58 protein-coding genes (2 of these 58 running past the window's edge) are annotated in these 57,165 nt (G+C 43.8%); 34 read left to right on the top strand and 24 right to left on the bottom strand.

What is annotated here, in order from left to right; translation table 11 throughout:
* Positions 1 to 930, top strand: partial view of a glycoside hydrolase family 2 TIM barrel-domain containing protein gene (locus AC27EZ_RS15930; protein ID WP_487136269.1) — the 3' end only. Its footprint begins 2,247 nt before the window's first position; only the last 930 of its 3,177 coding nucleotides appear in the window; the start codon falls outside the window, past its left edge; its stop codon occupies positions 928 to 930.
* 36 nt (positions 931 to 966) lie between these two features.
* Here the strand turns inward: AC27EZ_RS15930 and AC27EZ_RS15935 are convergent, their stop codons facing one another.
* Both AC27EZ_RS15935 and AC27EZ_RS15940 read right to left on the bottom strand, forming a co-directional pair.
* Entirely contained in the window at positions 967 to 1,185 is a 219-nt protein-coding gene (locus AC27EZ_RS15935; protein WP_487136270.1) for a VF530 family protein, read from the bottom strand.
* 73 nt (positions 1,186 to 1,258) lie between these two features.
* Complete coding sequence (locus AC27EZ_RS15940; protein WP_487136271.1) at positions 1,259 to 2,125, bottom strand: sterol desaturase family protein; 867 nt, start codon at positions 2,123 to 2,125, stop codon at positions 1,259 to 1,261.
* 87 nt (positions 2,126 to 2,212) lie between these two features.
* Here AC27EZ_RS15940 and AC27EZ_RS15945 point away from each other — a divergent pair, with 87 nt between their 5' ends.
* Positions 2,213 to 2,884 (top strand): Crp/Fnr family transcriptional regulator, encoded by a 672-nt coding sequence (locus tag AC27EZ_RS15945; protein WP_487136272.1) that lies wholly within the window; start codon positions 2,213 to 2,215, stop codon positions 2,882 to 2,884.
* Between the two features lie 31 nt (positions 2,885 to 2,915).
* Here AC27EZ_RS15945 and AC27EZ_RS15950 read toward each other — a convergent pair whose 3' ends face one another.
* Positions 2,916 to 3,656, bottom strand: a complete 741-nt coding sequence (locus tag AC27EZ_RS15950) for a helix-turn-helix domain-containing protein (protein WP_487136273.1) — start codon at positions 3,654 to 3,656, stop codon at positions 2,916 to 2,918.
* A 131-nt stretch (positions 3,657 to 3,787) separates the two neighbouring features.
* Here AC27EZ_RS15950 and AC27EZ_RS15955 point away from each other — a divergent pair, with 131 nt between their 5' ends.
* From AC27EZ_RS15955 to AC27EZ_RS15970, 4 genes are all read left to right on the top strand, one after another.
* The gene (locus AC27EZ_RS15955) at positions 3,788 to 4,147 is read left to right on the top strand and encodes a hypothetical protein (RefSeq protein WP_487136274.1); all 360 of its coding nucleotides are present in this window, start codon (positions 3,788 to 3,790) and stop codon (positions 4,145 to 4,147) included.
* An 8-nt stretch (positions 4,148 to 4,155) separates the two neighbouring features.
* The gene (locus AC27EZ_RS15960; protein ID WP_487136275.1) at positions 4,156 to 4,947 is read left to right on the top strand and encodes a DUF2145 domain-containing protein; all 792 of its coding nucleotides are present in this window, start codon (positions 4,156 to 4,158) and stop codon (positions 4,945 to 4,947) included.
* Positions 4,948 to 4,957: 10 nt separating this feature from the next.
* Positions 4,958 to 5,440, top strand: coding sequence for an inner membrane protein YiaA (yiaA, locus tag AC27EZ_RS15965; protein ID WP_487136276.1), 483 nt, complete (start codon positions 4,958 to 4,960; stop codon positions 5,438 to 5,440).
* 153 nt (positions 5,441 to 5,593) lie between these two features.
* A complete protein-coding gene (locus AC27EZ_RS15970; protein WP_487136277.1) occupies positions 5,594 to 6,442 on the top strand; it encodes a class II glutamine amidotransferase in 849 nt (282 codons plus the stop codon).
* A gap of 2 nt (positions 6,443 to 6,444) precedes the next feature.
* On the opposite strand, the gene AC27EZ_RS15975 is transcribed toward AC27EZ_RS15970, so the two are convergent.
* Positions 6,445 to 7,353: a LysR family transcriptional regulator gene (locus tag AC27EZ_RS15975; RefSeq protein WP_487136278.1), complete on the bottom strand. Its 909-nt coding sequence runs from the start codon at positions 7,351 to 7,353 to the stop codon at positions 6,445 to 6,447.
* A gap of 99 nt (positions 7,354 to 7,452) precedes the next feature.
* On the opposite strand from AC27EZ_RS15975, the gene AC27EZ_RS15980 reads away from it, so the two are divergent.
* Positions 7,453 to 7,968, top strand: coding sequence for a lactoylglutathione lyase family protein (locus tag AC27EZ_RS15980; protein WP_487136279.1), 516 nt, complete (start codon positions 7,453 to 7,455; stop codon positions 7,966 to 7,968).
* Between the two features lie 78 nt (positions 7,969 to 8,046).
* Here AC27EZ_RS15980 and AC27EZ_RS15985 read toward each other — a convergent pair whose 3' ends face one another.
* The 4 genes from AC27EZ_RS15985 to AC27EZ_RS16000 form a co-directional block, all read right to left on the bottom strand.
* Positions 8,047 to 8,688, bottom strand: coding sequence for an MBL fold metallo-hydrolase (locus AC27EZ_RS15985; RefSeq protein WP_487136280.1), 642 nt, complete (start codon positions 8,686 to 8,688; stop codon positions 8,047 to 8,049).
* A gap of 74 nt (positions 8,689 to 8,762) precedes the next feature.
* A complete protein-coding gene (locus AC27EZ_RS15990; protein WP_487136281.1) occupies positions 8,763 to 10,043 on the bottom strand; it encodes an APC family permease in 1,281 nt (426 codons plus the stop codon).
* A gap of 7 nt (positions 10,044 to 10,050) precedes the next feature.
* Positions 10,051 to 11,733, bottom strand: a complete 1,683-nt coding sequence (locus tag AC27EZ_RS15995; protein WP_487136282.1) for an amidohydrolase — start codon at positions 11,731 to 11,733, stop codon at positions 10,051 to 10,053.
* A complete protein-coding gene (locus AC27EZ_RS16000) occupies positions 11,733 to 12,740 on the bottom strand; it encodes a serine/threonine dehydratase (protein WP_487136283.1) in 1,008 nt (335 codons plus the stop codon). Before AC27EZ_RS16000 ends, AC27EZ_RS15995 begins: the two co-directional genes overlap by 1 nt.
* Positions 12,741 to 13,033: 293 nt before the next feature.
* On the opposite strand from AC27EZ_RS16000, the gene AC27EZ_RS16005 reads away from it, so the two are divergent.
* A complete protein-coding gene (locus tag AC27EZ_RS16005; protein ID WP_421132471.1) occupies positions 13,034 to 13,408 on the top strand; it encodes a PH domain-containing protein in 375 nt (124 codons plus the stop codon).
* Positions 13,409 to 13,479: 71 nt separating this feature from the next.
* Here the strand turns inward: AC27EZ_RS16005 and AC27EZ_RS16010 are convergent, their stop codons facing one another.
* Positions 13,480 to 15,690 carry a S9 family peptidase gene (locus AC27EZ_RS16010; RefSeq protein ID WP_487136284.1) on the bottom strand — a complete coding sequence of 737 codons (2,211 nt, stop codon included), beginning with the start codon at positions 15,688 to 15,690 and terminating at the stop codon, positions 13,480 to 13,482.
* Between the two features lie 70 nt (positions 15,691 to 15,760).
* Here AC27EZ_RS16010 and AC27EZ_RS16015 point away from each other — a divergent pair, with 70 nt between their 5' ends.
* The 8 genes from AC27EZ_RS16015 (at position 15,761) to AC27EZ_RS16050 (ending at position 26,232) form a co-directional block, all read left to right on the top strand.
* The gene (locus AC27EZ_RS16015) at positions 15,761 to 16,381 is read left to right on the top strand and encodes an NAD(P)H-binding protein (RefSeq protein ID WP_487136285.1); all 621 of its coding nucleotides are present in this window, start codon (positions 15,761 to 15,763) and stop codon (positions 16,379 to 16,381) included.
* Between the two features lie 47 nt (positions 16,382 to 16,428).
* A complete protein-coding gene (locus AC27EZ_RS16020) occupies positions 16,429 to 17,145 on the top strand; it encodes a tRNA1(Val) (adenine(37)-N6)-methyltransferase (protein ID WP_487136286.1) in 717 nt (238 codons plus the stop codon).
* Between the two features lie 15 nt (positions 17,146 to 17,160).
* The gene (locus tag AC27EZ_RS16025; protein ID WP_487136287.1) at positions 17,161 to 17,661 is read left to right on the top strand and encodes a YgjV family protein; all 501 of its coding nucleotides are present in this window, start codon (positions 17,161 to 17,163) and stop codon (positions 17,659 to 17,661) included.
* A gap of 130 nt (positions 17,662 to 17,791) precedes the next feature.
* Positions 17,792 to 18,292, top strand: coding sequence for a hypothetical protein (locus AC27EZ_RS16030; protein ID WP_487136288.1), 501 nt, complete (start codon positions 17,792 to 17,794; stop codon positions 18,290 to 18,292).
* Positions 18,273 to 20,489 (top strand): UDP-forming cellulose synthase catalytic subunit, encoded by a 2,217-nt coding sequence (gene bcsA, locus AC27EZ_RS16035; RefSeq protein ID WP_487136289.1) that lies wholly within the window; start codon positions 18,273 to 18,275, stop codon positions 20,487 to 20,489. Before AC27EZ_RS16030 ends, bcsA begins: the two co-directional genes overlap by 20 nt.
* A complete protein-coding gene (locus tag AC27EZ_RS16040) occupies positions 20,489 to 22,783 on the top strand; it encodes a cellulose biosynthesis cyclic di-GMP-binding regulatory protein BcsB (RefSeq protein WP_487136290.1) in 2,295 nt (764 codons plus the stop codon). The genes bcsA and AC27EZ_RS16040 overlap by 1 nt, the downstream gene beginning before the upstream one ends.
* The gene (locus AC27EZ_RS16045) at positions 22,774 to 23,817 is read left to right on the top strand and encodes a family 8 glycosyl hydrolase (protein ID WP_487136291.1); all 1,044 of its coding nucleotides are present in this window, start codon (positions 22,774 to 22,776) and stop codon (positions 23,815 to 23,817) included. Before AC27EZ_RS16040 ends, AC27EZ_RS16045 begins: the two co-directional genes overlap by 10 nt.
* A gap of 3 nt (positions 23,818 to 23,820) precedes the next feature.
* Positions 23,821 to 26,232, top strand: coding sequence for a cellulose synthase subunit BcsC-related outer membrane protein (locus tag AC27EZ_RS16050; RefSeq protein WP_487136292.1), 2,412 nt, complete (start codon positions 23,821 to 23,823; stop codon positions 26,230 to 26,232).
* On the opposite strand, the gene AC27EZ_RS16055 is transcribed toward AC27EZ_RS16050, so the two are convergent.
* The 3 genes from AC27EZ_RS16055 to AC27EZ_RS16065 form a co-directional block, all read right to left on the bottom strand.
* Positions 26,215 to 27,537, bottom strand: a complete 1,323-nt coding sequence (locus AC27EZ_RS16055; RefSeq protein ID WP_487136293.1) for a choice-of-anchor A family protein — start codon at positions 27,535 to 27,537, stop codon at positions 26,215 to 26,217. The genes AC27EZ_RS16050 and AC27EZ_RS16055 overlap by 18 nt on opposite strands.
* A 174-nt stretch (positions 27,538 to 27,711) precedes the next feature.
* Positions 27,712 to 28,119, bottom strand: coding sequence for an ExbD/TolR family protein (locus AC27EZ_RS16060; RefSeq protein ID WP_421132459.1), 408 nt, complete (start codon positions 28,117 to 28,119; stop codon positions 27,712 to 27,714).
* Positions 28,120 to 28,261: 142 nt separating this feature from the next.
* Positions 28,262 to 29,059: a CLCA_X family protein gene (locus tag AC27EZ_RS16065; RefSeq protein WP_487136294.1), complete on the bottom strand. Its 798-nt coding sequence runs from the start codon at positions 29,057 to 29,059 to the stop codon at positions 28,262 to 28,264.
* Positions 29,060 to 29,523: 464 nt separating this feature from the next.
* Here AC27EZ_RS16065 and AC27EZ_RS16070 point away from each other — a divergent pair, with 464 nt between their 5' ends.
* Together AC27EZ_RS16070 and AC27EZ_RS16075 are read left to right on the top strand one after the other, a co-directional pair.
* Positions 29,524 to 30,258 (top strand): choice-of-anchor E domain-containing protein, encoded by a 735-nt coding sequence (locus tag AC27EZ_RS16070; RefSeq protein WP_487136295.1) that lies wholly within the window; start codon positions 29,524 to 29,526, stop codon positions 30,256 to 30,258.
* 141 nt (positions 30,259 to 30,399) lie between these two features.
* A complete protein-coding gene (locus AC27EZ_RS16075) occupies positions 30,400 to 30,576 on the top strand; it encodes an exodeoxyribonuclease VII large subunit (protein WP_487136296.1) in 177 nt (58 codons plus the stop codon).
* A gap of 50 nt (positions 30,577 to 30,626) precedes the next feature.
* On the opposite strand, the gene fldB is transcribed toward AC27EZ_RS16075, so the two are convergent.
* Together fldB and AC27EZ_RS16085 are read right to left on the bottom strand one after the other, a co-directional pair.
* Positions 30,627 to 31,166, bottom strand: coding sequence for a flavodoxin FldB (fldB, locus tag AC27EZ_RS16080; protein WP_487136297.1), 540 nt, complete (start codon positions 31,164 to 31,166; stop codon positions 30,627 to 30,629).
* Positions 31,167 to 31,185: 19 nt separating this feature from the next.
* Positions 31,186 to 33,060 (bottom strand): metallophosphoesterase family protein, encoded by a 1,875-nt coding sequence (locus AC27EZ_RS16085; RefSeq protein WP_487136298.1) that lies wholly within the window; start codon positions 33,058 to 33,060, stop codon positions 31,186 to 31,188.
* Between the two features lie 167 nt (positions 33,061 to 33,227).
* Between AC27EZ_RS16085 and AC27EZ_RS16090 the strand changes: the two genes are divergently transcribed.
* The gene (locus AC27EZ_RS16090; protein WP_487136299.1) at positions 33,228 to 34,367 is read left to right on the top strand and encodes a hypothetical protein; all 1,140 of its coding nucleotides are present in this window, start codon (positions 33,228 to 33,230) and stop codon (positions 34,365 to 34,367) included.
* An 82-nt stretch (positions 34,368 to 34,449) separates the two neighbouring features.
* On the opposite strand, the gene msrA is transcribed toward AC27EZ_RS16090, so the two are convergent.
* The gene (msrA, locus tag AC27EZ_RS16095; protein WP_487136300.1) at positions 34,450 to 34,992 is read right to left on the bottom strand and encodes a peptide-methionine (S)-S-oxide reductase MsrA; all 543 of its coding nucleotides are present in this window, start codon (positions 34,990 to 34,992) and stop codon (positions 34,450 to 34,452) included.
* Between the two features lie 260 nt (positions 34,993 to 35,252).
* Here msrA and AC27EZ_RS16100 point away from each other — a divergent pair, with 260 nt between their 5' ends.
* From AC27EZ_RS16100 to AC27EZ_RS16110, 3 genes are all read left to right on the top strand, one after another.
* The gene (locus AC27EZ_RS16100) at positions 35,253 to 35,648 is read left to right on the top strand and encodes a thiol-disulfide oxidoreductase DCC family protein (protein WP_487136301.1); all 396 of its coding nucleotides are present in this window, start codon (positions 35,253 to 35,255) and stop codon (positions 35,646 to 35,648) included.
* A complete protein-coding gene (locus AC27EZ_RS16105; protein ID WP_487136302.1) occupies positions 35,638 to 36,363 on the top strand; it encodes an SDR family NAD(P)-dependent oxidoreductase in 726 nt (241 codons plus the stop codon). The genes AC27EZ_RS16100 and AC27EZ_RS16105 overlap by 11 nt, the downstream gene beginning before the upstream one ends.
* Positions 36,364 to 36,575: 212 nt before the next feature.
* Positions 36,576 to 37,997: a sodium-dependent transporter gene (locus AC27EZ_RS16110; protein WP_487136303.1), complete on the top strand. Its 1,422-nt coding sequence runs from the start codon at positions 36,576 to 36,578 to the stop codon at positions 37,995 to 37,997.
* 69 nt (positions 37,998 to 38,066) lie between these two features.
* On the opposite strand, the gene AC27EZ_RS16115 is transcribed toward AC27EZ_RS16110, so the two are convergent.
* Both AC27EZ_RS16115 and AC27EZ_RS16120 read right to left on the bottom strand, forming a co-directional pair.
* Positions 38,067 to 38,873 (bottom strand): NAD(P)H-binding protein, encoded by an 807-nt coding sequence (locus tag AC27EZ_RS16115; RefSeq protein WP_487136304.1) that lies wholly within the window; start codon positions 38,871 to 38,873, stop codon positions 38,067 to 38,069.
* A gap of 143 nt (positions 38,874 to 39,016) precedes the next feature.
* On the bottom strand, positions 39,017 to 39,814 hold the full coding sequence (locus AC27EZ_RS16120; RefSeq protein WP_487136305.1) for a DUF2884 family protein: 798 nt from the start codon (positions 39,812 to 39,814) through the stop codon (positions 39,017 to 39,019).
* Between the two features lie 354 nt (positions 39,815 to 40,168).
* On the opposite strand from AC27EZ_RS16120, the gene AC27EZ_RS16125 reads away from it, so the two are divergent.
* Complete coding sequence (locus tag AC27EZ_RS16125; RefSeq protein ID WP_487136306.1) at positions 40,169 to 40,360, top strand: hypothetical protein; 192 nt, start codon at positions 40,169 to 40,171, stop codon at positions 40,358 to 40,360.
* Positions 40,361 to 40,437: 77 nt separating this feature from the next.
* On the opposite strand, the gene AC27EZ_RS16130 is transcribed toward AC27EZ_RS16125, so the two are convergent.
* Genes AC27EZ_RS16130 through AC27EZ_RS16140 form a run of 3 tightly spaced genes read right to left on the bottom strand, consistent with a single transcriptional unit; the run spans position 40,438 to position 43,543 of the window.
* Positions 40,438 to 41,736, bottom strand: a complete 1,299-nt coding sequence (locus AC27EZ_RS16130; protein WP_487136307.1) for a mechanosensitive ion channel family protein — start codon at positions 41,734 to 41,736, stop codon at positions 40,438 to 40,440.
* A 2-nt stretch (positions 41,737 to 41,738) separates the two neighbouring features.
* Complete coding sequence (locus AC27EZ_RS16135) at positions 41,739 to 42,632, bottom strand: acyltransferase (RefSeq protein ID WP_487136308.1); 894 nt, start codon at positions 42,630 to 42,632, stop codon at positions 41,739 to 41,741.
* Positions 42,629 to 43,543, bottom strand: coding sequence for an acyltransferase (locus AC27EZ_RS16140; RefSeq protein ID WP_487136309.1), 915 nt, complete (start codon positions 43,541 to 43,543; stop codon positions 42,629 to 42,631). Before AC27EZ_RS16140 ends, AC27EZ_RS16135 begins: the two co-directional genes overlap by 4 nt.
* Before the next feature lie 106 nt (positions 43,544 to 43,649).
* Between AC27EZ_RS16140 and fghA the strand changes: the two genes are divergently transcribed.
* Positions 43,650 to 44,492, top strand: coding sequence for an S-formylglutathione hydrolase (fghA, locus tag AC27EZ_RS16145; RefSeq protein ID WP_487136310.1), 843 nt, complete (start codon positions 43,650 to 43,652; stop codon positions 44,490 to 44,492).
* Between the two features lie 60 nt (positions 44,493 to 44,552).
* Here fghA and AC27EZ_RS16150 read toward each other — a convergent pair whose 3' ends face one another.
* The 3 genes from AC27EZ_RS16150 to AC27EZ_RS16160 are packed head-to-tail and all read right to left on the bottom strand — an operon-like array spanning position 44,553 to position 47,726.
* Complete coding sequence (locus tag AC27EZ_RS16150) at positions 44,553 to 46,355, bottom strand: hypothetical protein (protein ID WP_487136311.1); 1,803 nt, start codon at positions 46,353 to 46,355, stop codon at positions 44,553 to 44,555.
* Positions 46,356 to 46,374: 19 nt separating this feature from the next.
* The gene (locus AC27EZ_RS16155; protein WP_487136312.1) at positions 46,375 to 46,872 is read right to left on the bottom strand and encodes a hypothetical protein; all 498 of its coding nucleotides are present in this window, start codon (positions 46,870 to 46,872) and stop codon (positions 46,375 to 46,377) included.
* A 56-nt stretch (positions 46,873 to 46,928) separates the two neighbouring features.
* Positions 46,929 to 47,726: an ankyrin repeat domain-containing protein gene (locus AC27EZ_RS16160; RefSeq protein ID WP_487136313.1), complete on the bottom strand. Its 798-nt coding sequence runs from the start codon at positions 47,724 to 47,726 to the stop codon at positions 46,929 to 46,931.
* Between the two features lie 264 nt (positions 47,727 to 47,990).
* On the opposite strand from AC27EZ_RS16160, the gene AC27EZ_RS16165 reads away from it, so the two are divergent.
* Entirely contained in the window at positions 47,991 to 48,242 is a 252-nt protein-coding gene (locus AC27EZ_RS16165) for a hypothetical protein (protein WP_487136314.1), read from the top strand.
* 94 nt (positions 48,243 to 48,336) lie between these two features.
* On the opposite strand, the gene AC27EZ_RS16170 is transcribed toward AC27EZ_RS16165, so the two are convergent.
* Complete coding sequence (locus tag AC27EZ_RS16170) at positions 48,337 to 48,549, bottom strand: hypothetical protein (RefSeq protein ID WP_487136315.1); 213 nt, start codon at positions 48,547 to 48,549, stop codon at positions 48,337 to 48,339.
* A gap of 139 nt (positions 48,550 to 48,688) precedes the next feature.
* Here AC27EZ_RS16170 and dusA point away from each other — a divergent pair, with 139 nt between their 5' ends.
* The 9 genes from dusA to cysI form a co-directional block, all read left to right on the top strand.
* Positions 48,689 to 49,750: a tRNA dihydrouridine(20/20a) synthase DusA gene (gene dusA / locus AC27EZ_RS16175; protein ID WP_487136316.1), complete on the top strand. Its 1,062-nt coding sequence runs from the start codon at positions 48,689 to 48,691 to the stop codon at positions 49,748 to 49,750.
* Between the two features lie 200 nt (positions 49,751 to 49,950).
* Complete coding sequence (locus tag AC27EZ_RS16180) at positions 49,951 to 50,232, top strand: hypothetical protein (RefSeq protein ID WP_487136317.1); 282 nt, start codon at positions 49,951 to 49,953, stop codon at positions 50,230 to 50,232.
* A 455-nt stretch (positions 50,233 to 50,687) separates the two neighbouring features.
* Positions 50,688 to 51,359 (top strand): phage shock protein PspA, encoded by a 672-nt coding sequence (gene pspA / locus AC27EZ_RS16185; protein WP_487136318.1) that lies wholly within the window; start codon positions 50,688 to 50,690, stop codon positions 51,357 to 51,359.
* Positions 51,360 to 51,435: 76 nt separating this feature from the next.
* A complete protein-coding gene (locus AC27EZ_RS16190; RefSeq protein ID WP_487136319.1) occupies positions 51,436 to 51,636 on the top strand; it encodes a PspC domain-containing protein in 201 nt (66 codons plus the stop codon).
* Positions 51,636 to 51,974: a hypothetical protein gene (locus tag AC27EZ_RS16195; RefSeq protein ID WP_487136320.1), complete on the top strand. Its 339-nt coding sequence runs from the start codon at positions 51,636 to 51,638 to the stop codon at positions 51,972 to 51,974. The genes AC27EZ_RS16190 and AC27EZ_RS16195 overlap by 1 nt, the downstream gene beginning before the upstream one ends.
* Positions 51,975 to 52,134: 160 nt before the next feature.
* Positions 52,135 to 53,127, top strand: coding sequence for a DUF2333 family protein (locus AC27EZ_RS16200; RefSeq protein ID WP_487136321.1), 993 nt, complete (start codon positions 52,135 to 52,137; stop codon positions 53,125 to 53,127).
* 3 nt (positions 53,128 to 53,130) lie between these two features.
* Positions 53,131 to 53,886: a TIGR04219 family outer membrane beta-barrel protein gene (locus AC27EZ_RS16205; protein WP_487136322.1), complete on the top strand. Its 756-nt coding sequence runs from the start codon at positions 53,131 to 53,133 to the stop codon at positions 53,884 to 53,886.
* A gap of 178 nt (positions 53,887 to 54,064) precedes the next feature.
* On the top strand, positions 54,065 to 55,891 hold the full coding sequence (locus AC27EZ_RS16210; protein ID WP_487136323.1) for an assimilatory sulfite reductase (NADPH) flavoprotein subunit: 1,827 nt from the start codon (positions 54,065 to 54,067) through the stop codon (positions 55,889 to 55,891).
* Positions 55,891 to 57,165 carry the 5' portion of an assimilatory sulfite reductase (NADPH) hemoprotein subunit gene (cysI, locus tag AC27EZ_RS16215; protein ID WP_487136324.1) on the top strand. The gene runs 444 nt beyond the window's last position, so 1,275 of the gene's 1,719 nt are visible here — the first part of the coding sequence; the start codon lies at positions 55,891 to 55,893; its stop codon lies beyond the right edge, outside the window. Before AC27EZ_RS16210 ends, cysI begins: the two co-directional genes overlap by 1 nt.

Raw genomic sequence — 57,165 nt, forward strand, 5'->3', positions numbered from 1 at the left:
GTCTACCCTGTTAAAGATAATGCTAGTCCAAGCAACCACGCTGAGCGTAGCGGCGAGCTCTCGCTTACAAAGCACCAAACGCAGTGGGTGTTGCAGCACGACCAAACACGCTTTGCTATTGATACAAATACGGGTTGGCTATCGTCAATTACGCAACAAGGCACAGCGTTAACGCGCTCTGAATTGTTACCTTGGTTTTGGCGAGCGCCGACAGATAACGACTTTGGTGAAGGGTTTCCTCAGAAAAGTAAAGTATGGCTAGATACTGCAAGCCATGCAGAGTTAGTGTCATTAACATCTAAAAAGAGTACGACGGAGATTACGGTTGCTACCGAGCATCGTTTGCCTACTGTTGAAAGTCGTTATCAAACGACGTACACGCTAAATAAAAATGGCTCGTTGGAAGTTGATGTTTGGTTTCTTGCCGCACCTAATCAATTTTATGCCGCCCTTCCGCGCATAGGATACCGCTTTCAATTGTCTGGCGATTACGACTCGGTGGCTTGGTTTGGGCGTGGGCCCCATGAAAACTACTGGGATCGTAAAAGCTCAGCCTTGTTTGGGCGTTACGCCATGCCGATCAAAGCGTTAGCGCATGATTATGTTCGGCCACAAGAAAACGGGCATCGTAGTGATGTTTATGAAGTGAACTTTGTCAGTAGCGCTAACGATACGCTGCCGGTGGTAACTATAACGGGTCTGCCTACCATTGGCTTCAATGCTGAATATCGCGATATTCTAAACTACGATATATTGGAAAAAACCAGTTCGCATCCGCACAGTATTCCGTTGCAAAGCGCGCCGTTTATCAACATTGATTACAAACAAAGAGGAGTGGCTGGAACTGACTCTTGGATGACCCCACCGCTGTTTAAATACACGTTACCATGGCGTGATTATCACTATGGCTTTACGTTATCGGTAAACTAACGGAACGGCACGAGCGCAAGTGACAGTGGCTTGCGCTTACTTGCTGAAAGTTTGAATATAAAGCTGCTCTACTTTGTCTCGAGCCCATTGTGTTTTACGCAAAAATTTCAGTGAAGATTTCACCGACGGGTCACTGCTGAAGCAGTTTATTTTAATGCGATAGTATAGACCGTCCCACCCATAGCGTTCGTGTAACTGAGTGACAATTTTTTCAAGGGTAAGCCCGTGTAAGGGGTTATTAGGTTGTTCGTTCATGGCAGCACCAAGCAGTATTGTTGATGCAATATTACCATGTCAGGCAGCGCATGCGTACACTCAGTTGTGTTCGTCATTTTGGTAGCGTTCGCTCTGCCTGTAATGGCGTTGCGGTGCTTTGTGGTGGCATAGCGTGCTTAGGCTTTCTTGGTGTTTTGTAGAGCGGCCATATTAGTTGCTCTTTCCAATTGGCGTAAAACATGCCCTCGATACCGTATTGACGAGGGTATTGACGGGTTATCTTCGCCGTACCAAACAGAACATCCCAAAAAAAGAGTAAATTCCCATAATTGCCTTTGTAGTGGGTAACGCCATCATCAGCACTCAACCCATGATGAGCACTATGTGTTGACGGTGTTGAAATAGTACGTTCAACAACCCATGCAATAGGGTTAAGCCACGGTGTTTTATACAAGAGCGCATCCCATTTCCATTCTGCATGCGCTCCAGTAATAACGGTAAGTTTTACCACTAAATACAACGCGTAAGACCAACCCAGCCCGAGATAAACGAGTGCGCCAGAAAACCATAGTGACGGCATAAATAAGTAGTAGAAAAAATTATTGCGATAGATAATGCGCACGCTCATATATTTGGCGTTATGGTGTGCCCTATGTAGGTTGTAAAGAAAGCGTGTGGAATGCGAAAGGCGATGCCACCAATACTGCATCATGTCGTCGAAGATCAGCAGCAGTAGAATATGTGTCAACAATGAGCTTTCTGCAAGCACTGCTTGGTATTGTGGAAATACAAAGAACATGACGGTTCCCGCAGAAAAAAGCACAAGTGGCTGTGTAACAACGAACAGTAGTAATGTCCCAACAAACTCTACTTTGCCATCATCGTCAACTTCCGTTGTCTTTTTAAATAATTTTCCATGCTGTGCTTCCATCAACGCGAACAAGGCGAAAACGCCTAATATCAACCACTGATAACTCATTTATGTTAATCTTCTTAATAATCATTGCGGGTAAATTAACATGGCGTTAACATAAAAGAATATATACAACTATATATTTGGTGTGAAATGTCTTATATCCAAGGTATTGAGCAAACGGTAATGCCGACTGCACTTATTGATATTTGTTTACCATTCGGTACGCTTATTACTTACCCTGCTGCCAGCACCATCCACAACAGAGGGAGTAAAAACGCCGGCCTTTCTGTTGTTATCTCAGGCGAAGTGAAAGTGGGAAACTTTGGTCTAGACGGAAGCTATCAAATTACTACTATTTTACGCCGAGGCGACACGTTTGGGGAGTTCACCTTGTATGCCTCATTGGCAAGAACGCATCATGCGCAAGCTATATCAACATGCGAGGTGTTACAAATACCAGAAATTGCGTTTCGCCGATTAGTTGAGCGTCATACAGATGTTTCTCAATTTATTACGCGTGCCTTGGCAATAAAGCTACATGCGGCGCTTGATAGGTTAGATGACATTAGAAGGCTGCCTACACATGTGCAGTTAGCAAAATTGATTTACCAAACCTATTTGTCTACAAAACAAAACTTTGTGTCCTTACGGCAGAGCGATTACGCTGAAAGGTTAGGCGTAACCGTACTTACCGCGCATAAGTCCTTAACCAAACTCTATGCCTTTAACCTTATAGAGAAACAATACGGGGGTGTTCGTGTTATTGATGCCGAGAAGCTTAAGGCGTATTTAAAGGAGAACACATCTCTTTTGCCTCTTTGAATCGTGAATACCGTAAAATAGGGGGGGCGTGTTATTTTTCTACTCGTTTCATTTTTTCAAACAGTGATGGCTCCCAAGGACGCATCGCCATAAGTAGGCCAACATGCTGTCGTTCGTCAATTGGCAATGCGTTGTCTTCTTTGCTGAGTTTAGCCGCTTCTTGGCGAAGTTGTTCTAATCGCCGTTGAATTATTGCTACCGATGAAGGTGAATAACGTCCACGCAAGTACGATCTAAACATCCAGGGTTCATTCTTTTTGGGAGCCATAAATTTCACCATCACTTCATTTTCCATGAAGTTAGAAAGGGGCCCGCCAGGTATCCATCGAAAATCCTGTGCAATAAGCAGTTTGTAACGGTTATTGGGCAGCAGCTCTATTAGTTTCAGTTTATCAAGTGTCGTCATTAGTTTAATACCTTCTACTTCACCAATGTCGTAATGAGATATTAACTCTTCAAAACGCCAGCCATCCCTTACGCACACCGCGGCCAATAACAGTTTAGGGTTGGCTAAAAGCTGCAGTTCCTGTTCTTTTGAAAGCTGTGAAATCTTGTCTTGTTGTTTTTGTGATAAAGCAAATAGTTCGCTGAGAGATAATTGAAGAAATTCACAAATGTGTTCAAGCTTTTCAAGGCTAAATGCGTGCAACGAAAAATTACGCTTGATGCTGGCTTCGCTCACATCAAGTGCGTTAGCAAGCTGTTTATAGGTGATGCGTTGTTCGCGAAGACATTGCTTTAACGTGTCGTAAATATGATTAATCTGGCTCATGGTATTAATATTTAATACTGTTGGTTTAATTTAATACTACATTAATTAAAAAGGTTTACGATAGTTATTCTTGCTTCTAGTGTAGATAGCGTCGAAGGCAAAGCGATTGCCTTCAAACAGGAGTAAGACATATGAAAAATACATATTTAACATTGATGTTAGCTGCGGCGTTAAGCGCTGTGTCATTTTCGCCCGCTGCTATTGCTGATGACTCAGTTAATCATAGCGGTGAAGCCAGCAAGCATAGTGCGCTAGCCGCGTCTGAAGGCCTTCGAACAACTGCATCTGTTGCCAGCGCTGTTGTCGCAGTGCCTGTACTATTAACCGGCAGTGTAGTCGTTGCCGCGGGAAGCGTTATTGCAGAGAGTGCTGAATCGGCTTCACAGAGCACACACCATTCACATGATAATGCGCCCATTGTGATCACTGAAACCATTATTACCGCCGACCCAGCCCCGAATAAAGTTAAAGTAACGACAACCACACGGTAGGTGACGGTATGAGAATAGTTATCTTAGTCATTGTGCTATTGCTTAGCCCCACAGTAAGTGCGGGGAGTGAGCAAGCCGGGAAGCCAAATTTCTCACCAGAAGCGATAGCCACGTTTTCAAAAAACGTTGAAAAGTATGCTGCTTCTCAAGGCGCGCGAGCGTTCATTATTGCAAGACGAGGGCGGCCTACAGAAGATTTGCCTGAGGGTATTCGTTTTACGCATACCGCCATAGCGATTTACTCATCTGTCACGCTAGATAATGGTGAAGTGGCCAAAGGGTATGCCATTCATAATTTATATCAAGATGCTCAACAACCAGACCTTAGTCACTTAATTACTGATTATCCGGTTGATTTCTTTTGGGGGGCTTATGCGCTTGAAGCGGGGATTATTATTCCGACAAACGACGTACAAACTGCACTCATTAATTTATATGTTGAAGATAAGGCTAAGTTGCTGCACAACCCGCGTTATTCGGTAATTGCCAACCCTTTCAATAGCGAAAGGCAAAACTGCACCGAATACACACTTGATGTACTAAATAGTGCGGTGTATTCGACAACGGATATTCCTCAACTTAAAGCGAATGCAAAGGCCCATTTTGTTCCACAAAAAGTCAACATGAGCCGTGCAAAACTTCGCTTAGCAAGCATGTTTAATGACGGTGTGACCTTGCAAGATCATTCTCGTCGTGTTGAAACAACAACGTTTAGCAGTATGGCGCGATATATGAGGCAGTATGATCTTTCGTCGAACGCATTTATTTTCATCGATAGTCAAAATGTACAGCCAATTTAGGAGCGACACCATGAGTACACTACAACAACCCACCAAAGCGTTTAGGATAGCCTCAATTGCTGCCTTGTTGACGGGCGTAATCGCTTATTTCATCGGGCTGTATAACGCCCCCATGGCACTAAACGAAAAGGGCTACTATTTTACCATTATGTTATTTGGTCTGTTTTCAGTGGTAAGCCTACAAAAAACCGTAAGGGATAAAATGGAAGGCGTCCCAACGACCAAGGCGTACTTTTTAGCGTCTTGTGTTGCCACTGTATCCTCTATTGCATTACTTATTATTGGGCTTATGAATGCAGAGTTGTTACTTAGCGAAAAAGGCTTCTTTGGAATGGCGTTTATACTGAGTTTATTCGCAGCGATTACTGTGCAAAAGAACGTTCGAGATAAAGAAATACTCAGTAAGCGCAAAGAAGATAATGACCATGCCGCGATGGACATGCCGCCACCCGACGTAATCGATACTGCGGATACACGTGCTGTAGGTGCATAACGCAGTGGTAACAACGGGCTAAACCAGCTAATTTTATCGCGAAAGCACACCTTAAAAGGTGTGCTTTTTTTTGGGGTATTTACACACTATTTGCTTCAGAAGGTGTGCTTGAGTATGCTCGTGTAAGATGCAGCAAATAGAGTGGGTATAGTCGTGTGTGAATTGCTTGGCATGAGTGCCAATACACCAACCGATTTGTGTTTTAGTTTTACGGGGTTAACCCGCCGTGGTGGTGAAACTGGGCCGCACAAAGATGGGTGGGGCGTGGCTTTTTACGAAGGCAGCGGTGTGCGTATGTTTCACGACCCAGAACCCTGCGCCACGTCGCCAATAGCCGATTTCGTATCAACCTTGCCAATTAAAAGCCAAACCGCGCTATGTCATATTCGACAGGCTAACGTGGGCAACATTAACCTTGCTAATACTCACCCGTTTTCACGCGAACTATGGGGTAAATATTGGGTGTTTGCTCACAATGGTCAATTGCCAAATTTTGTAGGGTGTTCGGGAATTTATGAGCCCGTTGGCGATACCGATAGTGAAGCGTTATTTTGCGATATTATGAACAATGTTCGCCAAAATTTATCTCGCGATGCCTCGCTTGAACAGTTAGCCGAGACATTGGTAAACCTCGCGAAAGGTTATGCGCAGCAAGGCGTGTTTAATTGCCTGCTAAGCAATGGCGACTGGTTGTTTACGTTTTGTAGCACAAAGCTAGCAAGCATTACCCGTAGAGCACCGTTTGGACCAGCTTGTCTTAAAGATGTTGAAGTAGAAATTGATTTTGCTTCTGAAACAACGCCTAAAGATGTTGTGAGTATTATTGCTACAGCGCCGCTAACCAACGACGAACAATGGGATGTTTATGCTCGCGGAGAATGGCGTTTATGGCAAAACGGCGAGGTTATTATCGGTGGCAACGTAGCCGTACCTGAGCATAAAACGGAAGCCGATATGGTGTCGCCAGATAGCGATATTGCTCGCCCTGCCGTGGATAATTAACGCTAGCCTAATACCTCAGAAATCGTTTCTTTCACTATCTGGTAGCGGGCGGGGAGTGCGTTGTGTGGTGTTTGTACACTGTACAAAGGCTCGGTTACGTTGTTTTTGGGTTCGTATATGTCAAGCTTATCTGCCACGTTAACAAATGCGAGTGTGCTGGTGGGAAGTACCGTAAAACCTAGGCCGCGGCTTACAGGAATAAGAATTTGCGACAACTGGTTAATATAACCTGACGTTTTTATTTTCATCGGGTTAAGCGACCGTAAGTGAGGGTCGCCACTGTCGTTTATATAGCGATGCAAATAATGCATGGCATCAGGGTGATTAATTAGGCCAAGTGACGCGATACGTTTGTCTATGGTGCGTGCGCTGTTTTGTTCTTGAGTGTCATTGCCATCCGCACGGGGCAATATTAGCCCTAGTGTTTCTTCCCCTAAATAAGAGCATATCACCTCGTCACTCTCTGCTTCGTTTGTCACTATTCCCAATGAGAGCGTATTGTCAGCAATACTTGCTAGAATACGTTGTCTTGGTGCAACTTCCACATGAATATGCAACGCTGGGTGGCGTAATTGCACGCTAAGTAATGCAGGGTAAATGCGCTGTGCAATAGCACCAGAGCAACCAATGACGCACTTACCCTCAAAAGGTACATCAAATTTAAGGCTTGTAATAAACGCGAGTTCTTTCTCTTGCTGACCTTTGGCGTAGGCAAGTACGCGTTGGCCTTGTTCTGTAAGTTGAATACCTTTACCAAGACGAACAACCAGGTCACAGCCGCAAGCCTCTTCTAGCCGTTTTATATGCTGACTAACACCAGGTTGCGTCATAAAGCGCGCTTCTGAGGTACGGGTAAAGGAACCTGTTTCAGCAAGCGTTATAAAGGTGTCTAGCCAAATTGGGTTTAACATCGTATAAATTTAAATTATCGAAATAAAAAATAATGATAATTTTTTATTTTATGCGTGTCTAGCTATTCTATGTTGACGATAACGACACAGGAAACAGCCATGACAAACACTGTAAAAACACCATACCCACGCACGTTTTCTCACATCGGTATTTCAGTGCCAGACCTAGACGCTGCCGTTAAATTTTATACCGAGGTGCTAGGTTGGTACCTTATTATGAAACCAACAGACATTGTCGAAGACGACTCCGCCATTGGTGAAATGTGTACTGATGTATTTGGCGCTGGGTGGGGACAGTTCCGTATTGCTCACCTATCCACGGGTGACAGAGTAGGCGTTGAACTTTTTGAGTTTAGTAACCAAGAAAACCCAGAAAACAACTTTGAATACTGGAAGACGGGAGTATTTCATTTTTGCGTGCAAGATCCAGACGTAGAGGGCCTTGCGGATAAGATTGTCGCAGCGGGTGGTAAAAAGCGTATGAAAGCACCGCGCTATTATTATCCGGGCGAAAAGCCTTACCGCATGATTTATATGGAAGACCCGTTTGGCAATATTCTTGAAATCTATAGCCACAGCTATGAGCTACATTATGCAAGCGGTGCTTACGAATAAATACGTCGACTGGCGTAAATAAACGCGAAGGCGAGTGTAAAACTCGCCTTTTCTACTATGTTAATAATAACAGCGTTGCTAACCCCATTGACCCGAAACATACGGGTTGGTCGCTCGCTCGGTACCCACGGTTGTGGTGGGGCCATGACCCGGATAAATTGTCATATCGTCAGGGAGAGTGAGGATTTTTTCTTTTATAGCATCAATAAGTTGCTGTTGGTTGCCTTGAGGAAAGTCAGTGCGACCAATAGACCCCGCAAAAATAATATCGCCTACGATAACCTTATTACTTGCACGCTCTACTAGTGCAACATGGCCAGGTGTGTGACCGGGGCAATGTAGTACATCTAAGGTTAACGTCCCAAGCGTTATGGTGTCATTGTCATTTAACCATTCGTTGGGTGCAAAAGGCGCTGCTGGAGGAAAACCAAACATTTGGCTTTGTTGCATTAATGCATCTAACCAAAATTTATCGCCACGATGTGGCCCAATGATGGGCACGTCATAGTGCGCCGCAATAGCAACAGAGCCGCCCACATGATCAAGGTGGCCGTGTGTTAGGATGATTTTTTCAATATCGACCTTATTGTCGGCCGCAACCTGAATAAGCGTTTCAATGTCGCCACCTGGGTCAACGAAAGCGCCTTTCATTGTGGCCGGATCCCAAATTAAGGAGCAGTTTTGGGCGAAGGGGGTAACGGGGTTAACAATTATTTCCACTATTTCACTCTTATCACTATGGGTTTCATACAAAACTTTTTCGTGTACCGTCATATTTAATGACAACATTAATCTTATACAGGGCGCCGTTTCTTTGTATTTAACGCAATGTAAAGTAGGGCACCAACAATCAACTCACCCATTAAAAATAGCCACGCACTGGTTGACGATTGCGTTAACGCCCACGCGCAGACCCCAAGGGCAATAAACGGGACCATCTGCTTAATAATAGCCGGTGGGTGTGCCCGTTGACGTTGGGCTTTAATTAATACCACAACACACATAGCGTAAACGACGAGGCGTGCTAAAACACTGGATATAGCAAGCCATGCAAAACTGCCACTTAGTGCCATAAGACCTGCAAAAATACCCAATACCAGTACTGAGATATAGGGGGTGTCGAAGCGATTATGTACTTTACCTAGTCCACGCTTTCCTAGCTTTCCAGGAATCAGCCCTTGCTGCGCCATTGAATAGGTTAACCGCGATGTAGAAATCATATTCGCCAATAAATTACCCGCCACCGACACCACCGCAGTTAATGTCATTATTAGCGCGCCGGTTTTTCCGAAAATGATATCAGCAAGCGCAATCAGTGGCGCACTGTCTGGCTTTGCCGGGCCAACGGTATGCCAATAAAGCCACTGTACACAAAAGTAAAACAGTGCAATACCAGACACCGTGAACATGAGTGCGCGAGGTATGGTTTTTTTAGGTGAATTTGTTTCCCCGCTTGTAACAACAACGGTTTCAAAACCGATAAAGGCATATAAAGTAAGCAGTGCGCCGGCTGATATTGTATCTAAAGCAGGAACGGCGGTATCGACTGATGCCATTGTAAAATCGAGCTGCCAATATCCTGCGCCTATTAGCAATACAAAGGGAAGTAACTTTAACGCTGAAATGGTATCAAGCGCCCGCATCGCGGCTTTTAACCCTACAATATTGACAATAATTAACAGGCTAGTGAGCACAATGATGGCAACAGACTTTCCACCCCCTGTGTTTAGCTCAGGCCATACATAGCCCGCGTACAGCAATAGCACATGCATGTTTGCCGCAATAGCTGTTGCGCGCGCAAGGTAGTAAATAAAGCCCGTTTGAAACGCTGCGCTGTTTCCAAACCCTCTTTGGGCATAAATAACGGGGCCACCGGTTTCTTGATAATGAATAGCGAGCTGGCCGAAGCACCAGACAATGCTTAACATTAACGCCCCAAAGATAAGGAAAATCCAAGGGCTAAATGCGCCCAGCTCACCTGCCATTTTTGCCGGAAGCGCAAAAATCCCTGCACCAATAAGCCCATTTAGTACAAGTAAGGCGGCGCCGATACCGCCAATACTTCGAGTTAGCATCCCGTTGTTACTTCATCGATACACTAAATACTTCTTCACCCGCCACAAAGGTAGCGTGCACCTTTGTTTTCCAAATGTCTTTTGCGTCAATGGTAAAGATATCTTGGTCAACTAAAATGAAATCGGCCCATTTTCCTGGGGTTAACGTGCCCAACGTATCTTCCATATGGCCTGCATAAGCGGCATCTAAGGTAAACCCTTTAAATGCTTGCTGAATAGTCAGCGCCTCGTGTGCATACCATCCTTTCACTGGCTGATTGTCGCGGTCTTGGCGCGTTACTGCAGCGTGGAGGCCGTAAAACGGATTGGCAAGCTCTACGGGGAAGTCAGACCCTAGAGGGAGCGCAATACCCGAGTTAAGGAGTGTTTTCCACGCGTACGCACCTTTCATTCTCTCTTTGCCTATTCTGTCTTCAGCCATGTTCTTATCGCTGGTGGCATGAGTAGGTTGCATAGAAGGAAGTACTTTTAAGTCGGCAAAGCGGGCGAGATCGTCAGGGGCAATAACTTGCGCATGTTCGATACGGTTACGAAGTTCGCTTCCGCCCAGTGCCTTAAACGTAGACGCAAACTCGTTAAGTGCAACGTGGTTAGCTTTATCGCCAATGGCATGGTAGTTAAGTTGAAAGCCTGCGCCAATAACAGTGGTAAATAGCGACGTCATATCTTCTGGCTGCGTTAGCAATAAGCCATGTTGGTGCGGAGCGTCAGAGTATGGGGCAAGTAATGCCGCCCCGCGACTGCCTAGCGCACCATCACCATACGCTTTTACCGAGCGAATATATAAAAAGTCGTCGTCATCGCGCACGGGCCCATTGCCAAGCATTGTAGTGAGCTCAGGATCAGTTGCACTTACCATGGCATAAATACGAATAGGCAGGCTACTTTCTACTGCGCCTTTTAAGTAAAAATCGTAAACGTCGCGTGAAATACCTGCGTCATGCATAGATGTTATGCCATTTTCCAATAGATGATCGCCAGCAGCGCGCAGCTGTTGGGCGTAAATAGCATTACTAGCGGTGGGCAGGTGTTTCTCGATAAGCAGTGATGCGTTGTCGATAAAAACCCCCGTAGGGTTGCCATTATCATCTTTAATGATCTCACCACCTGCGGGCGATTTAGTCTCTTTTGTTATTCCCGCTATTTCCATCGCTTTGGTATTCACCCATGCGGCATGGCCGTCAACACGGGTTAACACTACCGGTTTGTCAGAAACAACCTTGTCTAAATCGCTCGCGGTTGGAAAGGCCCTGTCAGACCAAAGCTCTTGGTTCCATCCTCGCCCGGTTATCCATGTCTGCTCTGTATTGGCAAAGGCATATTCTGCAACGCTGTTGGCAGCATCAGAAGCACTGGTGCTTTCGCGTAAGTTTACCTCTAATAAGTTAGCGCCTAGCCCAAGCAGGTGGCCGTGTGCATCAATCAACCCCGGTAACATCACTTTTCCGTTACCGTTGATGGTGTCAGTGATGGTAAACGCGTCTTTCTCACCATTAAGGGCAAGGACCTTTCCGTCCTCCATTACCATGTTGCTAAAGGTGATGAGCTGGCCGTCGTTGTCTAGGGTATAACCTTTTACATTCTCTACTAATGTTGCTGCATTGAGGCTACATGTTGTAAAAGCAAAACTTGCTAGAAGCAGCGATGCTTTTTTAATTACAGAAGTGTGTTTGCTTGTTGTTGATGTCATTATTGTTCTTCCGTGTTGATAATAGGAGGCTGAAGTAAAAAGTCTCGCTCCCAAATTTGAGCCATAGCGGTCTGGCTTATGTTTCCACCAGACAGCATCACTAGCGCAGTTTGCCCCGGCGTAGTATTGGCCGCCCATGACGCTACAGCTGCCATGGTCATCGCGCATGTGGGTTCTACGTGTAGTTTAAGTAAATGGTGCAACCATTGTGTCCAGTAGGCTATTTGTACTTCATCAACTTCATAAAAATCATCAAGTTCTTGAAGAAGTGGAAAGGTAATGTCGCCCACTGATGGTGTCGCTGCGCCATCAGCAAGGGTTATAGGAGCTTCTTTTAATGAAATAATTTCACCGGCCTGTAGTGACATCGACGCATCGTTGGCCTCTGCGGGTTCGGCGCCAATAACTAAGGCTTCAGGTTGCATCGCGCGCGCTGCGAGTAATGTCCCTGATAGCAACCCACCTCCGCCACAGGGCGCAAATACCGCATCGACGTGACCGGCATCTTCAAGCGCCTCTAGTGCGGCGGTGCCTTGTCCGGCAATAATGTCCTTATGATTAAAAGGTGGTATCCACACCGTTCCTTCCTTTTCTGCCGCAGCCTTAACGGCAATATCAGCCTCTTGGCGGGTGGGGAAGGTCAATAGCGTCGCGCCATAGCTTTTTGTTGCAGCAGCTTTAATAGGCGAGATAGTTTCACTGGCATAAATTGTTGCCGGAATGCCGTATTTGGCAGCCGCATAAGCGACGGCCTGTGCATGATTTCCTGAGCTATTCGCGACAATTTGTGTTGGCAGCAACCCTTGCTCTTTTTTACGCGCTAAGAAATGTAATGCGCCTCGTAATTTAAATGCCCCTATGGTCTGTAAGCATTCTGCTTTAAACAAAATGCGGTGTCCCATCCATTGGTTCAACAACGAAGACTCCATAATTGGGGTACGCTTTATGTCGGCACTTATTCGCGAATATGCTGCTTTTATTGCATCGAAATCAAGGCTTGAGGTCATGGCTCACTATAAAATGCTAATAATAATAGTCACTACCCTACCACCAAACTTTCACAAATCGAATGTATATTAACGCGCTATGCTGATTCGCGTCGCAAGGTTACACGTGCCACGTCACGCTATGTTGGTATTGCTGTAGTTATCTATCTAGTAAGGCGACAGTGCGAAAAATATTCATAGCGTAAGCAGGGGCGTGCTAGAGTAATTACGCTTACTATTTTTTGAAACGGCGGTGTTTGCATTTCATTTAAGCCAAGCCGTATACACCGCCAGATAATAATTAAGGATATATAATGGGACTGTTTGACACGATAATGGGAAATGCCAGCGAAACAAATGCTGAAGACGTTCAACAAGAGCTTTCGCCAATCTTAGCCGATAATGAGTCAGTCACTGCGGCATTCAAACTCGTACGCGATTTGAGTGTGTTTACAAATAAGCGCTTAATATTAATAGATAAGCAGGGCCTGACGGGTCGAAAAGTGAATTATCACTCCATTCCCTATAAATCTATCACGCAGTTTATCGTTGAAACGGCCGGTCATTTTGATACCGATGCCGAGCTTAAAATTTGGCTGTCGGGTAAAGCAGACGCGATTGAAATTGAATTAAGTGCATCGTCGGCACAAGCCGTACAAAAGAATTTAGCAAGTCAGTTATTTGCCTAAGAAAAACAATGCTCTTCGCCAAAAAAAGGCGATACAAAAAATAGTATCGCCTTTTAAGTGGTGAGGTAAGGCTACTTCAAATTTCGGTTGAAGAAATTCGTCACCGTTTTGTATAAGTGAATGCCCGTTTGCTTCCCTCGAATGCTATGTTTTTTACCTGGATAATCCATCGTTTCAAACGGAATCGCTAAATCCTGAAGGTGTTTATAGAGCATGGTTGAGTGGGTAAACAATACGTTGTCATCTGCCATACCATGGTAAATAAGTAAGTCACCTTTTAAGTCTTTAGCGTAAGGAAACACCGATGACGCCGTGTAAGCATCATCGTCTGTTTGAGGGTTACCCATATAGCGTTCTGTATAATGAGTGTCGTACAAGCGCCAGTCTGTCACTGGAGCACCTGATACACCTGCCGCAAAGTAATTACCGGCTTTAAACATCGTCATTAATGTCATGTAGCCGCCATAGCTATGACCATGAACGCCAACGTTATCGGCATCAACAAATGGTAATGTGCGTAAGAATTCAACACCGGCTATTTGGTCGTCTACTTCAATAAAGCCCATCTTCTTATAGATAGGGTCTTCAAACGCTTTACCACGGTAGTTTGAACCGCGGTTGTCTAATGTAAATACGACATAGCCTTGGTCAACCCAATGTTGGAAAAGTAAACCTCGGTTGCCCGCCCAGCTATTGGTTACTACCTGAGCGTGGGGGCCGCCGTAAAGGTATACAATCACCGGATGTTTTTGACTTGGGTTTTGCTTAGCACTCTCTGGGGTATAGATGCGGTACTTGAGTGTTGCACCATCTTTGGTAGTAATGTCGCCAAACTCAGGGGCTGTCCAGCTATCCATGTAGGCAAAAAGAGGGTGACCTTTTGACACTTTGTTTTCTTCTAACCATGTAATGCGTTTACCCGACGCGTCGTTAAGACTTACTTGAGCGGGTGAATTAATGGTAGAAAAGCGATCAATAAAAATTGAGGCGTCTTTGCTAAAAGCAGCGCTGTGATAAGCGCCTAATTCGGTAACGCGCGCAATCTCGCCACCGCTCAGTGATACGGTGTATACGTGGCTTTCTAACGGCGTGTCTTTACGACCAGAGAAAAACAAGCGGTTGTTGGCAACATCAATGGCCTCAACGCTATCAACAACCCAGTTTCCTTGGGTCAATTGCTTCACCATCTTTCCGCTGTTATCGAAAAGGTAAAGATGTTTAAAACCATCGCGCTCAGAGGCCCAGATGAACTGGCCTTTGTCCTTTAAAAAATACAAGTCGTTATGTAAATTTACCCATGTGTTGCTGCTTTCAGTAAGCAATACACGCTGAGTGTTGTCACGCATGCTAAAAGCGCGAAGCTCTAAAACTTGTTGGTTGCGAGTTTGCCATTGGTATGTGAACGTTTCACTGTCTGGCATCCATTTTCCGCGAGCAAAGTAGATATCTGTTTCTTCACCTAAGTCTACCCACGTGCGCTCACCGTTATCAATACGTTGAATAGCAAGCTCAACCAGTACGTTTGGTGTGCCAGCTTTCGGATATTTTTGCTCTAGCAGTTTAATGTCGTCTGCGTAAATTTCGGTACGTGTTATTACGTCAACAGGGCTTTCATCTACTTTTGTGAAGGCAATGTGGGTTTCATCTGGTGACCACCAATAACCTGTCATGCGGCCCATTTCTTCTTGCGCTACGAATTCGGCCATACCGAACTTGATGTTGCCGCCACCGTCTTTCGTGATCGCCATTTCTTTACCTGAAGCAATATGTTTTACATACAGGTTTTGGTCGCGGATGAAAGAGATGTAATTACCTTTAGGCGATAGTTTGATATCGGTTTCAAACGCATCAGTATCAAGCAGCTGTTTTGCCCCTTTCTCGCCTAATTTGTGATAGAACACATCACCACCTAACGGGAACAGCAATGCTTTACCATCGTCAGACCATTGGTAACTTACAATACCGCTACCTGATAACCGCATGCGTTCGCGGCGGGCTTTTTCTTCATCAGAAAGGACTTCTTCGCCACTTTGCAGGTCGTTAGAGTCGAACAGCATGCGAGTTTCGCCACTGTCGATATGGTACTCCCACAAATCTAATCGTTCGTAATCAGATTGTTTTCCTTTCAAAAACGATACGCGCTCACCGTCTGGTGACACTTTAAGCGAACGCGGGGCATTGCCATCGAGCGAAGGGGAAGAGAAAATGCGCTCAATAGTGAGCGTTTCAGCGTGTAAAGCAGTAGAGAGCATAGCGGCTCCAATTAAAAGGGCTTTTTTCATTGTTATCTGCATATTTTACTGTCGAAGGTTTGATTGTAGAGAAACCATTCCATGATACAAGGTGCAAAGTATGAAATCCGCAATAGTGCTAGGAGCGACAGGTTTAGTGGGACGAACGCTTGTAAACACACTTTTACAAGACAGAAGGTACGCAGAGGTCACGTGTTTAGTAAGAAAGCCTCTTGCATCGTCAATGTTTAATGACCCCCACGGAAAGTTGAAACCTGTGGTTATCGACTTTGAGAATTTTCAGGACTATCAAGGTTATTTTAGCGTGAATCATGTTTACTGTTGCCTGGGGACCACCCTTAAAAAAGCAGGGTCAAAACAAGCGTTTAGGCGGGTGGATTTCGAATACGTGCATGTTGCGGCGCAATTGACTCGAGCACAACGCGCTGACAGCTTTGTTTGGATATCATCAGTGGGCGCCGATGCAAAAAGCAGTAATTTTTACTTGCGCGTAAAAGGCGAATTAGAAAATGCTATTATGCGCATGCCGCAGCTTCCTAATGCCGCTGCGGTGCGACCATCTTTATTACTGGGCGAACGAGATGACGCTCGTTTTATGGAAGATATGGCACAGAAAACAGCAATCATTTGGCAAAGCTTGCTAAAAGGACCGTTAAAAAAATACAGGCCGGTTCACCCTATCGATGTGGCAAGGAACATGATGTCACTTCAAGTGTGGTAAGTGAATCTTCGCTTGCATTATGAAAAGACAGTATCAAGAGACAGTGTGTGTTTAGGTGTAAACAGTTTGAAGTGGCGCATGACAAATGCGCAATGAAGGTCGGAACCGACAGCTTATTGTTGGGCAGCTGGGCGCAGCCGAATAATGCCACCCACATACTCGATATTGGCACAGGCTCGGGAATTCTAGCGCTAATGATGGCGCAAAAGTCAAAACCGGATGCCCATGTTTGTGCTATGGATATTGACGATGACGCCTTTATCCAAGCCAGTGAAAACGTAAGCGCGTCGCCATGGCACGATAAGATACGTATGTTTCACTGTGCGCTTGATGATTTTGATTGCGACAACCTTCTTGATCTTATTATTAGTAATCCACCGTATTTTGATGCGGTCGATATGACGCGCAGTGCTTTTGTTCGTCAAACGACACAGCGCAGCGTGGCACGCCACGAAAGCTTGCTGACGCCCCATGCGCTTTTTACGTTTAGCGCAAAACAGTTAACAAATAATGGCGAATTGTATTGTGTTTATCCGTATAATCGCGCGCCTTTCATTCTTGAAGAAGCAAAGCGGTGTGGGTTACATGCTTCAAGATTGATGACGGTAAAACATGCACTAGCATCACCGCCCTATTTAATGGCGTTTTGTTTTAGTAAAAGGGAAGGCGGTACAAACAAGGAGGTATTAATTATTCGTGACGAAAACGGCGACTATACCGCTGCTTATAAAACACTATGTCGCGATTTCTATTTACGGTTTTAAGTAGGTGTATTGATTATGACACTGTTAATTGCTGAAGCGTTTGGCGCTTTAGCGGTAGTGCTCAACTTTTTGGGTTATCGGCAAAGCAATGTCGACCGGTACCTTTTCATTTCAGCTTTTGCGTTATTATTCTTAAGCGCACACTTTTTTATGCTGGACGCCATGGCAGCAGGTGTTGGCACACTGTTGGCGGGTCTTAGGAACTTTATTGCCATAAAAAATAGAAGCAAACCTGTTTTGTTTTTCTTTATCGGCGCCAATGTTTTCTTCTTGTTGTATGAGTGGTTTGTTCTGAATCATGATTGGAACATTTTCATTGCCTATGCGTCTTCGCTTATTTTCACGGTTGGCTCTGTTGTATTGCGAGATGTTCATGTAATCAGGCGTACTTTCCTCGTCGCCGAATCGTTAGGGCTTATCTATGCCATATCGGTGGGCAGTATTTTTGGAACGGTTTTCAATATAAGTAACTTAGTTAGCATTCTCTCGACCTTAAAACGCACCAAGCCTGTATGAAAAGTGTTCTAAAGTACAATGGTTAACTTTTAAAAAACTACGTATCATTTTTAATAACGCGGTATTAACGCGCTCATTTTAACTTTTGTTTCATATTAGTACTCTCCAAGCATTATATGAGTGGAGTGTTATGGAAGTGGTAGTTACGTTGTCTAATAAAAGCGCAAATCAGCACGGACGCGCTACATCTCAGGATGAACACAATACAGTTTCTTTGGTTACTGCTAACACGCACTCGCATATCAACATGTGGAGAAACCGACTGTTTCAATTTTTAAAAGTGGAAAAAAAGCTTTTAAAAATGAGGCGTCTGCGTAAAATAACAGCAGTTATTAATATTACGACCATAGTATCGCTGTTATTTTCGATTTATACATCGCCTACATTGTCACCAACTGTTTTTGTTGGTCTTAACGTAGTGTTGTGTACAGGGCTTATTTTGTACCCGGTATGGCACTTACTTGCGAAAGATTGCCATCGTATTCGAGACGATTTATCTTCGCGTTTTTACGCCAGTAATCACGAGCTCGATTTTGCCGAAGACAAAGTGAGTTTAATTGACCGAGCGAGCTATGATGTTATTACGTTCATTAGCGTCTCGGATATAAAACTTGGAAGACAAGCAAGCTAGGTCACATCATCACAGCCGCTATGTAGCGGCGCTTCTGCTTGCGGCATTTACCATTGGTGCACTTCTCCTGGCGCCGATGGATGCTTCAGGACAACTTATTGTCTCCTTCATTATTCTCTTCATTATTTCATTGTGCAGTAAAGAAGCAGAGTCACATCAGAAACATAAACACTTCTTTAGAGTTTTAGCGTTACTGTTAGGTGTAGGCTTAACCATCCGCTATCTCCTATGGCGTGGCATGTACACTATCACTGCGCCAGATATTGTTTCGCTCGTTGCAGTATGGTTACTGTTTTTGGCCGAGTTATACGCTGGGTTAACCTCTGTGCTTGGGTGTATTGTTAATGCTTTTCCGCTGGTGCGGCCGTCGTTAACGCTCAATAACATTGCGTTGAGTTCGCTTCCCACAGTCGACGTCATGGTGCCAAGCTATAACGAGTCTGAAGAGATATTAGAAATCACTCTTCGTGCTGCAAAAATGATGTCCTACCCCGCCGACAAGTTGCATATTCATTTGTTAGATGACGGGGGAACCGACCAGAAAATAAATCAATCCAATACAGCGTCGGCAGATAGCGCAAAAGCGCGGCGTGCATCATTACAGCGGCTTTGCGAGCGGCTTGGCGTAACCTACCATACCCGCGCTAAAAACGAATTTGCAAAAGCCGGTAATGTGAACAGTGCTATTGGCAATACTACGTCAGACCTTATTGTTATTTTAGATGCCGATCACGTACCTACCAGTGACTTTTTAGACCGTACCGTGCCATGGATGATAAAAAAGCCGAACGTGTTTTTGGTTCAAACCCCGCATTTTATGGCCAACCCTGACCCTGTCGAACGAAATTATTTCTCTGCATTTACGCGAATGCCATCAGAAAACGACATGTTCTACGGCACCATTCAAAAAGGTTTAGATTACTGGTCGAGTTCATTTTTCTGTGGTTCTGCTGCGCTTATGCGCAGAAAGCACCTTGATTTGGTTGGTGGGATTTCTGGTGAATCTATTACAGAAGATGCTGAAACTGCCCTCGATTTACATAAAATGGGTTACGAGTCGGTTTATGTTGACCAACCTATGGTAAGCGGTTTAGCGCCGGAAACCTTTGATGCTTTTATCCAGCAGCGAATGCGTTGGGCGCAAGGGATGACGCAAATTCTCCTGCTCAAAAAGCCGTATAAAGCAGAGGGATTGAAATGGTACCAACGGGTAGGCTATATGAGCTCTATCATGTTTTGGTTATTCCCGTTTGCCAGAATAGTATTCATGCTTATGCCTCTGGCATATTTAGTGTTTGGTTTACAAGTTTACCATGCGTCGTTACTTGAGATTTTTGCGTTCACCATCCCTCATGTTATTGCCACCTACACGTTATCGACCATGCTGTTTGGTCGCACACGATGGCCATTGGTGTCAGAGTTATATGAAATCTTGCAATGCGCATTTACGCTCAATGCTATTGTGAAAGTGTTTTTGCGGCCACGGGCCCCGTCTTTTGTAGTTACCCCTAAAGGGGAAAGTTTAGACAAGACATTTGTGTCACCATTGTCGAATGTATTTTATTGGCTAATTGCTATATTAAGTTTTGCGACTGTTTTTGGTGTGTTCAAGTATTTTGCTGAACCATTAACCCGAGAGCTTACTGTTGTTGTGTTACTTTGGAATGCGTTCAATTTATTACTGTTACTTAGCGTAATGAGTGTGCTGCTGGAACGTAAACAGATAAGAAGCCAGTCGCGCTTACCTGCTAGCGACAGCGTTATGTTAATGGGCGGCGATGGACAATTGCATAGAGGCGAGCTCGTCGATTTATCGGTTGGCGGTGCCCGCGTGATGATAAAAGGTGATGTCCCTACGTTTGAAAAAGCGAAATTGTCTGGATGGTGTCACGCGCTGCAAAAAACAGTAACATTAAACATTGATATTCTTAATGCCGATAGTAAAAGTAATCTGCTTCGTGTTCGATTTATGCCAGAGACCGACGAGGAGGAAAATGATGTCATTGCCTTTAGTCTGTGTGATAGCCGTCGCTGGAAGTCTTTTCAACGCAGGAGAACACGTCAAATATCCTATTGGTTTGGCGTTAAGCATGTTTTGAATGTGGGGCTCAAACCCACGTTAATCCATTTGTATCATCTGTCAGGGCGTTTGCTGCGCCAAGTGACAAAAAAAGTTGGGTTTGCTAAGGAAAAATAATGATAAGAATAATAACGCTTCTTTTTGGTTTTATGTTACTGAGCGCGAATAGCATTGCGGAAACTAAAACGTATCGGCTTACCGATTTTTATGGTGAAGGTATCGCACGCATGCAAGGGAAGGCGGCAAGCACGGATATTGCCATTCCTTTGTCTCCGAACAGCCAAGTGGTGCGTTCTACGTTGACGCTAAATGTTGTTAGTTCGCAAGCGCTTATAAAAAAACGTTCTCAGCTTTTTGTGCGGTTTAATAATGCCACCATCGGGCAGATTGCATTTGACCCTGACCGTCCTAGTTTAACGTCTGATATCGTTATACCGACAGAGTTATGGCGACCGGGGTTTAACCAACTGACACTTGCGGTAAGCCAGCATTATGCGAACCAATGTGTAGACGGCAGTGCGCCAGAACTGTGGAGTGAAATAAACGTTTATAACTCTACACTGTCAATTGAAACCAATAAAGCGATAGATACGCTAGCACTGCGGGACCTAAGCGGGTTCTTTCACCCAGGCATTGGCGGTCAACGAAATGTCGAGATTTACAGTGACATTGATGATGCCAGCGTAACCAAAGAAAAAACGCTGTCGTTAGTGGCTCAAGCCCTAGCACTGAGGAACCAATATCAACCCCTTGCTATTGATGCATTACCGCTTCCCAACGAACATGTTCTTCCCGATGTTGCTCAGGCGTTTGGGGCGAGTGACGAGGGGTTATCTACGTTTTGGAGTGAATCAAACATTGAAAGCTATGAGACATCATCATGGTATCGTGCTGAAAGAAGCGCCAATGTTCATGTTCTCGTAGGCACTGAGCAAGCGCTTTCGATGTTGTTAACGGATGATGTTATTAATGACATTAAAGGGCCTTTCTTGCATGTTGAACGTACACCGGCATTTCGCGTGAAAGGCGAAACGCTTGTTCAGCCAGCCTATCGCCTCATCGTTAGTGGAGATACCCCTGAGCAGGTTTATGAAGCGGCTCGAAGCCTGGCATTGCAAGACGATGCATTGAATGCCACGAATAATCTTATTGTGAATTCGCAAAGTAATGCGTTAGCAGACGTTATTCAAGTAACACAGGTTGTCTCTCCGGATGAGCACTACACCTTTGAGGACTTAGGGTTTACCAGCGAACGATTTAGAGATGAAGGCGACTTTAATAAGCGAATGACCCTTCGCCTTCCTGCTGACTTTTATGTGCCTGAAAATGCGAGCGTTAAGTTTTTACTTGATTTCGGCTATGGTGCGGGTTACGGGCCAGGTTCAATCATGAATGTGAGCGTTAATGACGAATTAGTACACGGCTTGTATTTAGGTAATACCAACGGTGAAGCATTTAGGGACTACGAACTAAATATTCCTGCGCGCTTTTTCCGTGGAGGCATCAACAATATCGATTTTTCTGTCACGATGCGTGCACCGTTAGCTGGGGTTGAGTGTGATGACGTATTTGGTTCACACCTTATCTTTCAGTTGAATAACACCTCTAGCCTTACACTCCCTAAAGCTGGTCATGTTGCCATTCAGCCCGATTTACGCCTGCTTGGTGAAACGGGATATCCATTTGCCCGCTATGCGAGCGCTCCTCAGTCTCATATTGTGCTCCCGTCTAATGACTTTCTTAGCGCGGCATTAACACTGGCTGGAAAGTTTGCACAGTCTGCTCGTGCCCCGCTGTTGAACCTAGATGTTACTATGCAGTCGACAATACCAGAGAATGGAACGAGCTTTTTACTGGGTACACCAGACACCCTCAGTAAGGTTGAACAAGAGAGTTTTGCCTCTGCTATTGGCGAAACAAACCGCTGGCCTTACCGTTTACAAAATACTTTGTACAACCGCGTTCGTAACATCGCTAGCGATAAGTCATTCAAACAAATGCGCGCCGATGGCGTGACCATACAAACCAATGAATTAGGCCCACTTGCAGTACTTATTGCCGAAAAATCACCACATAATTCAAAAACAGACACGGTGTTTTTAATGGCGGCGCAAACGCCTGAACTGTTAACCGAGCGTGTTCATGATTTAGTGAGTTTGTCGATGTGGGGACAATTAGCGGGTGATTTCTTTGTTTGGGATAATGCGCTTACCCCATCTTTAGTGATGCAAGTAAACGACAAGTTCGAGATGGGTGAAGCAAATAGTCGTTGGCTAACACTTCGTTTATGGTTATCGAATCACCCTTGGTACTGGCTTGTCGGCTTCTTGTTTTCGGTCTTCATGCTGAGCCTTATTATTTATCTGCTGCTTAAAAGAAGAAATAAAGAAGTTCAGGCGTCATGGGACTAACACCGTATCTTGGTAAGTGGCGCTGGTTCCACGCGCTGTTTATCTGCGTTTTTGTGATTTCAGGTTGTACCCAACCCGACGATAATGCGTTTAAACGGCAGTTTATCGCCTACAGTGCTTTGTTTATTGACGATGGACGGGTAGTCGATACCGGCAATAACAATGTTTCGCATAGTGAAGGGCAGGGGTATGGTCTTTTATTTGCCGTATACGCCAATGAACAACCAACGTTTGACGCATTATGGGCGTGGACGAAAGCTGTTTTGCAACGAGACGACGGACTTTTTCATTGGCGCTTCACGCCATGCGCATCTAATGACAAGCGCTGTATTGATGATCCCAATAATGCTTCTGATGGAGATGTTCTCATTGCATGGGCACTACTTCGTGCCTATGAAAAGTGGGGCAACACAGAGTATCGCAGTGCGGCAAATCAGATTGTTGCTGCAATTGAAAAAAAGCTCATTGTTGAGTATCAAGGCTACACCCTTCTGCTGCCAGGTGAATATGGCTTTAGCAATGACGATGGTGTGCAAATTAACCTGTCCTATTGGGTATTTCCTGCCTTCACTGCCTTAGCAACAGCGTCGACTAACCCAAATATTTGGAAGCAGCTAGCCGAAAGTGGTGAAGTCCTTATTGATGATGCCCGTTTCTCAGAACATAACTTACCCTCTGATTGGGTTCGTTTAACACCTTCAGGAATAACATTAGCCAATACTATTTCACAAGATTATGGTTTCAATGCGGTTCGTATCCCTCTTCATTCAGCGTGGGGAGGACTCACGTCGTCGCCAATTTATAACGACTTGGCACAGTGGTGGAGCAAGCCTAATACGCCTGCAACACTAAATCTAGTGAACTCGACAGCGTCAGAATATCTCATGACGCCGGGTATGTTAGCCGTCGAGTCTGCGGTAAATACACTAATTTTCGACAAGCCCTATAGCCCCGCTAACATCACTCGGCGTGTGGACTATTATTCGGCAAGTCTTATATTGCTATCTACCATTGCGGTAGGGGATGGGCGCTAAATAATGAAGTATGTAACTATGCGAACGGCGTTAACCGCCAGTGCTGTGGGAGTATTATTGGCGCTGTGTGATATAAGCTATGCTCAGGTAAAGACCACGTATAAAGAGAATAATGTCGATATCCCCACCATTGACGAGCAAGCGCCTGATACTACCGGGCTGTGGTTTCATATTCGTAAAAAACAAGTCAAGCTGGCAAACGATGAGTTGGGAAGATTACGGGTACTATATCCTGCATGGACCGTTCCTGATGAAATTTTAAGCGCCATTTATACGCTGAATAATCCAAAACGTGTCATATCGCCTCCCACTTCGGTTGCATCTCCAGACAACCAGGCTGCTGTTATCCCTAAACCCGCGGAAGATGCTGAGCTACAAGCATTCGCAAGTCTCAGTGAAAAGAAGCGTCAGCGAGTCTCTGAAGCGCAATTTGAAAAATTATCGACATTAGCAATTTCGCTGGCCAATTTTGACTATCACATGTTGTTAGGCTGGACGGCAATTGATAAGCAATGGTGGAACAGTGCACAGCTTCACTTTGATTATGCGAGTACATTAAGCCGAAGTACATATGAGGCAAATGGCGCACAGGAAGGCTTGCGAACGATTACTGATCAAAAAGTGCAAGGCTATCTTAATAACAACGCTATTGATTCCATTGAGGCGATGTTTGGCGGTCAGGACGAGCCTTACATTAAAAGTATTGTGTCGGGAAGAGCGTGGCAATATTACGACAAGCAACACTATGAACAAGCGTTGGTGTTATTCGACGTGATTAATGATAGTGAGTCTTCATGGTTAACGTATACCGCCATGGGTGATACCGAGGCTGCAGGACAGCTTGCTTGTGAACTTGCTAATACCGAAAAGTTCGTTAAGCGCTGCGCTGATTACTGGGCACAGCAGCAAGTGCAAGCGTATGAAGATGAAGCTTATCAGACCAGCATTAACGCTGCCTACGAGCTTAAGAAAATAAGGCGTCTTACGCCAGACGAACAAGCATTGCTCGGCTGGGCAGCAAACTCCACCTCACAAGCGAGTGTAGCAATCAATGCCTTTGAAGCGGTACTGCAGGTTGACACTTCAAATAGTGATATTGCTTTCGCGCTGTATCAACTGTCACGTGACGATAATACGCAACGTAATAGGTTAGCGAAGACTTACCCTGTTATTGCAGCATTACAAGCCTCAGAGCTTCATGCATCTGCGTGGCCACGTAAGCAGTTTTTGCTCGCATTTAATACGCAAGAGCCACGGGTAACCGCGGCACAGACAAAAGATGCATTCACAGTAACCGCAGGCCTACATTCACTGTCACGAAGTGGTTTTCGCGGTTTGGGGCGCTTTGATCAACTCAATAGCTATATAAGCATTGGCGATATCTATAAGGGCGTTCGATGGCAGGTGGCATTAGATTATGGGCAGCGCTATAGCGGTGCACCTCAAGCGAATGACTGGTTTGCCGATTCACAACTTGCTCAGCCATTCGGTGGCATTACTGGGTTTGAAGATACGGGTGTGAGAGGCGAAGTAGAATACCAAAAAGAAGGGGCGACGTATTACGCTAACTTGGCGTATCGCTTTTTCGAACAACCCGTAGATGCAACGGTTACTGGCCAGCTATCTGGTACATGGTACCTCTCTAAAACGACGGTGGCTGGCACGGTTTTTCGTCAGCCTAAGCAAGATAGCTTATTAAGCAATACTGGTACGTTTAATGCTGAGCGTACTGCTCCATGGGGCTACGCGATTGAAGATGGCGTATCGATGCTCGTAGCGCACAATATTAAGCCCCTTTGGACGGTTGCGGCAACCGCCAGCGCTAGCCAAATAGGGGGAGAGTTTATAAAAGACAATAGCCAGGTTTCTTTGCGTATCGATGTTAACAAAGATATTGCTGAAGCAATAAGCCCACAACTCGACTATTGGCGTTTAGGCCCGTTCTTAAGCTATTCCACGTACGCTGATAACCTAAGTGGCTTTACTTATGGGCAAGGCGGGTATTTTAGCCCCGAGCAATTTATTAGTGTTGGCCTGTATACCGAGTTGCTTACCCTTGAAGCCAAGCATTGGCAAGTGAAGCTAGCAGGCTCGCTAGGCTATTCGCGAATAGAAGAAGGTGGCGCAGCTCGATTCCCTCTGGGGTTACCTAATAACGTTATTGATGATGAATTGTTGGGTGAGCGGATAGAGGCGAGCACGCAAAATGGTATCGCGGGGCAGTTTATGGCCGAAGGCCAGTACAGGATAACGAACAATTGGATTGTTGCAGGTTACGTCAGAAAGTCGTACGCGGTAGAGTTTGAAGATATGTCAGCGGGCATTCAAATTCGATACCGAGGTGGAAAAGGCGAGGGCGTCACGAGCGATGAGCTTATGTTGTCCTCGCCTCGGTTATCAGGCTTTGCGCTTTAATTTTCTGCGGGATAATGCAAATAACCCAGCGCCGAATAGCAACGCTGCTGATGCAGGTTCACTGACATCGATAGCACCAAAACGGTAGTTGTTAACTTGGCCAGTTGGAGGGTCGTACTCTCCGTTAGCATCAAAACTGCCGTCAGGCGAAGATAAACTTTTGACGATAAGGTTGCCGTCGATGTGCCCGTTATAAAACGATACATCGGCATAAGGAGCCAAAATGCTGCCTTTGATACCGACCGTATGAAGGTTTAACGATGTGGCGTCAACGAAGTTGAACAGGATATTGTTGGTATATAAGCCATCATGACGCTGACCAACATTATTGTCGTTGTCTCGATACTGGCCGTTTTCCCTAAAATAACTATTTTCTTCACTAAAAGCGGCGTTGAAAAAGCCCGTATCAAACAATTCAACTTCTTTGCCATAAACATTGATAATGTTATAACTGGTTGTTGAAAAGTCGAACGTTATGCTTTTACCCGGATCGCTTAAAAAGGCAGAATCTATAGAGAAAACGTTGAGATTTTCGCTGCCTTTAAAGAATATTTCATGTACGTCGGTGTCGGTATTGGTACATGCGGCATCGCCGAAGCCATCACCATCATCATCACCCCAGCAGTTAACGGTAGTAACCCCATTCGCTGCTAATTGTGAATAATCGAACGAGTGGTTTGTTACTTCATTAATAATGCCATTGAAGTCGATATTATTAACCGATACTTCTGTGCCTGTTCCATTAATTACGCTACCACTCACTTGGCTGTCGCTATCTTTAGTAAAGCCTGTTCCGTGAGTAACCGAGCCTGAAAGAATATCTGCATTCACTAGTTCTACAGATTGATTGGCGGTGATATTGCCACTCACATTATCTGATAATGTTACCGTTACGTTGCCAGCAGCGTTTATTCCACCGTTGCCAACTGCGGTTTCGCTGACGCTTGTGTCGCTGCCGCTGTTTAATGCGCCATCAAAGGTCGTTTGGGTTGCGGTAATTGTTCCACCGACGGTAGTTTGCCCGCCATGAACGTCGCCTTTGTTGTAATTAAGGTCGCCACCCACGTAAAGCGAACTGCTAGATAAATCGGTAGGTAACAAAAGACCGACATTAAAGTCGGTGACGTTAAGGTTACCACCCACAGCAAGCTTTCCCTCAACATCAGAGTTTATGCCTGTGAAATTTTCGAATATGAACGCGTTGTAATCAAACGCATTACTAATTTCGATAGGGGCAGCAACAAGGTTGAAGCTGCTTGATAATGCAAACGCCAATGCGCTTAGCTTAAAATATGAATGTTTCATTAGTCGACTCCAGTGACATCAGATTCTGGAATCACTTTTCAACATGGATTACCAGATACACCGTATTTTACGATCTGAACAAAATTCATGCATTAACGCAAGAGATACTTTAGTATTGGATTACATACGAAAAAGGCCGCCATAAAGGCGGCCTTTTATAAAAGGTGTAAGAAATTAGCCTTTCTTAACCAGAACAGATACTTTTTCGATACCTGCCACTTTAATTTCGTTCATTACTTCAACAACCGTACCGTGCTCGGTGTCTTCGTGCGCTTGAATAGCCGCAGAATCTGTGTTGTTGTTAGCAAGATATGTTTGTGTGTTTGCAACTACACGACGCACATCTACTTCACGACCACCCATAAAGATAGAACCGTCAGCATCAATACGTATTGAAAGTGCTTTAGAAGGCTGATCATTTTTGGCTTGGTTATCTTCTGGACGGTTAACGCCAAGACCTTTCTCTTTAACGAACGAGGTCGTTACGATGAAGAAAATCAACATGATGAACACGATGTCCAACATGGGGGTCATATCAATCTGAGCCTCGTCTTCGGCCGAGGTATGTTTTTTCTTTCTCATCTCGTCTTCTTTCTTCTGTTACGTTCGAGCACATTAGTATACTGCCTGTAACAAAAATAAACAGGGGTTTATACAAAAACAGTGTGCTCATTAACACTTGTTGCTGAAAAAATGCTCAATTTACACAATGATACCGCTCAATCTAAGATTGTTTGTGTGAAATAGCAGCGCCTAATTGGTAAAAATACACCATCAACGCCTCGTTGAGCGCTGTACGCAAATTACCATGAGGATAAATACCAAGTCTAGCTTCTGTAGACTTTTTTGTACCCTGCACAAGAAACGCATTTTTGAGTTCGTGATCTTGAACGTAAGCTTCAAACGATCTCGCGGCCATTTCTTGTGGCATTGCATAGTAATACATTTTTAATGCGCGATCAGCCTCTACTGATCGTACTACGTACTCATTGGGCCTGTTGTTCTGATCTAAAAACATTCGTGAAAAGCATTCGCTCAACCGTTTATTTAACGGGTGATCGATAATAGGTATGTTATCTAGCCAAGCTTGTGATGCAAAGCTACCAGGCCCCACCTCTGTAAACATGCGGGGTGCGATATAATGATCAAAAGCGTGAAACCACTCATGGGCCAGTGCTCCAGCACCGGCATTTTTAGCTAATGCCAATTGTTTTTTTGCACTGTTATAATGTGCACTAGCATGTTTCTGTCCTCCACTACCAAACGCAAGTGACAGCGATCCGTTCAATGAGATCACATTCTCACTCACGTTCAAAATTTCTGCTAAGTCGTATAACGCGTCAAAAAAAAGATTTGCTGCGATCTGCTGCTCTTGGGGGGTTACCCATCGACCAATGGTAATGGTCGAGAAGTTGAACAATTTGCGAATATCCTGAAACGTAACGTCAGCGCCGTCACGATGGCTAGGGCCATTTCGGTAAAAATGTTGATGTAGTCTTGAAGGACGGGAATCTTGGCTCATTTATAAATACTAGCACGGTGTGAAGGTTTTAGACGACAGCACTATATACAGCGCTATTTTAATGCGTAGGCATCATACAGCAATATATTGTCTTCATTATTACTTAGTTAATGAGCACTTAATATGTCTATCCCCGTTACATCTTATTAATTTTTAGACGATTTATACAGATAAATTGATGTTTCTTAGTACTTCGTTACTTTCGCCGCGTGATGTTAATAATTTACAAATAGTCAGTAATCTTTACTCATCGCTTACTTTCCGCACTTATTACATAACTTACTAATTTCACTTATTTTCTATATCCCACAGGGGATATCGCCTCATTTTCGACATTGGTTCTTTTCTTGCAAAGTAACCTTGAAACAAATTTGTATTAGCTTGCCAAAGGTATTGGCAGCATTTATGTCAGCGCTAGTTGTATCGGCACTTGATATACCACTATTAAGCAACAGGGAAATATTATGAAGAAGCAACTTATAGCAGCAGGAATACTTGCAGCGACCTCAATGTCAGCCAATGCAGCCATCATCACCCAAGAAGTCTCTTTCGGTCAACAAGGTAGCCCCTTTGATATTGCAGAAGTGTCGCCACTGTCTCAAACATTATCGCTAAACGCTTTTGACGCATCGCTAGGTACATTAAATGCAGTAAACATTATGGTATTCGGTCAAATTGACAGTGAAGGTACGTCGACAAATGGCAGTACTGAGCCTGGCCGCACTGACGTGGAAATCTTTTTAGCATCTAACTGGCAGGTTGCGAGTGATGCTGCAGATACGTTCATCTTCGAAAATGCTAATTTCATAAACCCACTCGTATCAGCGCAAAGCTCCGCGCCTGGCACGTTTACCATGCTGCCAAATGACCCATCACAGACGTTTGAATTTGATGTGACAACGGGTGAGCGTTCAGGCATGTTAGCAAACGTTGATATCGCAGCATTTCTTCAAGGTACTCCAGTAGAATTCTTATTTTCTACCGATGCACGAACCAACTTGTTCAACCAAGTACAGGGCGGTACGGGCAGCTTCAACAACGTATTTTCAACCGGTTCATGGGGTAAAGTGGCAGTTGAATTCGACTATACGCCAGATGCAGTTTCAGTATCTGAACCAGCAGCATTTAGCGCATTTGGCGCTGGCTTAGTCTTTATGTTTGCAAACAGACGTCGTTCTAAGAAAAAAGCAAACGTATAATTTATGCGTTAGCAATAACGCCGATTAAGCTGGCCCTCAATTTACAGAGATTGTGTGGTCGGCTTGATTTATACCCGTAAATTTATCATTGGAGTTATTACTCGTCTGGTCGACTCCCAGAAAGTAACAGGAATGGATAACATGTCAGCTAATAAATTTCACTCATCGTCTAAGCCACTTAAAAAAGATCAAGTGTACAACTGGTTTGATAAGCATAATGCCAATGATGATTCTCAGGCGTACATTATGAACCAACATGCCCAACAAAAAGCAAAACCTAATTTAGGGCAACGCATGTTTAGGTTCGCGCAGTCGTAAGGACGGCGCACGAAACGCCTTCTAGTTTCGAAGAGATGTCACGAGTATTGCTACTCAGCAAGACTAATAAGGAGTTGTTCACACCACGCTGCAATTCTTTCGTCTGTTTTGTCGTATTGATTTTCATCATCTAGCGACAATCCGACAAAATGTTGCTTGTCATCAGTTAGCGCTTTAGATTCGGTAAAATCATAACCTTCGTTCGGCCATAGGCCAATGATGTTGCATTCAGACGGTAATATAGCGTCATGCAGCATACCCAAGGCGTCTTGAAACCATTCACCATAACCAAGTTGATCGCCAAGGCCAAATAGCGCGATGGTTTTACCTTTTAGATTTAAGGTATGAACGTCTTCCCAGTGCGACTCCCAGTCTTCTTGAAGTTCGCCAAAATCCCACGTTGATATACCAAAGATAATGATGTCGTACTCAGCCGTTCTCGCTAAACTCACGTCTTTTATATCGTGAAGTGAAACCACCTCTTCATCAAAGAGTGCATTTAACTGTGCTTGAATTTTTTCGGCTGCCATTTCGGTATAACATGTCGTTGAACCGTAAAATAAACCAATGGACAGGGCTGAATTGCTCATCAAAAACCTCTATGTGGGGCTAGTCGTCTTCATTTTGCGGGAATTCTACCTCTTTACCGTTACTCAACAAAGCTTTGCAGGTAACCGATGAAGTATTGTGTGAAATATTTAATACACCTATGGCACTGCCATTAAGCAGCTCGCCTCGCCCAATACTGGGTTTTCTTGGCTTTACCTGCATGTTTCTGCGCCGCGTAAACACGTTTAAAATAGATGATGGACCATATAGCGCGCGATTCAATCTATCTAAGTTACGAATTAGTTTGTCGGGAAAGGCATTTTTAAGGCCACTGCAGGTAAATTGGGTAATGTGAGGGCTATTTCTTCTAAAGCGAAGTGTCACATCGTAAACAAACGAATAGTGAACATCGCCTGATAAGATAATGAACTCTGGTGGCGTTTTATAGTGGCGAAATATATTCAGCATCACGTTCGCGGTGCCTTTGTGTGCCATCCAGTTTTCAGCATCGACGGTAAGTGCCTTTCCAAAAAAAGTGAACAGTTTTTGAATAGCTTCAATGACTTTAACGCCATAAATTGGCGCAGCAGACACCACGATAACCGCCTCTTTGCCAATGATGGCCTGCTGAAATTCACACAGTGCTTCCCAATCCATTAACCCCGATGGCTTATTCGGCTTCGACTCAGAGCGCCATCGACGTGTACGGGTATCAAGTACTTCAATTTGTGGCGTGGTATGGATTCGATAATCCCAGTCTTCAAATTCAAACAAGGTGTCGATAAATGTATTTCTGGCGTCGCCTGAGTTTATTGCCAACATATCCTTAGCAAGCTTAATTAAAGTTGCACACTTTTCCGGTGCATTCCCCCAACCTTGACACAGTAAGTAACCGGTTAACGCATTGCCAATCATGCGCTTCGAAAACGGGTTAGCATAGACTTCTTCTTCCCATCCACGGGTAAGATTCCAATCATCGGTAACATCGTGGTCATCGAAAATCATATAGGTTGGAATATGGGCAAGCGCGCGCTGAACTGACGGGAGTGAGGTGACAAAATGCTCAATAACACCTTGTTCTTTTTTAAAGTTATCGCGGTGTATTGTGTCAATATCGTTAGCATTAAATGTAACGTATTCCCAAAGTTCAGACGACCATACAAGCAAATACATGGCAAGTACTTCTGCGCCGCTTATTAGGTGGTTTTGCGCGTTTACAGAGGTAAATACGGGTTTCTTTTTCGCGCCAAAAAATAACCCTGATAGGGCCGTATTGGTCGATACGCTGGGTAGCATTTGTTCGCGTTCATAAAAATTATGCGCATGTGAGGCAAGCTCAGATGAATGTGATACCACTGCACCTTCAAGGGGTTCCTCAAACAAACCTAACTGTGTTATTACCTGTTGAATGGCTTGAAGCGTCGGGCCTGCCACATCATCGGCGTAAATTTGGTCCCCGGTCATTAGTAGTATGTCCGGCCGCTTTGACGCTGAAGCGAGTGACTGCTCAATCAGTGTGTCTACTTGCGCAAGTGCATCGTCACCATCGTAATGTGGTTTCCTGCATGACCCATGTAAGATGGTTTCAGGGCTTGGGGCGAAATGGAATGTAAGCGCTGATTGGTTTTTATATTTCAGCGTTTCTTCGCGCTTTTGCCACGATGTCTGTTCTTCATAGCTATCGAATACTATCGAATACGAAATTGCAGATAAGGGCGTGAATGTGTTTTTGCAGTGAATACTTACTAACTGTATGAAAGCTTTTTCACCAACCTTAAGGCAAGTTGCGCTTTGCTCACCGTCGATAGTGTTATCTGCCTGAGTCAATGCTATTGTCGGTGTACTAGGCACACTTGTGACGAACCAAATATGGCAGGCATTTTTTTCAACACGACGTACAATAGGGCCGGCTATAACAGTAGGTAGTGGCTGCATTGTAGAGGAAAACTCCCTTTTGGGCATTGCTTAGCCTATTGATACGTACCTTACTATTTTTTGTTTAAAAACGGTATGGTCGATATACTTGCTTACATAAAAAGGGCGCTTTAGCGAACGATGGTGCGCCGCTTGTTGTTAATACTTACTTTAGGAATGTACTACCTATGTTTACACGTGCTAGTTGTCTTATTTTGGCGGTTCTACTGTTATCAAGTTGTAGTGACGCCAAAACACAGCTTGATGATACTAACGTGACGGTCGCGCCAGTCAGTGAAAATAGCATACTGACATCGGTTGGAACGTGGATTAAAGACAAAGAGGGTAAAGTAATGTTAGACCCTCAAACCTCAGGTCTCATCAATGTGAACGGGCAGCTTGTTACTATTGCTGACGGTAGTGCTGTAGAAATGCAACAGAGAAAGCTGCACACCATCAACCCATCGAATGCTGAATTAGTTGCGAGTAGTAAGGTATTTTCTATGGCTACGAGGGTGTCTCGCAGTTGTTTCAGTAGTTATTTAAAAAATGCGCCAGACTTTGAAGCATTAGCAACAGACCCTGTTGACAATACGGTTTTTTATACGGTTACCGAAGATGCAACGAGAACAGGTGCGCTGTCGCCGCGATGCGAAAAGGCGTATGAGAACACAGGGTCTACAGACTACCCAACACTGTTGGTGCGTTTAAAAGTAGGAGAGGACGGTAATATTTCCATGACACATGTTAGGCCACTTCAATTCCCACTTGAGCTAAATGTTGGGAATTTCCCCAACGATGGCATTGAGGGTATGGCGATGGCGGGTGATGGAACACTTTACCTTGGGCTTGAAAAAGATACCGCTGGCCAACCGCGTATTTTTACAGTCGACATGTCTGATACATTTTGGGAGAGCAAAGAATTTGCGGTTGTTGAAGCGCCCTCTTTAAAACTACCCACGTTTTCGCAGGGCAGTCACCCTATCAACGGGCTAGTACTTTACACGCCGGATGACGCGACTTCATATTTACTAGCCGCGGCACGCAACGACAATGAACTATGGATTATCGATACCACGGGTAAAAAAGCCGCCAAGCGTATTGCCTTGTCGTTTGAAGTAGAAGCGCAAAATGGTTGCACTGCCTATGTGATGGATAACGCATCGATAGAAGGCCTCGCGATTATTGACAACACGTTATGGCTCATCAACGACCCGTGGAAAAAGAACTACCTTAAAAATATAACGTGTGAACAGCAATCGGCCTATTATGAAGCCTCTGCGCCGTTATTATTCTCACTGCCGCTAAATGCGCAATGGTTTAACTAACGGTACATCATACGCTTTCAAAGCACAAAAAAGCAGCACTAACATATCGTTGATGCTGCTTTTAGACGTACCCTTTTAGCGCTTATTCTGTTCGTAAGCGAGAGGCGAAAGTCTTTTTAAACTTCGCAAGCTTTGGCGCAACAACCATTGAACAATACTGATTTTGCGGGTTGTTTTTAAAGTAATCCTGATGATATGCCTCAGCTTCGTGATAATTGTTAAGGGCCGTCACTTCAGTGACAACAGGGTTCGGCCAAATTTCTTCTTTCTCGATTTCGGCAATAATGTTTTCCGCTGCGCTTTTTTGCGCGTCATCGTGATAGAAAATAGCACTGCGGTATTGCGTGCCTACATCATTACCCTGACGGTTTACCTGCGTTGGGTCGTGAAGTGCGAAGAAAATCTCAAGGACTTCTCTATAACTTATCTTGTCTGCATCGAATGTAACCTGTACCACTTCAGCGTGACCGGTATTTCCACTGCATACTGATTCATACGTTGGTGAGGGCGCGTCGCCGCCCGCATATCCAGATAACGCTTTTACTACGCCATCAACGCTATTAAACGCTGACTCAATACACCAAAAACACCCACCACCGAGTGTCGCTACTTGTAAATTTGCCATTATGTAAATCTCTCTGTTGCTATGCAGTGAGTGTGGGTTTGCTTAACCCTAAACTCAAGTCATCCAAGCCGTTTTTTTTAGCGTATTAACGAATAACAAATAAAATTACGCATGTTTAATGAGTAATCCCCTTTTTTACTGCGTATAGAGTGATAGAGATTGAAAATAAATCACGCGCCTGTGTTTGCGTTTGGTGTAGTAATTACAGTGCACTTTAGCACAAGCGACTAAAATACAGTGATTAATAGTAGAGGTTTCACATGATTATTTTTTATGACAGCTATTGTCCTTTGTGCATGGCGGAAATGCGCCACCTCAAAAAACGAGACAAAGCTGATTCATTAACGCTGGTTGATATTCAAGACCCTGGTTTTTCTGCTGAATACCCAAACCTTGATTATGATGCATTAAATGCCCGTATTCATGCCATGCTGCCAAATGGTGAGATAATCACAGGGTTAGACGTTACGCATCAAGCGTGGAAAGCAGTTGGAGTAGGGTGGTTATATGCACCGCTTAGGTGGCCCGTCATTCGGATTTTTGCAGACTGGTTTTACACTGTTTTTGCACGCCACCGCTATACTATTTCTTATCTACTAACAGGCAAAAAACGCTCTTGTGCCCGCTGTATACCCGGAGAACCGAATGACAAATAATACATTAATTGTTGGCGCATCAGGAGGGATTGGAAGCGCCTTGGTGTCGCAGTATGCTAGCGAAGGTGGTAGCGTTATCGCGCTAAGCCGGCGTGGTTTTCATGCAGATGACTGGTCAGATAGCGTTGAAAGTATTTCGATGGGTGAACACACCGACAGTGCAATAAAAGCCTTTTGTGAGACGCTTAAAGATAAGGGCACGAAACTTAACACGGTAGTGATAACAACCGGTGTGCTGCACAACGAAACGCTAGGTTTAATGCCTGAAAAACGTCTGGAAGATATGTCTGAGCAGGCATTAAGCACCTATTTCGCCATAAACAGTATTATCCCGGCTTTATGGTTAAAACACCTCGTGACAATAATGGATCCGCAGCATGCGACGGTGATTTGTGTCAGTGCACGCGTGGGAAGCATCTCTGACAATAAATTAGGCGGGTGGTATGGTTATAGAGCGTCAAAAGCCGCATTAAACCAGCTGATTAAAACCGCATCGGTAGAATACCGTCGTCGACTGAAAAATGCGGTATTAGTGAGTTACCACCCAGGTACGGTTGATACCTCGTTATCCGTTCCTTTTCAGAAAAACGTTAATGCGAAAAAGCTGTTTACGCCCGCCTTCACCGCTGAAAAACTGTTCCAGCACAGTAGTGAGCTTGACCGTGAACAGGCGTGTCACTTTATCGACTGGGATGGCCAAGTGGTAACTTGGTGATACGTTTCGTTGCGCGCGAATGTGCCCTAGTTCAAGACTTTTTATTTGACTGCTGTTAACATGCATTTTCGGTATGGTGCAGCGTGTTGATTTACTAGTAATAAGTAAGCAATACCACTACGTCGACGCCAATAATCTTAGCGTGTAGTAGTCACTTTTTAATAAATCGCCATCCTGAAAAACATAACAATAACTCAACAAGAGGAAGGGATATGAGCGGGGCCAGAGAACAGTTCGGATCGCGCATAGGGTTTATATTAGCCGCGGCTGGGTCAGCGGTAGGTATAGGTAATTTGGTTGGTTTTCCCGTAGGGGCTGCGAAAAACGGTGGCGGCGCATTTTTGTTAATGTACGCAGTATTCGTTTTTGCTATCTGCCTTCCGGTAATGCTTGCAGAGATGTCTGTTGGCCGTCATGCGAAAAAAGACCCACTTGGTGCTTATAGCGACATTAGTAAAAACAGTCCGAAATGGAAAATTGCTGGCTGGTTAGCCATTGCTACACCATTCATGATTTCCGTATTTTATATGGTAATTACGGTATGGATTTTTGGTTATTTAGTTGAAGCGGTAAGTGGAAACTTAGACCAATTAGCGAACCCTGACACCTTCGGCGTATTTATTAATTCACCATCCATTTTTGCCTATATGGCTATGGTTGTCGCGGTGGTGTACCTAATACTGCAAGGCGGAGTAAAAGACGGCATCGAAAAAGCGGCTAAACTTCTTATGCCATCGCTTTTTATAATGCTTATTGGGCTGGTAGTATTCGTACTTACTCGCGAAAATGCGATGGAAGGGGTGAAGTTTTACATCGTTCCTGACTTCTCTAAATTAACCGCATCTGTGGTAAATAGCGCTTTAGCACAAGCCTTTTTCTCGCTTTCTTTAGGTATGGGTATTCTCATTACCTACGGAAGTTATATAGATAAGAAATCTGATGTACCTAACTCAGCAAAACTTGTTGCGCTTATGGATACTGCAGTGGCGTTTACCGCGGGACTCATGATCCTTCCTGCTATCTTTTCATTTAACCCTGACATCAACCCAGAAGATTTAAGTGAGTCTTCGGTAGGCATGATATTTACTTATCTGCCTAGCATTTTCTTGGCGCTACAAGATTCGATAGGCTACATGGGGGCCTCTATCGTAGCGAGTTTATTTTTCCTATTGGTGTTCTTTGCCGCAATAACGTCGTTGGTATCTATTTTCGAAGTACCGGTTGCCGCGCTAATGGACGAAAAAGGCGTAAGCAGAAAGTGGGCATTGGCTTCACTTGGCAGCGTTATGATAGTACTGGCGATATTGTCGGCACTGTCTTTTGGCAAGGTAGAAATGCTAACGCAACTTGCGCATTATGCTGGGGCTGATAAGTCGCTGTTTGATATCATCCTGGATGTTTTCTATGAGACTATTTTGCCGCTTAATGGCCTTCTAATATGTATCTTCGTTATCTACCGATGGAAGAGTGCAAACTTTAATGCATCGCTAGAGGAAGGAAGTACAGGGTACAAAGGCAGCTGGTTTGAGAAGTACGTTGACGTATCGCTTAAAACGTTTATTCCATTAATTCTTCTTGTGATTTTCGTTAACACCGTAGCCGTTAAATACTTCGGTATAAGCCTATTTGGATAACAGCCAAAATACATTTCATAAATAAGCCCGCATCACAGCGGGCTTTTTTGTGTCATAGAATATGGCGTACTAATACATTGTTTTCGGATCAGCAAAGCGGGGAACCACGCCTAAGGCTTCCCAGCTATCGATGGCGTTAATGGTTTTTCCTGTTGGCGGTTTGTCGGTATCACTAAAAACAGGAGGCGGAAGCTGTTTAGCAATGGCAGCTTCATGATAGTACACGCCACGTTTCGGGTGGTTGTTACTACATAAATGAAGTGTTGTGTTACTGCACGCGCCCCCAATAATGTTAACTAAGGCGGCAACGACGTCCTCAATATGAACTAAGTTTACTTGCTTATTTCCTGCTTCCAGTGATTTACCTGACAGCGAGTTAACCGGGTGGCGATCAGGCCCCACTAAGCCTGCTAGTCGTAGAATGTTATAATGTTCAATCGTCGCTGCAATATGCTGTTCTAAGTCTACATGGGCCTTAGCAGAAGCGGTTTCAGGCATGACGGCTGATGTTTCTTTTACTTCGCGGCTTACGGCATCTCCATAGACCGAGGTGGTGCTGATGAATACAACCTTTGCAACACCGGCTAGCTTTGCATCGTCGATGAGCTTTTTCATATGCCGTGTAAAGTCATCAAGCTGGGTATTGCGTCTGCCGGGTGGAATGTTAAGGACCAGCGTTGCGCCCTTCAAAGCATGCAGTAAAGCCTCACTGTCTTCGCCAAGTGAAAAACGTATGCCTTGAATACCCTTGCTTTTAAGTGTTAGTAATTTTTCATCGCTTCGCGTTGTGGCCGTAAGCGTGCTGGTAGGTAACAGTGATGCTGCTAAATGGCGGCCAAGCCATCCATACCCACATATCACAACGTTGTTTGACATAAGCAAGCCTCTTTGAAAAAAATGCGTTTGAACAATATGTGACGTTAAGCATACCATTAATAATCAAAGTGATATGCAAACACAAAAAAGCGAGGCTATGCCTCGCTTTATATTACATTGTCATGGCGCCCATTTTCACAAGGCTACATTTTCATTTCTGAACCGTCGATGTCTAAAAGGTTTAATGAATCTAACCCCGGAATATTTGCGGCCATTTTTGATTCTGCATAATCGGCTTGTTGCAAGACCTCACACAGTGCGTGACCTTTTTCTTCAAGCGACGCGGCCTGAGTCTCAATTCTATGTTCGATTGTCTCGCCAAAACGCTCCATTTTTTGTTCGAATGCATCCATATCGCCGCCTTCCCACAACATTTGTGTGCCAAGTGCAACGAGGATATGCCCCATCGATTTAGCCACTAATGACTCAATTTCTTCTTCAAATTCTGCTTCCCAGCTTTCATCAAACCAGCCCGGCTCATCAAAGCGTGTTGAATCTACATAAATATCGCCGTTCTCGTCATAAAACGAATGGTTTAGCTTGTCGTTTAACGATGCAAATAGAGTATCAAAATCATCAGTGATCCCAGAGTCTGCCCCAAGCAACTCACCGAACACCTCAGTAACGGCGAGGCTAGCGATGGCTAAACCTTCGCTTGCAATGTTCAATGTCATCGGGATCGCGGTGTCGATATTGTCATAATAGGTCGATACCCACGCTTGTTGATCGCGGTCCAAATCAGCTCGTTCGCCATTAATGGTAAGCGTATGGTTTTCATCAATCGAAAACGAACCGCCATTACTCATGTCGACGGTGAGTAAACCATGGTGATATTGAATATTACCATCAAGTTCCATGTCACAACTTGTATCATGCGCAAAAGCCGAAGGTGCAAGCAGTGCGGTAGTTACTGCCAGTGGAAGAAGTTGCTTTGCTTTCATTTTGAATATCCTTTTAACGATGCCATTAGGCTACATTCTTTATATTCTGTGCGGCGTACCAAACACCTTCATCATGAGGATGTGCTCCGTCACAGATTTGTAATTAGTATTGATATAGCAACCCTAATGCCAAAATAGAAAAATCATAAAATACAATGATTTAATTATTTTGGTGACGATGTGGTTAATGTGGCTTTCTAAAAAATTGGTTAAAAATTTAACTTAGTAGTGAATTTGACGAAGATCAATAAGTCGTTAATGTCATGCCCAAAGATTAAATTAAACGAGATTGAGCATGTTCAAAAACTTTTAATTCGTGCATAATACGCCCAGAAATTTTAAGGGGTTAAGAGAATGACTGATTGGATTAACGCACTAACATTTGGTGTTGCACTTCTCGCCTTCGCTCTGGGGCTTAGCAGCATTATTATGGGCTTTTTAACAACTGAAACCGGTCCTAAAGGTATGCAGGAAAAAGTGGAATATGGCTTTTTCGGTGTGACAGGCTTAGTCGTTTGCTTAGTGATGGGTTATGCATTGGCATAACGGCATTTACGTGCATGACATAAAAAAACCGGCTTTCTATTAGCCGGTTTTTTTGTATCTGAAATTAGCCCTATGAGTTACTGTGACTCTTGATTCGCTGTATTCACCGAAGCAGTGTACTGCTTAGATAGCAGCGCGATGTGTCCATCTCGTTGGTAAGCGTTTAAATCAAATAGCGATAGCATTGCCATAACATGATCAAATATGTCCGCCTGTACTTTCTCATATACTACCCAGTCTTTCTGTGCACTGAAGCAATATAATTCAAGCGGTAACCCAAGTTCGTTAGGCGGTAGTTGCCTAACCATCAGCGTTAAATCTTGATTAATATCGGGGTGTTTACGAAGGTAAGCTTCTAGGTAAGCGCGAAACGTACCGATGTTTGTAAGACGTCTGCTGTTTAGTAAGTCTGACTCATCTATTGAGCTATCTTGGTGATAGGCCCTTAAGTCACGCTTTTTCTTCTCAATATAGTCTTTAATGTAGCGGATGTTTGAAAATCGGTTCAGCATTTCGTTGTCACATAGCTTAATACTATGAATATCGATATAGACAGCGCGTTTTATTCTTCGCCCCCCAGATTCCTGCATACCGCGCCAATTTTTAACCGCCTCTGTGGTTAAGCTGTAAGTAGGCAACGTAGAAATAGTCTTATCCCAGTTTTGTACTTTTACGTTGGTAAGTCCAATCTCTAGAATTTCACCGTCTACCTCATATTTGGGCATGCTTATCCAATCACCAGTATTAAACATGCGGTTCGCGGCAATTTGAATACCTGCAACAAACCCCAGTATGGTATCGCGAAAAATAAGCAGCAATACCGCAGCGATGGCAGTTAGCCCGGATACAAGTATAAGGGGGCTTCTATCAACAATAAGTGAAATACTGAATAAAATAGTAAGAATGGCGACCGTGAGCTTCGCAACTTGAATGAAGCCTGTTATTGGCGCACGTCTCGAAAACGCCGACGCGTTATAAACATCCTCTATGGTACTTAATAGGGCAAAAATACCTAGTAAGCCGCTGTATAACATATAAAGCTGAGAGCCTTTTATTAGCATGCCCTGCAGTAACGATTCTTCATGGATGAGAACTGGCGTGATAAGAAAAATAAACAGTGCAGGGAACAGGTGCATTAATCGGCGGAAGAAGCCATGGGTCTGTAGCGCGTTGTCCCACCGGTTGTTTGTGCGTGTAACCCAAGATGCAATTTGAGGCCTAACGACAAGCCTAGCAAAGAAATAAATAATGACAGAGACAAGAATTATCGAACTGATTGCCAAGGCATTGTAAAGCGGGCTGTCCGCTTCAATCGTTGGAAAGAAACGAGTAATAATATTAACAAAGGTGTCGCGTAACGAAGAACTCACTTCCATCTTTATGACTCCAGTAGCTTTTTAATACGAGCATCTTTGTCTTTCCACAGGCCGTTTAGCCAATTTTGGAAATACACACGAAACTCATCATCGCTTCGTTGAGTATCTTGTTGAAGTTCAGGTATTGGCGTAACGCTCACGTCTATGATGATTTTTGTCATCTTCCCGCTTAGCATTTCCATCATAGGGTGTTTCTTGTTCTCGGGGTACAACAAAGAGATATCCAGCACATTAGTAAACAAGTCACCCATAGCGGCCAATGTAAATGATACACCTCCTGCTTTCGGCGGCAGTAAATTGGTATACGGGCTTTGCTTAGCGATGTGTTTCTCTTGTGTAAAGCGTGTACCCTCCACAAAGTTGATTACAGTAGTAGGTACGGTTTTAAATTTCTCACAATACTTTTTGGTGGTTTCTAAGTCTTTACCCTTTTTGTGAGGATATTTTTCGACGTATTTTTTAGTGAAACGGTGCATGAAAGGCATGTCTAACGCCCAGGCGCCTAGGCCAACAAACGGTAACCATATAAGTTCTTTCTTTAAAAAGAATTTAGGGGCGGGAATACGGTATGTGGCAAATTCGATTAGCAACACAATGTCTAAATAACTTAAGTGATTTGCAATGATTAAGTACCAGCGGTCTTTTGCAAGTTCCCCGTGAACGGCACATTCAATATCCACATTATTAAATAAACGAATAAGTATTACGCTGATACGCCCAAAGCTGAACATAAGGGCATGCATCACAGTATTCCACCATGTCCTTACTCTGCCGTTCGGAATAACAAGCTTTACTAATCCAAACAGAATAATTAATCCTCCCCAAAGCGCGAGGTTGGCGATTTGAAGTGAGGTATGAATAACAAAAATAAAAGGCGCGAGTACTGCACGAGTCATAGTGATTTCTTTGTTGCGTTAAATGAGGTTAATAATTCATCTTTTTGATGCCAACGTTCGTTTAGCCAGCGCTGAAAACGAGCACGAACTTCAGGGTCATCAAAATAGGCGTCGCTGTAATAGCCGTTGTCTATAATGTCTTTGATGGGTGTTACGTCAATATGCACGCGGATGTCTCTTACCTTGCCACTAACAAAGTCCCAAAATGTAGGAATGCCATGAGGGTAGTGGATAGTCACATCGATAAGTTTATGCAGCTGTGTGCCCATTGCTGACAGCACAAATGCTACACCGCCTGCTTTCGGTTTTAATAAATGAGAAAATGGAGCACTTTGCCTGCTGTGCTTAGCGCCAGTGTAACGCGTACCCTCTACAAAATTCATAATGCTTACCGGTTTAAAACGAAAACGCTCGCACGCTTTACGCGTGGTTTCCATATCTTTACCTTTAAGGTGAGGATGTTTAGCAAGAAAAGACTTTGAATAGCGTCGCATAAACGGAAAATCGAGTGCCCACCACGCCAAGCCTAAAATAGGCACATAAATAAGCTCTTTCTTGAGGAAAAATTTTAAGAATGGAATTTGTCGATTGAAAACCCGTTGCAATACAAGAATATCTACCCACGATTGATGATTGGCAATCACCAAATACCAATCTTCACGAGTTAATTTTTCTAACCCAGTAACATGCCACTGTGTGCCACCACTAATACGCTGGTTCATATTATTTACGGTAATCCATGCCGTTGCGCATGCATCTAGTAGATATGAGATAAAACGGCGCCAAAGCGCTAGGGGGATCAGTTTAAAAACAGACAGCACGATAATAGGCGTTGCCCATAGTACGGTATTAACAAAATAAAAAATAACCGATATTGTGCCAATCAAATGATGGAACAGCCGTTTAATCATTGTACTTACCTCAAAAATTAGGCGCTTAGTGTAAACGAACTTGATCTAAAATCCGATAGGTCGTTTACTGATTCACATTGAAACAGCAATTTTAGTAGGAGCAACAATGGAACTTGTTAGCGAAAACAGAATCTTCGGCGGTAGACATTTACGATATACACACCAGTCTGAAGCGACAAAGTGTGCCATGACGTTTGCGGTGTTTCTTCCTCCCTTTGCGTCAAAAGAAAAGCCGGTTCCCGTTCTATATTGGCTGTCAGGGCTTACCTGTAACGACCAAAACTTCATGCAAAAAGCAGGGGCAATGAAACTCGCCGCGGAATTGGGCCTGGCAATTGTTGCGCCTGATACAAGCCCGAGAGGGGAAGGCGTGCCCGATGACAAAGACGGCGCCTACGATTTTGGTGTTGGGGCGGGGTTTTATGTGAATGCAACTCAAGCACCTTGGAATGAGCACTATCACATGTATGACTATATCACTGACGAATTACCTCGCGTGGTAGAGGCCAACTTACCGGTTACCCGCGAGCGTGCTATCAGTGGCCATTCAATGGGCGGTCATGGAGCGTTAGTAATAGGGTTACGTAATCCCAATCACTATGTGTCGGTATCAGCATTTAGCCCTATAAGTAATCCAATAGATTGCCCTTGGGGACAAAAAGCGTTAGGGCAGTACTTAGGTGATGATACCTCGCAGTGGGAGAACTACGATGCATCGGTATTAATGGCAAACAAAACCCATGCGATTCCCCTGCTAGTTGAACAAGGTACTAGCGATGAGTTTTTGCAAGAACAACTAAAGCCTCAGGCGTTAGTTCATGCGGCTCAAAAATCTGGAACGCAGCTTACGCTCAATATGCACGAAGGGTACGATCACAGTTACTTCTTTATTGCATCATTTATTGAAGAGCACATTGCGTTTCATGCCGGGCACTTAGGCTTAATTTAATAACGTTAATGACAGGAGCGCTGCCTGCTGAAAGATAGGCAACAGAGCAGCGTTTCACGGTTACAGGCAGAGTTCTTTACCTATCTCTTCTTTATCCCAACTATCAAATTTATTTCCCATATGTCCCCAACTGCCGTGATACCATGTACCATCTTTGTGATAAATCACGTGGTCACTTCCCCCCGAGCACTCAATAAGATAAGACGGAACACCACTTATTCTTCCGTTATTGCGTATTTTCTCTACCTCCCTCGCCGGTCCGTGAGAAGTTTTCGATGTATTAGAGTCGCTTGATGTAGAGTTTGACGGCGAGTGAGGAGGGGAAGAGTCCGAGTAATCGCTGTAAGCATTAGCGCTTCTTTTAGGTCTCGTTGGATAGATGAGTTCATCGTAAGTAAATACTGAGTGGACCCATTTAGTGTGCGATTTTATCTCACTAAGTTCATGAGGGGCTCTTACCGTTTGAACAAAGCGCTCAATGAGTGAAATGTCGGCTTGTGGTAATTCGCATTGATAAACATCGTAGTGGTTGATAGCCTCCGATGCGCCACGCAATGCTTGGAAAAACGTAGCGCTATCTCGACTTGACGTAGCATAATTAAACGCACATTTACCATCAAAGCGCTTGTTAAATCGGTGTCCATCTACAGATAGATAAATGTTAAGTGTCTTATTTGTGGAATATGCTTTAACACTATATTGCAAGTTTTTAACTACATAGCGAAAAATAGTTCTTTCGGTAAAGCTAGCGAGATCGAGTGTTAAATCGAGTTCAGTAAGATTAAGTGCTTTTTTATAATATGCTAATATTGGGCAATTCATATTGCATTTAGCCAGCACACTATCAAAAAAGGCTGGTAGGTCAGATTCATAAGATACTGCATAATCAAAATAGTGTGCTGCCACCTCATGATAAGGGAAATGCTTAATAACATAGTTATATTCAATAGAAGCAAAAAAGTCCCTAGCGTTGCTGCCAAAACCTGGCGTTTTTAGAAGTTTTCGATAGTTTTTCATCTCGTTACATTGGTCGCATGGGGCCAGTACCTCTTCGACAAAACGAGGGATCTCTTTTACGTTTGTAACAAGCATTGCTTGATAGCTAGATGTAAGGAACGCATCGATCCAGCCAGCCTCGATACTAGGTTTGAATATATATTTATACTCAACTGAGGTAAGCGGACTGTCAGCAAGAACTTTTTGACCATACCCAGGTAGATTGTGAAATTCTGAATAATATCGTTTACGATCACACAAGCGGCATTGTGCCAAAACATTGTCAAAGAAAGTCGGTAATTTATTAATATGATCAACAATATCGTCGTAGTATGTTCTCGTGATTAGTTTTCCATATTTTTCATTTGGTTCATTGTCTTTTTGCGTTGCAGCTTTGACGAGTATACGTTTGTCTCTTTTATGCCTAGGTGTTGCGATATAATGGAAAAAATTCGAACTTTTGATGTTAAAACTATAGACCATATCGCGCAATCGTTTTGGTATACGTTCAATTAAGCCATACTTATACGATTTTTTGTGAATAGCATGTAGGCTTCTGCGTTCTCGCTCATCAAGCCGCTCATCTTCTAAAATTTCTTTGTTTTTTAATACGTACTCAATAAGATAATTCGATAATTCAATCTTCTTATCGTGATCGAGATCAGTAATAATTTCATTGAAGTAGACATCGCGGTCATTCCCCACTATTAAATCAACACAAGCGGTTAATTGGCGTTGTTGTACACATAAATTATGTGGTGCGCTCTCACCTATTAACTCTAGTTTTGATTTGACTTCGTCTAGACTTAATTTTGCACTGATCCCCTTTACTGGCAGTGTTAACAAAATGCAAGTTAATGCAGTCAATAAGGCTCGGCTAAGCATCCTAATCTTGCTCTATCTGGTTAATCCGGTATCGCTGAAACGTTCGGCGCGTCCAGTTACAATGAATGACTTCATTCACTAAGGTTTCGTCTAAATTGCATTGTGTTTGATGAGCTACATAGAGGTTATCCTCTTCATGATATAGCCGTGTGCAAGGTAACCAGCTAAATTCAGTTCTTGAAGTGGTGTTAACTGCAATACAAATTACTGGTTTTCCAAAACGCTCATTATCAGAAGGCGACCATTTTTTATATGGTGAAGGAGAGTCATAGTTGTATGTTGCCTGCTTTATAAACCAAAGCCCATTGGTTATATTTCCGTTGTCTAATTCATGATAGAGCAAGGTACCATCTTCTAAGAAATAAAAGTCCTCGGCGTTCGATGTTAAGCGTTGGTTAACGATTAACGACTCAAGTGTGGCTCGATTTTGTATAAGCGTTTTGGCGAACGCAAAAGGTGAAAGAAAAATAACTATTATCAGCACATAGGAAGGTTTCACTTATCTACTCTCTAAGTATAAAAATTAGAGCTCGCGTAAGCGAGCCCACTTTTTTGCTATCCGTTTCGTTGCTCTCTTAATTGATTAAAGTCGTACTCACAATAACGACCAAACTTTAGCCAATCAGATGACGCTGGTTTAAAATCAGTGTTTTTTAGTGCGAATGAGCAATAGACTTCTGCCAAGACGCGCAAACTTGGTTGGCTGTTGGGGTTGTCGAAGTTTTCCAATTGAGCCAGACGTAATTTGTCTATATTAAGGTTGTCACCAGCACGCTCAGCGTAATATTTAACGACTGATATATTGTTGCCACCCACTGCCCAACTCAATAAATCGCTGCCGTCAGCATCTTTTGCAAAAAACACATTGTCCGTAGTATCGGCAAAAAAAGTTGCATTAATGCCACTATAGGCAGCTCTCATGTATGGCGTGATAGCATTATAGTCAGCTTTACTTGCCAATGATGTGTGGCCAATCTGCAAATATCTAAACGTTGCAGGTTGTGCTCCCTGTGCGGCTGCATGAAAAGCGGTCTCGCCGTCTTTATTTTTTAGTGAAAGATCAGCGCCATGTTCAAGCAGAGTCTCTATTGTATCCGAGCGCCCTTTAAAGGCTGCCATCATTAAAGGCGTATTACCTATTGCGTTACGGCTATTTACGATGTCGTTTCCTTTCTCTGCCAATAACGCCTTAATGCCATCGTTGTTTCCTTTTGCTGCTAGCGTGTGAATATCGCTACCTGGTTTTAGACTTTTCAAACTTGCTGTAGCGCTGTCTAAAAGAGCGTCAGTGGTTTTACATCCCAGCCCCAAAAATAAAATAGGGAGGAAGATGAAGAATTTTGAGTTATTCATAGTTTACCTTTCTTCTGAAGTTGCATAATCGAGCAAAACGCCTTTACAGACTTAATTATTAAACCACTGAACCAAGCAGCGTTCCTTCCTTAAAACGCGCAAAAAGTTTTTATTTTCTTTTGGAAAAATTGAGATGTTTTTCTTCTTTTTAATAGCGTGATGAAGTCGGCAGGATGAAGCTTTTACATGAATCGATATTCAAGCGAGAGAATGATATTGCCCGGTCTCTTTTCGCTCAACCAAAGGGTTAAAAGGAAAATAAAAATGAAGTTAAATGTAACTATTGTGGCTGTTGTATTTGCAATAATGACGACGAGTGTATCTGCAGGAGTGTCAAATATTAGGAGTAATGGCAGTATTAGTGGCGTGCCATCTTACCTAGTAGAATGCACTTCAGGCAGTGACTATGTCATCTACAAAAAGAATGGTACGTGGTACCGTGGAGGAAGTGGTCACATGGGAAACCGTTACGACTCTTGGTCTGCGAGCGAAGTAGCCAATTATTTATGTAGTTAGACGTCCTTTTAATAAATACAGAGAGATACTTTATTTCTCTGTGTTTATTACGCGTACAACAGCCCTTCATTACTTTGAAGGGGACATTTACAAATTAATCTTCAGCGTTTTTCTTTCCTAGCCTAAGCTGATTTCCTTCAATGAGTTTCTTATGTGCTATTTCTTTCGCCCATTTGTTAGCAGCTGACTTAGTATTGAATGTTTTACTTTTAGAAAACGTAATAATGCCACTTTGCTTCTGTCTAACCCTTGCAGTATAGGAAACTCCATTTTTTCTCGTCCCCTTAGTTATGCTAATATTAGCCATCTTATTTGACCCATTAAAGAGGGTGCGCCAAAGCGGAAAATTATTCCCCTATTTGGGCACCGCGTTCCCTGAATGGGGGCTGAAAACCGTGAAAAGTCTAATGCTTTTGGCATTAGTGATTATTTGAGGAATGCTGTAAGTGCCTGATATTAAAGTTTTAAATGAGAATTCTGTTAAGCCACCTATCGACAGGCGTTTCTCGGTGGCACCTATGCTGGATTGGACCGACCGTCATTGTCGTTATTTCTTACGTTTACTTTCAAAACATACGCTGCTGTACACAGAAATGGTAACAACGGGCGCAATCATCTTCGGCAAGGGGGATTACCTTGGTTACAACGATGAAGAGCATCCCGTTGCGGTTCAGTTAGGGGGAAGCAACCCTGACGATATGGCAAAGTGTGCCGCGTTATCACAGGCACGAGGTTACGACGAGGTAAATATCAATGTGGGTTGCCCTTCTGATCGCGTAAAAAATGGAAGCTTTGGCGCGTGTTTAATGGCGCAGCCTCAAATGGTTGCTGACTGTGTTAAAGCCATGCAGGCCGAGGTCGACATACCGGTTACAGTGAAATGCCGTATTGGTATCGACGATATGGACGAGTACGAAGATTTCGCGCGCTTTATTGATATTGTTGCCAATGCTGGCTGCGATACTTTTATTGTTCACGCGAGAAAAGCATGGCTTCAGGGGTTGAGCCCGAAAGAAAATCGCGAGATCCCGCCGCTTAACTACCCACGTGTGCATGCGTTGAAAGAAGCGCACCCAGAACTGTCTATTAGTATTAACGGCGGTGTAAAAACGATAGAAGATACGCTAACACAGCTTAATCATGTGGATGGCGTCATGATGGGAAGAGAGGTGTATGCCAACCCGTATATCTTGACGGGTGTCGATAAACAGGTGTTTGGTGACGAAAGCGCTCCTGTATTATCTCGCCGTGATGTAGTTGTTGCTATGCAACGTTATATAGAAAGGCAGGACGATCCTTATTTTAAACCCTGGCACGTGGCTAGGCATATTCTTGGTTTATATCAAGGGCAGGCTGGTGGCCGGGTATGGCGACGTTATTTAAGTCAGCACGGTACAGGCAAATCGCCTGATCCTAACCTTTTAATGAATGGTCTTGATGCTGTCGAAAGTGCTCAAAAAGAAGTGGCTAAATTTAATGATCAAAAGCGTACGCATGAAAGTGGTTAAAAAAACCAACTCGATGGCGAGTTAGACTAAAGGTTAGTTTTCATCCAATTTCCACTTTGATGATGAGGAAATGGTTGCCCACATTGAATCTTTAATTTTCAATAGGTTAACGGTTTTTTTCTCTATTGGCATAGCTTTCGCAATATCTTATTCATGCAATGGCAGCGGGCTGTTGCAGTGACTAAGCATCGAGAAAAACTATGAAAACTTCACTACTAGCAGCAACTATTTTATCAGCATCTTTATTTAGCGGCGCAGCAAGCGCTCAAGAATCAGTATTAGAGTCGTTACTAACACGTATGGTATCAACCGCCATTACCGTAACGTCGAATGAGGTAAAGGCAAATGTTTACGAGTCAGTCGTAAATACGGCCTATCACTTCGACCTTGAAGGTGAGAGCGCAACGGGTAGTGTAAGTGTCACGGATATTGTTTCTGCAGACCCCAAGGGTGCGGAACAACAAGATAAGGACGCAGAGTAGTCACTGCAATATACAGCTTGCGTCTATGCTAGACCACCTACAAGATAAAACAATTAGGCACCGTGCGGTGCCTTTTTTATTTCTGACAATCGAGCATTTGTGAGTCCACAACCCACTCAGTTTTTCTATCTCCGTTATTTGTTCATACATCACATTATCTCCGCTTATCTATAAAGTCTGTTTTGATTCCATAATGTAATTACTGAATGTCTCACTGGCATTATTTTGCGATGGTCAATTTGATTAAATAAGGTGGTTAAAATAACCACTTAGTGAAATCAATCGTCTAAAAAATGGGGAGGGAATAATGCGATTAAATATAAAATTGTTTAAATTCAGGTGTTTGTAAATTTGGCACGTGAGTTGTAATAGTAAAGGAGAAATTAAATATGCTGCCAAGCAATATCAACAACGTCGCATGGTAGTACTGAATTTACGAGTTAAGGAGAAAGACCATGGGTATGTTTTCACGCATCAACGATATCGTTCAAGCAAACTTAAACGCGATGTTAGATAAAGCGGAAGATCCAGAAAAAATCATTCGTTTAATCATCCAAGAGATGGAAGAGACGCTGGTAGAGGTACGTACCGATGCGGCTCGTTATATTGCACAACAAAAAACAATCGCACGTAAAACTACAAGCGTTCAGAAAGAAGTCGACGGTTGGCAGCATAAAGCTCAGCTTGCTATGAACAATGATAAAGAGTCACTCGCTAAGGCAGCGCTTGTCGAAAAGCAAAAATACGTCGCGCAGTTAGCGTCATTGGAAGAGCAAGCTACTCATTTAGAAGAGAGTATCAATAAGATTCAAGTTGACACTGCTCGTCTAAATACCAAATTGCAGGAAGCAAAAGCAAAACAGAAGGCGTTAGTGACCAGAAAGGCATCAGCCCATACGCGTCTTAAAGTGAAGGCTGCGGAACATAGCAACAAAATTGATGATGCCATGATGCGTTTTGAGCAATATGAGCAAAAAATCGATAGCTTAGAAGCACAAGCAGATGCGTACGACTTAACGGCAACGTCAGACTCAGCAAACTCGCTTCAAGCAGAGTTCGACGCAATGGAAGCCGACGAATCAATCGAAAAAGAACTTGAGACGCTTAGAAAGCAGAAAGTGGCCTAAGCACTCCCGCGCACGCTACACAGTGTGCGCTCACAACACGTTATTACACTGTATGTTAATGCAAAAGGAAATCATTATGAAAATGTCATCACAAAAAAGAATTTACAGAGATTTGGATTCGGCGGTCGTGTCGGGTGTATGTGCAGGGCTTGCTAAATACTTTGATGTCGATGCTGTATGGGTGCGCGTTGCAGCTGTCGCGGGATTGTTTTTTGCACCTGTTGTCGTGCTTGCAGCGTATGTTGCCGCAGTAGTATTACTGCCAAGGCTTTCATAATGAAAAACTTTTTAATAGCGTTAGTACTTGCCATTATTTTGGTGAATTGTTTAGGAAACGTGGTAGATGATTTCTTTGGTATCAATATTGTGATGTCAGATGAACTACTTAGTCCATGGGAGAATGTTGCTGTGTTATCTATTATTGGTGTGGTGTTGGCAGTGGTTGGATTTGTGGTTGCGGTAAGCGTAATCGGTACCTTATTCATTGGTGTTGGCGTTGCATTGCTCGCCCTGTTTGTTGCCGGTATAGGTGCGCTATGGCCAATAATTGTAGTGGGCATTGTGGTGTATGCTTTCTCGCGCAAAAAGCAACGAAACAACATGGTTTACCAATAAAACGCACATGATTTCTAAATATAAATTGTATTTAATCGCCTGTAGTTAATGATATATTCACGATTGATGTTCAGGTTTGATTATTTTAAATAGTAACAGCGTACTTATATAAAGCCGGCTCAGTCCGGCTTTATGTCATTTATGAGGAAGGGAGCGCAGAATGAAACAGTTTATGAACGCTAAAGGGATAAGCATTGCCGCCGCAATTTTATTTTTGGTTTTTTGGTTAATTGGTTGGTATTGGAGTTTAGACCCAGATACGTTTGATGTAAGAGCACAAGTAAAAGCGCAAACTACTATCGAAAACCCAACGTCTGTCGCTGGGCTTACGCTCACCTCTTCAATGATAGAAGTGTCTGAAACGTTGCTCAATAAACCGGGAGGCTATCTATCAAATGACGTTATACCGCCAAGCCTATTGCTAGACAATATGCCAGCCTGGGAATTTGGTGTTGTTGAGATGATTCGTGACTTGGCGTTATCTATGCGAAAAGATTTCAGCCGTTCTCAATCTCAATCGCTTGAAAATACCTACCTAACGAAAGCACATCCTAAATTCAATATGGATCACAGAAGTTGGATGTTTCCATCGTCTGAATCAAGCTACAGCGACGGTATTGCTTTGCTTAAGCAATATAGAGATGAGTTGGCCAATGCCGAACGTTCAGACAGTCAATTTTATACGCGTGCTGACAACTTACGTGAATGGCTTAAGCAGGTTGAAAAACGTTTAGGAAGTTACTCGCAGCGACTGAGCGCCAGTGTGGGCTCTGCGAGATTGAACACCGATTTAGCGGGTGATAATAACGCTAGACGTTCTTCTCCTGTCGCTCAGCAGCGCGTGGTAAAAACAAGCTGGTGGAAACTGGACGACAATTTTTATGAAGCTCGCGGTGCTACATGGGCGTTGCTACACTTTTTAAAAGCGGTAGAAATTGAGTTTGCTGATGTATTGGAAGATAAAAACGCGACAGTAAGCTTACAACAAATTATTCGAGAGTTAGAGGCGACTCAACAGTCTGTCTATAGCCCAATGATATTGAATGGAAGTGGCTTTGGTATGCTTGCTAATCACTCGTTAGTCATGGCGAACTATATTTCTCGCGCAAATGCCGCTTTAATTGAACTTTCAGAACTTCTTAATCAAGGATAACGCATGAAAAAGGGTTTAATCGCAGTTGGTTTGGGCTGTGCTTTGATGTCTATGTCTGCGCAGTCAGACACTATCGCGGGTATTTATGCTGGCGCTCAAGCATGGCAAACCGATACAACGGGAGGTTTTGCCGATAGTTCGAATACCGCAAACTTCAATTTTGCTGATGAAACAAATACATCGTTCTATGTGGCAGTAGAGCATCCGCTGCCGTTCATTCCCAATATTAAAGTGGCTCGTACAACGTTAGATAATAGTGGGACAACGGCGCTTGATACAAGTTTTACGTTCGATGGCGAACTGTATACCGCCAACAGTACCGTTGATACTACGATAGATTTAACGGCTACCGATTTCATTTTGTATTATGAGTTATTTGATAACGACCTGGTTAGTTTTGACTTGGGGATAAATGCGAAATATATCGATGGTTCACTTTCTGTTGTGGATGCTGCCAGTAATACGCAAGGAACCGGTGAGTTTTCAGGTGTTGTGCCAATGGCGTACTCACGTTTACAGTTAGGCCTTCCGTTTACGGGGTTGGCGGCTTACGCAGAAGGTAGTTATTTGTCGTTTGATGATCATGAGTTAAGTGATTATCAAGTAGCCGTTGCCTATTCGTTTATTGAAAGTCTAGCGGTAGATATGACTTTGCAAGTGGGTTACAGAAAAGTAACGGTAGATATTGAGGACTTAGACGACATCTACGCCAACATGGAATTTGATGGTGTTTTTGCAGGCCTAGAAGTCCATTTTTAAATGGCGTAGCGCCGCATATCGAGTAAAAAAATAAAACACGCACTGGCCTCTCCAGTGCGTGTTTTTTATATCAAGTACCCTTTTAATTACTTTCAGTAATAAAAAAGCTTCATTTAATCTTTTCGCTTCTTAAAGAAAGCCGTTAGCCTTGTCACCATTGAATAAAGGCTAAAGAATTATGTCACAAGAATCGAATTCAAATTCAGCACTTGGTGCTGTGCTCAATGAGCAGCAATATAATGCAATTACGCAGGCAATCGCAGGCCTAAATCGCGACCAGCTTACGTGGGTGAGTGGTTTTACCGCAGGGCTTGCCGCTTCCCAGGGCGCAGGTATTGCACCAGTGGCGCAAGCTCAAGGTGTAGCAGCGCCTGCTGCGAATGCCCCAACGCTTACTATCTTGTATGGTTCGCAAACGGGTAACGCGAAAGGGTTAGCTCAGGAGTGTCAGGCCAAAGTTGAAGAGGCAGGGTACAGCAGTAAGTTAGTCAGCATGGCAGACTATAAGCCGCGCCAAGTGAAAAATGAAACACACATAGCGCTGTTTGTTAGTACGCATGGTGAAGGCGATGCGCCTGACGATGCAATTGAATTACACGAATTCTTGGGTGGTAAAAAAGCGCCTAAGTTACCTAATACTAAATATGCTGTAGTGGGCTTAGGCGACAGTAGCTATGAATTTTTCTGTCAAACGGGTAAAGATTTTGATGAGCGACTCAATAAACTTGGCGCAACGCCAGTTATTGAGCGTTTAGACTGTGATGTTGACTATGAAGCAGAGGCACAAGCGTGGGTAGCCCGCCTAATTGAATCTTTAAAAGACGATTTTAACGCGACGGCGAGTGCCGTAGCGGTTCAAACGGGTTCAGCAGTGCAAGGTTCGCCAACGCAGGCTTACACCAAAAAAGCCCCGTTTGTTGCTAGCCTAATTGATTCACAAAAAATCACGGGTCGTGATTCTGTGAAAGATATTCGGCACATTGAAATAAGCCTTGAATCGTCAGGTATTACTTATAAACCTGGTGACGCTCTGGGCGTTTGGTTTAAAAATTCATCTTCGTTGGTAAATGCATTCCTATCTGAACTTGCTCTAGAAGGCAGTGCAGAGGTTACTGTTGGCGATACAACGGTATCACTTGAAGAAGCATTAACAAGCAAATTAGAGCTTACGCTTAGTTACCCCAACTTTATAAAAGCCTACCAAGCGGCTACGTCGTCTGAATCGCTAGCAGCATTGATGGAAGACAAGGCGCAGTTAAGAACTTATATGGCGGAGCGCCAGTTGATAGATATTGTTCGCGATCATCCGGGTAAGCTATCAGCCCAGCAGTTAGTTGACGCGTGCAGACCATTAACGCCGCGCCTTTATTCAATTGCGTCTAGTCAGGCAGAAGTTGAAGAGGAAGTACACCTTACTGTTGCTCATATCGATTACGATGCATTTGGTCACCGCCATCAAGGTGGCGCGTCAGGTTTCTTATGCGAGTACTTACAAGAAAACGGCGAAGTAGAAGTCTTCGTTGAGAACAATGATAATTTCCGTCTGCCAGATGATCCTAATACACCTGTAATTATGGTGGGGCCTGGAACAGGTATTGCTCCGTTCCGAGCTTTCATGCAAGAGCGAGATGCGCAAGACGCTGAAGGGAAAAACTGGTTGTTCTTTGGTAACCCCAATTTTACACAGGATTTCTTGTACCAAGTTGAATGGCAAGGCTATGTGAAGGACGGTTTGCTCGACAAAATTACATTGGCATTTTCTCGCGACCAAGAAGAAAAGGTTTATGTACAGCACCGCCTCTTAGAAAACGGTAAAGAAGTGTATGCATGGCTAGAGCAAGGCGCGCACTTCTATGTGTGCGGCGATGCCACTTACATGGCAAAAGATGTTGAAAATGCATTAATCAGTATAGTGCAAGAACATGGTCAAAAGTCTGAAGCAGACGCTAAGGCTTACATTGTAGCATTACGCAAAGCGAAGCGTTATCAGAAGGATGTTTATTAATGAGTAATGAAAAATCTCCCTTTACAGTAGAAGGTAAACTTGCTGATAACGAACGCTTGAAGCGCGAGAGTAATAATCTTCGTGGCACTATTGAAGCCGATTTAAAAGATGACTTAACCGGTGGCTTTACCGCCGATAACTTCCAGTTAATTCGTTTTCACGGCATGTATCAGCAAGATGACCGCGATATACGCGCCGAGCGAGCAAAGCAAAAGCTAGAGCCGTTACACAACGTAATGCTTCGCGCGCGTCTGCCGGGTGGGGTTATTACGCCTGACCAATGGCTAGCAATAGACAAATTTGCAGACGATCACACGTCTTATGGCAGTATTCGACTCACAACCCGTCAAACCTTCCAGTTCCACGGTGTTCTGAAGCCTAAAATAAAATCAATGCACCAAATGCTAAATAAGGTGGGTATTGATTCTATTGCCACGGCTGGCGATGTGAACAGAAACGTACTGTGTACGTCCAACCCGGTTGAATCAGAGTTGCATGTTGAAGCGTTCGAGTGGGCGAAAAAAATCAGCGAGCACTTGTTACCTAAAACACGAGCATATGCAGAAATTTGGTTAGACGGTGAAAGGGTGGAAACCACCGAGAAGCCGGTTGAGCCTATTCTTGGTGACAACTACCTACCACGTAAATTTAAAACGACAGTTGTTATCCCACCGCAAAACGATGTTGATGTACACGCAAACGACCTTAACTTTGTCGCTATTGCACAAGATGGAAAGTTGATAGGGTTTAACGTGTTGGTTGGCGGTGGTCTTGCTATGACGCACGGCGATAAAAGTACGTACCCTCGTAAAGCAAGCGACTTTGGCTTTATCTCTCTTGAAAGTACGTTAGATGTTGCTGCAGCGGTTGTGTCTACGCAGCGTGATTGGGGAAATCGTGTTAACAGAAAAAATGCGAAAACCAAATATACGCTAGAGCGTGTTGGCGTTGATAACTTTAAAGCGGAAGTAGAGAAGCGAGCGGGTATTACCTTTGCTGAAAGCAAACCTTACGAGTTCACTGAACGTGGCGACCGATTCGGATGGGTTGAAGGTATCGACGGTAAGTATCATCTAACGCTATTTATCGAAAACGGTCGTATTCTGGATTATCCAGGAAAGACCTTAAAAACAGGATGTGCCGAGATTGCAAAAGTGCACAAGGGTGATTTCCGTTTAACAGCTAACCAAAACTTAATTGTTGCTGGTGTGCCGCCAGAAGATAAAGAAAACATCGAAGCATTAGCTCGAGAACATGGCCTAATTGCGCCTCAG

The sequence above is a fragment of the Alteromonas sp. 4NH20-0056 genome (assembly GCF_057539655.1).

Bases quoted from the DNA above. Each gene is read 5' to 3' on its own strand.
- AC27EZ_RS16160 (WP_487136313.1), bottom strand. From the start codon at position 47,726: ATGAATAACTCAAAATTCTTCATCTTCCTCCCTATTTTATTTTTGGGG.
- AC27EZ_RS16050 (WP_487136292.1), top strand. From the start codon at position 23,821: ATGAAGTATGTAACTATGCGAACGGCGTTAACCGCCAGTGCTGTGGGA.
- AC27EZ_RS15960 (WP_487136275.1), top strand. From the start codon at position 4,156: ATGAGAATAGTTATCTTAGTCATTGTGCTATTGCTTAGCCCCACAGTA.
- AC27EZ_RS16200 (WP_487136321.1), top strand. From the start codon at position 52,135: ATGAAACAGTTTATGAACGCTAAAGGGATAAGCATTGCCGCCGCAATT.
- AC27EZ_RS16060 (WP_421132459.1), bottom strand. From the start codon at position 28,119: ATGAGAAAGAAAAAACATACCTCGGCCGAAGACGAGGCTCAGATTGAT.
- AC27EZ_RS16075 (WP_487136296.1), top strand. From the start codon at position 30,400: ATGTCAGCTAATAAATTTCACTCATCGTCTAAGCCACTTAAAAAAGAT.
- AC27EZ_RS15935 (WP_487136270.1), bottom strand. From the start codon at position 1,185: ATGAACGAACAACCTAATAACCCCTTACACGGGCTTACCCTTGAAAAA.
- AC27EZ_RS15945 (WP_487136272.1), top strand. From the start codon at position 2,213: ATGTCTTATATCCAAGGTATTGAGCAAACGGTAATGCCGACTGCACTT.
- AC27EZ_RS16085 (WP_487136298.1), bottom strand. From the start codon at position 33,060: ATGCAGCCACTACCTACTGTTATAGCCGGCCCTATTGTACGTCGTGTT.
- AC27EZ_RS16210 (WP_487136323.1), top strand. From the start codon at position 54,065: ATGTCACAAGAATCGAATTCAAATTCAGCACTTGGTGCTGTGCTCAAT.
- AC27EZ_RS16125 (WP_487136306.1), top strand. From the start codon at position 40,169: ATGACTGATTGGATTAACGCACTAACATTTGGTGTTGCACTTCTCGCC.
- AC27EZ_RS16140 (WP_487136309.1), bottom strand. From the start codon at position 43,543: ATGATTAAACGGCTGTTCCATCATTTGATTGGCACAATATCGGTTATT.
- AC27EZ_RS15950 (WP_487136273.1), bottom strand. From the start codon at position 3,656: ATGAGCCAGATTAATCATATTTACGACACGTTAAAGCAATGTCTTCGC.
- AC27EZ_RS16045 (WP_487136291.1), top strand. From the start codon at position 22,774: ATGGGACTAACACCGTATCTTGGTAAGTGGCGCTGGTTCCACGCGCTG.
- msrA (WP_487136300.1), bottom strand. From the start codon at position 34,992: ATGGCAAATTTACAAGTAGCGACACTCGGTGGTGGGTGTTTTTGGTGT.
- AC27EZ_RS16065 (WP_487136294.1), bottom strand. From the start codon at position 29,059: ATGAGCCAAGATTCCCGTCCTTCAAGACTACATCAACATTTTTACCGA.
- AC27EZ_RS16110 (WP_487136303.1), top strand. From the start codon at position 36,576: ATGAGCGGGGCCAGAGAACAGTTCGGATCGCGCATAGGGTTTATATTA.
- AC27EZ_RS16000 (WP_487136283.1), bottom strand. From the start codon at position 12,740: ATGACCTCAAGCCTTGATTTCGATGCAATAAAAGCAGCATATTCGCGA.
- AC27EZ_RS16070 (WP_487136295.1), top strand. From the start codon at position 29,524: ATGAAGAAGCAACTTATAGCAGCAGGAATACTTGCAGCGACCTCAATG.
- AC27EZ_RS16005 (WP_421132471.1), top strand. From the start codon at position 13,034: ATGGGACTGTTTGACACGATAATGGGAAATGCCAGCGAAACAAATGCT.
- AC27EZ_RS15990 (WP_487136281.1), bottom strand. From the start codon at position 10,043: ATGCTAACTCGAAGTATTGGCGGTATCGGCGCCGCCTTACTTGTACTA.
- AC27EZ_RS16135 (WP_487136308.1), bottom strand. From the start codon at position 42,632: ATGACTCGTGCAGTACTCGCGCCTTTTATTTTTGTTATTCATACCTCA.
- AC27EZ_RS16010 (WP_487136284.1), bottom strand. From the start codon at position 15,690: ATGAAAAAAGCCCTTTTAATTGGAGCCGCTATGCTCTCTACTGCTTTA.
- AC27EZ_RS16030 (WP_487136288.1), top strand. From the start codon at position 17,792: ATGGAAGTGGTAGTTACGTTGTCTAATAAAAGCGCAAATCAGCACGGA.
- AC27EZ_RS16195 (WP_487136320.1), top strand. From the start codon at position 51,636: ATGAAAAACTTTTTAATAGCGTTAGTACTTGCCATTATTTTGGTGAAT.
- yiaA (WP_487136276.1), top strand. From the start codon at position 4,958: ATGAGTACACTACAACAACCCACCAAAGCGTTTAGGATAGCCTCAATT.
- AC27EZ_RS16115 (WP_487136304.1), bottom strand. From the start codon at position 38,873: ATGTCAAACAACGTTGTGATATGTGGGTATGGATGGCTTGGCCGCCAT.
- AC27EZ_RS15940 (WP_487136271.1), bottom strand. From the start codon at position 2,125: ATGAGTTATCAGTGGTTGATATTAGGCGTTTTCGCCTTGTTCGCGTTG.
- AC27EZ_RS16055 (WP_487136293.1), bottom strand. From the start codon at position 27,537: ATGAAACATTCATATTTTAAGCTAAGCGCATTGGCGTTTGCATTATCA.
- AC27EZ_RS16025 (WP_487136287.1), top strand. From the start codon at position 17,161: ATGACACTGTTAATTGCTGAAGCGTTTGGCGCTTTAGCGGTAGTGCTC.
- AC27EZ_RS16105 (WP_487136302.1), top strand. From the start codon at position 35,638: ATGACAAATAATACATTAATTGTTGGCGCATCAGGAGGGATTGGAAGC.
- fghA (WP_487136310.1), top strand. From the start codon at position 43,650: ATGGAACTTGTTAGCGAAAACAGAATCTTCGGCGGTAGACATTTACGA.
- pspA (WP_487136318.1), top strand. From the start codon at position 50,688: ATGGGTATGTTTTCACGCATCAACGATATCGTTCAAGCAAACTTAAAC.
- fldB (WP_487136297.1), bottom strand. From the start codon at position 31,166: ATGAGCAATTCAGCCCTGTCCATTGGTTTATTTTACGGTTCAACGACA.
- AC27EZ_RS15975 (WP_487136278.1), bottom strand. From the start codon at position 7,353: ATGTTAAACCCAATTTGGCTAGACACCTTTATAACGCTTGCTGAAACA.
- AC27EZ_RS15995 (WP_487136282.1), bottom strand. From the start codon at position 11,733: ATGACATCAACAACAAGCAAACACACTTCTGTAATTAAAAAAGCATCG.
- AC27EZ_RS16100 (WP_487136301.1), top strand. From the start codon at position 35,253: ATGATTATTTTTTATGACAGCTATTGTCCTTTGTGCATGGCGGAAATG.
- AC27EZ_RS16205 (WP_487136322.1), top strand. From the start codon at position 53,131: ATGAAAAAGGGTTTAATCGCAGTTGGTTTGGGCTGTGCTTTGATGTCT.
- AC27EZ_RS16120 (WP_487136305.1), bottom strand. From the start codon at position 39,814: ATGAAAGCAAAGCAACTTCTTCCACTGGCAGTAACTACCGCACTGCTT.
- AC27EZ_RS15980 (WP_487136279.1), top strand. From the start codon at position 7,453: ATGACAAACACTGTAAAAACACCATACCCACGCACGTTTTCTCACATC.
- AC27EZ_RS16180 (WP_487136317.1), top strand. From the start codon at position 49,951: ATGAAAACTTCACTACTAGCAGCAACTATTTTATCAGCATCTTTATTT.
- AC27EZ_RS16165 (WP_487136314.1), top strand. From the start codon at position 47,991: ATGAAGTTAAATGTAACTATTGTGGCTGTTGTATTTGCAATAATGACG.
- AC27EZ_RS16130 (WP_487136307.1), bottom strand. From the start codon at position 41,736: ATGGAAGTGAGTTCTTCGTTACGCGACACCTTTGTTAATATTATTACT.
- AC27EZ_RS16040 (WP_487136290.1), top strand. From the start codon at position 20,489: ATGATAAGAATAATAACGCTTCTTTTTGGTTTTATGTTACTGAGCGCG.
- AC27EZ_RS16170 (WP_487136315.1), bottom strand. From the start codon at position 48,549: ATGGCTAATATTAGCATAACTAAGGGGACGAGAAAAAATGGAGTTTCC.
- AC27EZ_RS16190 (WP_487136319.1), top strand. From the start codon at position 51,436: ATGAAAATGTCATCACAAAAAAGAATTTACAGAGATTTGGATTCGGCG.
- AC27EZ_RS15955 (WP_487136274.1), top strand. From the start codon at position 3,788: ATGAAAAATACATATTTAACATTGATGTTAGCTGCGGCGTTAAGCGCT.
- AC27EZ_RS16090 (WP_487136299.1), top strand. From the start codon at position 33,228: ATGTTTACACGTGCTAGTTGTCTTATTTTGGCGGTTCTACTGTTATCA.
- AC27EZ_RS16015 (WP_487136285.1), top strand. From the start codon at position 15,761: ATGAAATCCGCAATAGTGCTAGGAGCGACAGGTTTAGTGGGACGAACG.